This is a genomic window from Hymenobacter sp., assembly GCF_035709525.1.
Taxonomy (GTDB): Bacteria; Bacteroidota; Bacteroidia; order Cytophagales; family Hymenobacteraceae; genus Hymenobacter.
The window spans coordinates 1-57671 of sequence record NZ_DASTEP010000090.1 but is presented as its reverse complement, the minus strand read 5'-3'; the positions used below and the strand labels follow the sequence as shown (position 1 = coordinate 57671).

General features: G+C 63.5%; 37 protein-coding genes and 1 tRNA gene (1 of these 38 running past the window's edge). 16 read left to right on the top strand and 22 right to left on the bottom strand.

From position 1 onward, the window contains the following. Positions 1-1253, bottom strand: partial view of a glycosyltransferase family 39 protein gene (locus VFO93_RS07900; protein WP_325133813.1) — the 5' portion only. Its footprint begins 403 nt before the window's first position; only the first 1253 of its 1656 coding nucleotides appear in the window; the start codon lies at positions 1251-1253; its stop codon lies beyond the left edge, outside the window. Between the two features lie 124 nt (positions 1254-1377). Between VFO93_RS07900 and VFO93_RS07895 the strand changes: the two genes are divergently transcribed. The 6 genes from VFO93_RS07895 to VFO93_RS07870 all read left to right on the top strand — a co-directional run bounded on the left by VFO93_RS07895 (position 1378) and on the right by VFO93_RS07870 (position 14177). Beyond that, positions 1378-1830, top strand: a complete 453-nt coding sequence (locus VFO93_RS07895; protein ID WP_325133812.1) for a Fur family transcriptional regulator — start codon at positions 1378-1380, stop codon at positions 1828-1830. 856 nt (positions 1831-2686) lie between these two features. After that, positions 2687-7765 (top strand): gliding motility-associated C-terminal domain-containing protein, encoded by a 5079-nt coding sequence (locus VFO93_RS07890; protein WP_325133811.1) that lies wholly within the window; start codon positions 2687-2689, stop codon positions 7763-7765. Positions 7766-7841: 76 nt separating this feature from the next. Beyond that, on the top strand, positions 7842-8819 hold the full coding sequence (locus VFO93_RS07885) for a type IX secretion system membrane protein PorP/SprF (RefSeq protein WP_325133810.1): 978 nt from the start codon (positions 7842-7844) through the stop codon (positions 8817-8819). A gap of 101 nt (positions 8820-8920) precedes the next feature. Then, positions 8921-10621, top strand: coding sequence for a GH39 family glycosyl hydrolase (locus VFO93_RS07880; RefSeq protein ID WP_325133809.1), 1701 nt, complete (start codon positions 8921-8923; stop codon positions 10619-10621). Between the two features lie 179 nt (positions 10622-10800). Next, entirely contained in the window at positions 10801-12948 is a 2148-nt protein-coding gene (locus tag VFO93_RS07875) for a beta-galactosidase (RefSeq protein ID WP_325133808.1), read from the top strand. A gap of 134 nt (positions 12949-13082) precedes the next feature. Next, positions 13083-14177 (top strand): PKD domain-containing protein, encoded by a 1095-nt coding sequence (locus VFO93_RS07870; RefSeq protein ID WP_325133807.1) that lies wholly within the window; start codon positions 13083-13085, stop codon positions 14175-14177. A 72-nt stretch (positions 14178-14249) separates the two neighbouring features. On the opposite strand, the gene VFO93_RS07865 is transcribed toward VFO93_RS07870, so the two are convergent. The 4 genes from VFO93_RS07865 to VFO93_RS07850 form a co-directional block, all read right to left on the bottom strand. Then, a tRNA-Ala gene (locus tag VFO93_RS07865) sits at positions 14250-14323 on the bottom strand. A 173-nt stretch (positions 14324-14496) separates the two neighbouring features. Beyond that, positions 14497-17721 (bottom strand): TonB-dependent receptor, encoded by a 3225-nt coding sequence (locus VFO93_RS07860; RefSeq protein ID WP_325133806.1) that lies wholly within the window; start codon positions 17719-17721, stop codon positions 14497-14499. A 344-nt stretch (positions 17722-18065) separates the two neighbouring features. Continuing rightward, positions 18066-21533: a TonB-dependent receptor gene (locus tag VFO93_RS07855; RefSeq protein WP_325133805.1), complete on the bottom strand. Its 3468-nt coding sequence runs from the start codon at positions 21531-21533 to the stop codon at positions 18066-18068. Between the two features lie 148 nt (positions 21534-21681). Next, positions 21682-22386 (bottom strand): C40 family peptidase, encoded by a 705-nt coding sequence (locus VFO93_RS07850; RefSeq protein WP_325133804.1) that lies wholly within the window; start codon positions 22384-22386, stop codon positions 21682-21684. Between the two features lie 45 nt (positions 22387-22431). Here VFO93_RS07850 and VFO93_RS07845 point away from each other — a divergent pair, with 45 nt between their 5' ends. Then, positions 22432-23841 (top strand): FAD-binding oxidoreductase, encoded by a 1410-nt coding sequence (locus VFO93_RS07845; RefSeq protein ID WP_325133803.1) that lies wholly within the window; start codon positions 22432-22434, stop codon positions 23839-23841. An 81-nt stretch (positions 23842-23922) separates the two neighbouring features. Here VFO93_RS07845 and VFO93_RS07840 read toward each other — a convergent pair whose 3' ends face one another. From VFO93_RS07840 to VFO93_RS07830, 3 genes are all read right to left on the bottom strand, one after another. Continuing rightward, complete coding sequence (locus VFO93_RS07840) at positions 23923-24675, bottom strand: SDR family oxidoreductase (protein WP_325133802.1); 753 nt, start codon at positions 24673-24675, stop codon at positions 23923-23925. 91 nt (positions 24676-24766) lie between these two features. Then, positions 24767-25705, bottom strand: coding sequence for a helix-turn-helix transcriptional regulator (locus VFO93_RS07835; RefSeq protein WP_325133801.1), 939 nt, complete (start codon positions 25703-25705; stop codon positions 24767-24769). A gap of 67 nt (positions 25706-25772) precedes the next feature. Next, the gene (locus VFO93_RS07830; protein ID WP_325133800.1) at positions 25773-27497 is read right to left on the bottom strand and encodes an amidase family protein; all 1725 of its coding nucleotides are present in this window, start codon (positions 27495-27497) and stop codon (positions 25773-25775) included. 303 nt (positions 27498-27800) lie between these two features. Here VFO93_RS07830 and VFO93_RS07825 point away from each other — a divergent pair, with 303 nt between their 5' ends. Beyond that, a complete protein-coding gene (locus VFO93_RS07825) occupies positions 27801-29036 on the top strand; it encodes a hypothetical protein (RefSeq protein ID WP_325133799.1) in 1236 nt (411 codons plus the stop codon). Between the two features lie 95 nt (positions 29037-29131). On the opposite strand, the gene VFO93_RS07820 is transcribed toward VFO93_RS07825, so the two are convergent. After that, positions 29132-30130 (bottom strand): hypothetical protein, encoded by a 999-nt coding sequence (locus tag VFO93_RS07820; protein ID WP_325133798.1) that lies wholly within the window; start codon positions 30128-30130, stop codon positions 29132-29134. A gap of 98 nt (positions 30131-30228) precedes the next feature. Between VFO93_RS07820 and VFO93_RS07815 the strand changes: the two genes are divergently transcribed. Continuing rightward, positions 30229-30816, top strand: a complete 588-nt coding sequence (locus VFO93_RS07815) for a DinB family protein (RefSeq protein ID WP_325133797.1) — start codon at positions 30229-30231, stop codon at positions 30814-30816. A gap of 146 nt (positions 30817-30962) precedes the next feature. Here VFO93_RS07815 and VFO93_RS07810 read toward each other — a convergent pair whose 3' ends face one another. From VFO93_RS07810 to VFO93_RS07800, 3 genes are all read right to left on the bottom strand, one after another. Further along, positions 30963-31994, bottom strand: coding sequence for a M28 family peptidase (locus VFO93_RS07810; protein WP_325133796.1), 1032 nt, complete (start codon positions 31992-31994; stop codon positions 30963-30965). 77 nt (positions 31995-32071) lie between these two features. Continuing rightward, a complete protein-coding gene (gene cysS / locus VFO93_RS07805) occupies positions 32072-33595 on the bottom strand; it encodes a cysteine--tRNA ligase (RefSeq protein WP_325133795.1) in 1524 nt (507 codons plus the stop codon). 124 nt (positions 33596-33719) lie between these two features. Next, positions 33720-34859, bottom strand: coding sequence for an endonuclease/exonuclease/phosphatase family protein (locus VFO93_RS07800; RefSeq protein ID WP_325133794.1), 1140 nt, complete (start codon positions 34857-34859; stop codon positions 33720-33722). A 187-nt stretch (positions 34860-35046) separates the two neighbouring features. Between VFO93_RS07800 and VFO93_RS07795 the strand changes: the two genes are divergently transcribed. Further along, positions 35047-38694 (top strand): gliding motility-associated C-terminal domain-containing protein, encoded by a 3648-nt coding sequence (locus VFO93_RS07795; RefSeq protein WP_325133793.1) that lies wholly within the window; start codon positions 35047-35049, stop codon positions 38692-38694. A gap of 75 nt (positions 38695-38769) precedes the next feature. Here the strand turns inward: VFO93_RS07795 and VFO93_RS07790 are convergent, their stop codons facing one another. Continuing rightward, a complete protein-coding gene (locus VFO93_RS07790; protein WP_325133792.1) occupies positions 38770-40299 on the bottom strand; it encodes a murein hydrolase activator EnvC family protein in 1530 nt (509 codons plus the stop codon). A gap of 386 nt (positions 40300-40685) precedes the next feature. On the opposite strand from VFO93_RS07790, the gene VFO93_RS07785 reads away from it, so the two are divergent. Together VFO93_RS07785 and VFO93_RS07780 are read left to right on the top strand one after the other, a co-directional pair. Then, positions 40686-44093 (top strand): PAS domain-containing protein, encoded by a 3408-nt coding sequence (locus VFO93_RS07785; RefSeq protein WP_325133791.1) that lies wholly within the window; start codon positions 40686-40688, stop codon positions 44091-44093. Between the two features lie 47 nt (positions 44094-44140). Further along, complete coding sequence (locus tag VFO93_RS07780) at positions 44141-44545, top strand: response regulator (protein WP_325133790.1); 405 nt, start codon at positions 44141-44143, stop codon at positions 44543-44545. 99 nt (positions 44546-44644) lie between these two features. Here VFO93_RS07780 and VFO93_RS07775 read toward each other — a convergent pair whose 3' ends face one another. The 5 genes from VFO93_RS07775 to VFO93_RS07755 form a co-directional block, all read right to left on the bottom strand. After that, positions 44645-45436: a DUF4292 domain-containing protein gene (locus VFO93_RS07775; RefSeq protein ID WP_325133789.1), complete on the bottom strand. Its 792-nt coding sequence runs from the start codon at positions 45434-45436 to the stop codon at positions 44645-44647. After that, the gene (locus VFO93_RS07770; RefSeq protein WP_325133788.1) at positions 45429-47246 is read right to left on the bottom strand and encodes a tetratricopeptide repeat protein; all 1818 of its coding nucleotides are present in this window, start codon (positions 47244-47246) and stop codon (positions 45429-45431) included. The genes VFO93_RS07775 and VFO93_RS07770 overlap by 8 nt, the downstream gene beginning before the upstream one ends. Before the next feature lie 115 nt (positions 47247-47361). Further along, positions 47362-48372: a sugar phosphate nucleotidyltransferase gene (locus tag VFO93_RS07765; protein WP_325133787.1), complete on the bottom strand. Its 1011-nt coding sequence runs from the start codon at positions 48370-48372 to the stop codon at positions 47362-47364. A gap of 44 nt (positions 48373-48416) precedes the next feature. Continuing rightward, a complete protein-coding gene (locus VFO93_RS07760; protein WP_325133786.1) occupies positions 48417-48746 on the bottom strand; it encodes a hypothetical protein in 330 nt (109 codons plus the stop codon). A 349-nt stretch (positions 48747-49095) separates the two neighbouring features. Then, positions 49096-50073 carry a threonine/serine dehydratase gene (locus VFO93_RS07755; RefSeq protein ID WP_325133785.1) on the bottom strand — a complete coding sequence of 326 codons (978 nt, stop codon included), beginning with the start codon at positions 50071-50073 and terminating at the stop codon, positions 49096-49098. 97 nt (positions 50074-50170) lie between these two features. Here VFO93_RS07755 and VFO93_RS07750 point away from each other — a divergent pair, with 97 nt between their 5' ends. Further along, positions 50171-50560, top strand: a complete 390-nt coding sequence (locus VFO93_RS07750) for a hypothetical protein (protein WP_325133784.1) — start codon at positions 50171-50173, stop codon at positions 50558-50560. Between the two features lie 80 nt (positions 50561-50640). On the opposite strand, the gene dut is transcribed toward VFO93_RS07750, so the two are convergent. From dut to VFO93_RS07735, 3 genes are all read right to left on the bottom strand, one after another. Continuing rightward, on the bottom strand, positions 50641-51078 hold the full coding sequence (gene dut, locus VFO93_RS07745; RefSeq protein WP_325133783.1) for a dUTP diphosphatase: 438 nt from the start codon (positions 51076-51078) through the stop codon (positions 50641-50643). 94 nt (positions 51079-51172) lie between these two features. After that, a complete protein-coding gene (locus VFO93_RS07740; protein WP_325133782.1) occupies positions 51173-52921 on the bottom strand; it encodes a M3 family oligoendopeptidase in 1749 nt (582 codons plus the stop codon). Between the two features lie 298 nt (positions 52922-53219). Then, positions 53220-54317, bottom strand: a complete 1098-nt coding sequence (locus VFO93_RS07735; RefSeq protein ID WP_325133781.1) for a ferredoxin--NADP reductase — start codon at positions 54315-54317, stop codon at positions 53220-53222. 162 nt (positions 54318-54479) lie between these two features. Here VFO93_RS07735 and VFO93_RS07730 point away from each other — a divergent pair, with 162 nt between their 5' ends. Next, positions 54480-55148 carry a peptidoglycan DD-metalloendopeptidase family protein gene (locus VFO93_RS07730; protein ID WP_325133780.1) on the top strand — a complete coding sequence of 223 codons (669 nt, stop codon included), beginning with the start codon at positions 54480-54482 and terminating at the stop codon, positions 55146-55148. A gap of 77 nt (positions 55149-55225) precedes the next feature. Here VFO93_RS07730 and VFO93_RS07725 read toward each other — a convergent pair whose 3' ends face one another. Then, positions 55226-56215: a polyprenyl synthetase family protein gene (locus tag VFO93_RS07725; protein WP_325133779.1), complete on the bottom strand. Its 990-nt coding sequence runs from the start codon at positions 56213-56215 to the stop codon at positions 55226-55228. A gap of 82 nt (positions 56216-56297) precedes the next feature. Here VFO93_RS07725 and VFO93_RS07720 point away from each other — a divergent pair, with 82 nt between their 5' ends. Then, on the top strand, positions 56298-57164 hold the full coding sequence (locus VFO93_RS07720) for an alpha/beta hydrolase family protein (protein WP_325133778.1): 867 nt from the start codon (positions 56298-56300) through the stop codon (positions 57162-57164). Further along, entirely contained in the window at positions 57161-57655 is a 495-nt protein-coding gene (gene folK, locus VFO93_RS07715; RefSeq protein ID WP_325133777.1) for a 2-amino-4-hydroxy-6-hydroxymethyldihydropteridine diphosphokinase, read from the top strand. Before VFO93_RS07720 ends, folK begins: the two co-directional genes overlap by 4 nt. Positions 57656-57671 lie beyond the last annotated feature (16 nt).

Here is a 57671-nt window from a genome sequence, read left to right as displayed (position 1 = left end):
GCTATTAATATCAGCCCCGCGAATATCGCTACGCTCCAAGCCCAGGCCCCCGCCACGATGCTGCCCACGGGCACCGGCCGGCCCGTGGCATCGGGCACGATGTGGATGAGCGGCGCAGCCAGCACCAGCAGGCTACAGCCCAGCAGCAGCAGCAGCAGCAGGGCATCGAGCCAGCGGGCGGGCCAGGCGCGGGCCGCCTGCAGCTGGTAGTAAAGCGGCACCAGCACCGCCAGCAGCAGCGGCACCAGCATAAACAGGTAGCGCGGGATGGTGGCCGGCGACAGCCAGTACACCGGCAGCACCGCCAGAAACAGCAGCACGTTGTAGCGCAGAAATGGCTGCTTCCACACCGCCGCCCGCAGCCCCGGCCGCAGCAGGCCCACGAGCAGCAGCGTCCAGGGCAGGAAATGCTTGATGAAGTCGAAGGGAAACAACAGCACGTAGCGCACCGAGTCGGCCAGCGGCTGGGCCGCTACCGTACGCTGGCTCGACTGCGACCACAGGGTTTTGAAGGCGATATCGAGCGAGTTGTGGCGGCTGTAAACCAGGAAGTAAGAGCCCAGCACGGCCAGCAGCACCAGCCCGCCCAGCACGTGCTGCCAGCCGAAAAGCCGCCGCCACTGCCGCGTGCTGAGGCAATACACCAGCAAGGCAATTCCTTGAAACACAACCGACGGCAGCCCTTTCAGCAAAAAGCCCACCGCCGTGAGCAAGTAGGTGACGACGAACAGCCTGGCCCACTGCCCGCGCTCGCCGTAGTGCCAGATGGCCATGAAGCCCAGCCACGTGAGGCCGGCGTGCCAGAGGTCGATAAGACCGAAAAAGGAGTCGTAGAACACCACCCGCCCGGTAGTAGCAAACGCCAGCGCCACCGTGAAGGCTACCTTGGAGCCCAGCCGGGGCCGCAGCACCCGCCAGATGGCCGCCGCGTATAGCAGCAGCGCCGCCACCGTGGGCAGGCGCAGAATAAACTCATCCTGCCGCCCGGTGAGGCGGAACAGCGCGATAAGCAGCCAGTTGAACAGCGGCGGTTTATTATAATAAGGCAGGCCTTGCAGCGTGGGCTGGAAGAAATGCCCCGAGTAGTGCATTTCCAGCGCCACCAGCGCCCGGATGGGCTCATCCACGAGCAGCGGCATCCGGCCCAGGTTGAGCAGCAGCACCGGCAGGGCCAGGGCCAGCGTAAGCCCCGCCAGCACGCCCGGCCGCCGGCCCAGCGCCGCCAATACTCGTCGGGCAGTAGGTTCTATCACGGAAGGTAAATAAGCAAAACGGCTGGCCCCGGCAACGCGCAGCCACTGGCAAAGGTAGCGGGCAAGCGAACCCTGCGCCGCGCTCTACTGTTAATAACGCTTGCGCACCCCCTACATTTGACGTATGCCTACCCCTCTTGCCCCTGCCACCACCGCCCCCGACCGCCTCGCCCAGACGCTGCTGCGCCACGGCCTGCGCCAAACGCCCGTGCGCCGGGCCGTGCTGGCCGCCCTCACGGGCAAGGGCTACGCCCTCACCGGGGCCGAGATAGAGCAGGAAATCGGCAGTGAGGTCGACCGCATCACGCTCTACCGCACCCTCAAGAGCTTCGAGCAGCAGGGCCTCATCCACCGCGTGATTGACGACACCGACGTGCTGCGCTACGCGGCCTGCTCTATCGAGTGCTCGGCGGGCTCGCACTTCGACAACCACGTGCATTTCAAGTGCACCACCTGCCAGCATACCTACTGCCTAAGCCAGGTAGCCATTCCGATAGTGCAGCTGCCGGGCGGCTTTCAGGCCGAGCGGCGCGACTTTCTGCTGTCGGGCGTGTGCCAGCTATGCCAGCCGCTGTAGGCTCTTTTCAGGTTAGTCGCCCTTCTGTGTAAGCACCCCGCTGGGGTGCTTTTTTTATGCCGCTACCGCCCGGCCCGGTACCCCGTGCGGCCGGGCCGGGCTCCATTTGGCGGGGGCGGCGAGCGGGCGGGGGCATTTTTTTGCGGCGGGCGCGGGCAGTAGCAGGCGGGCGGGCCGGTATATAACCTGTCCAATTTTCAGCCAGCCACGGCGGCGGCGGCGGTTGCCACGAAGGCAGGTGGCAAAAACCTATCGCGCATTAGAATAAGCACTTGGCGCGGGCCGCTTTGGGTTGGGCGGGGCGTCTTGTTTAAGCTACTCTTTAATCCGCCTTTTGTTATATAAAGCGCCTTTCAGAATCGGTAGTGCCCGCCGCCCGCGATGGCGGCGCATTACGGTAAAGTTCTGTAGCAGGTTTAATTATATGAGGCCAAACCTGTACTTTCACGGTAAGTTCACTAGCCCGTCTGCGATGATTAAAGTGTTACGGTTTGCTGAAAAATCACCAGTATCTGCCCTCCGCGCTTGCGTGCGAGGGCTTTGCTTGTTTGCGGGCCAGGGTGCACTTGCCGGGCGGGCGTGGGCCGGCGGCGGCTAGCCAGCGCCGGGCGCTACCTCATCACTACGGGCCCCTGGCGGGCCGGGCCGGGCCGACCGGCCGGCAATACGCTTGGGTTGCCACCGTTAAGCCGCCAAGGCTTAATTCTCCATTTTTTAATTCTACTACACTCTTTCTGTTCCCCGTATGTTTTCACCTCTACTTCGCCGGTTAGGGCTACTCCCGAGGCTGGTACTACTTCTACTCGGGCTGACGGCAGCCCGGCCCGCCTGGGCCACTCACTTGCTGGGTGGCGAGATGACCTACAAATATCTCGATGCCACCGGGCCCACTTCCGCTCCCAACCGCTATGAGGTAACAGTTGTCATCTATAACAATTGCCCCTCTGGTGGTAGCACGGGCATCGCCACGCCAAGCCCAACGGCCGGTGTTTCTTTTTATGACCAAGCCACTGGCACGCGCCTGTCCTTAACCTCTACCAACTACTCCGGTGCCAGCGGGGGCATTGCCCTCATTCCCGAGACCTTCAATTCGGGCTGTATTCAGACGCCCCCACCCGCAGGCTGTCCTGTTGCTAATGCGAACCAGCCCTACATTCTGCAGCGCTTCGTTGCCATCATCAACTTACCCACTACCTCGCAGGGCTTCTACGCTACGTGGTCGGTAGGGGCCCGTAATAATGGCATTATCAATCTGGTTAATTCGGGCAACCAGAATATGATGCTGTACAATACGTTGGCACCACCATCCTTGCCCAACAGCTCACCATATTTTACGAACAACGCCGTGGCACTTATCTGCTATGGCGACACCACTACGCTGCTCAACAACGCCGCCGACCCTGACGGCGACCGGCTTGTCTACTCGCTCGGGCAGGCTTATAACGCATCTCCGACCACCAGCTTTCTCCCGCCAGCGAGTACTATCCCTTACGTTTCGCCGTATACCCCAACAGCACCTTTAGGTAATACTCCCGGAAACTTTGTCATTCTGAACCCTAATACCGGGGTTACTAAATTTGGGTCGACTGCTCCTGTCGGCTCAAAGTTCGTGGTGGCAATCGATGTAAGCGAGTATCGCACCATCGGCAACCGGCAGGTACTCATCGGTACTACCCGCCGCGACTTGCAGCTGGTAGTAGGCACCTGCCCGCCTGCCGCTACGCCCGTGCTGCCACCTACTACTGGTACGGGAGCCATTCCTCGCAGCTACACCATCGAGGCGGGCAGCACGCTCACTATCCCTCTTCAGGCTACGCAAGCCGATGGCCATCCCTTAACGATGACGCTGAACAGCGTACTACTAGATGGTACGGGTGGATACACTGCTACCTTCGCAGGTAACGCAGGAACGCTAACGCCGCCCAACCCCGCCGGTACAGCATCGGTATCGGGCACTGGCGGTAACGTCGCAGGCACGTTCATATTTACTCCTGCTTGTAATGAAGCGCGAACGCAGGCATACGATGTATCGGTAATAGTACAAGATAACGGCTGCGCGGGTAAAACTGTAGCTGATTTGATTCGCATCATCGTGACCAAGCCCACGGGGCGCACTGCCATCGCGGGCAACCAGACGGTATGCGGCATTCCGTCGCAGCAGACGTACACGGCCAGCGGTGGCACCGCGCCCCAAACCGGCTGGCGCCTGGTGAGCGGCGGCACCATCGTGGGCAGCGCCACGGCTAACCCCGTTACCATCAACTGGACGACGGCCGGCACCCACACGCTGTGGGCGCGCGGCATCTCGCAGTACGGCTGCCTCACCGACTCGGTCGCTATTCAAGTGAACGTAGGCCAGGCCCCGACCCTAAACGTAACGGGCAACACCACCATTTGCCAGGGCGGCAGCACCACGCTCAGCATTGCGAGCGGGGCTACTTCCTACACCGTGACGGGCGGCGGCAGCACCATTACCGGCCCCGGTCCCTTCACCCTGAGCCCCACGGCTACCACAACCTATACCATCACGGCCGTAACGGCCGGCACCACCTGCGGCGCCACCAGCCAAGTAACCGTAACGGTGAACCCGCTGCCGGCTGCCAACGCGGGCACGGCCCAGACCATTTGCGCGGGCGGCTCGGCTACCCTGGGCGCGGCAGCCGTGAGCGGCAGCACCTACAGCTGGAGCCCGGCCACGGGCCTGAGCAGCGCCACGGCGCCCAACCCCACCGTAACGCTGCCCAATACAACCAGCGCCCCGATTACCCAGACCTATACTCTCACCGAAACCAGCGCGGCCGGCTGCGTCAGCACCAACACGGTGACGGTGACGGTAAACCCGCCGCTGGCGGCAGCGGCGGGCAGTAATGCCACAATTTGCTCGGGCGGCTCGGCGCAGATTGGCGCGGCAGCCGTGAGCGGCAACACCTACAGCTGGAGCCCCGCCACGGGCCTCAGTAGCGCCACGGCCGCTAACCCGACCGTGACGCTGACCAACACGACCAGCGCCCCGACTACCCAGACTTACACCCTGACCGTGACGGATGCCACAGGCTGCACGGGCACGGGCACGGTAACCATCACGGTGAACCCCGTGCCAGTGGTAACGCCCGGCGCGGCGGTGGCCTTCTGCTCGGGCGGCTCGGCTACGCTAGGCGCGGCCTCGGTGTCGGGCCTGACCTACAGCTGGTCGCCCGCCACGGGCCTCAGCAGCGCCACGGCCGCTAACCCGACCGTGACGCTGACTAACACGACCAGCGCCCCGACTACCCAGACTTACACCCTGACCGTGACGGACGCCATCGGCTGCACTAACACCGGCACGGTGGTGGTGACGGTGAACCCCATCCCGGTGGCCGTGCCCGGCGCGGCCGTGGCCTTCTGCTCGGGTGGCTCGGCCACGCTGGGTGCAGCTTCGGTTTCGGGCCTGACCTATAGCTGGTCGCCCGCCACGGGCCTGAGCGACCCCACCATCGCCAACCCCACCGTGACGCTGACCAACACGACCAGCGCCGCGACTACCCAGACCTACACCCTGACCGTGACTGGCGCGGGCAACTGCACCAGCACCGGCACGGTAGTGGTGACGGTGAACCCGCTGCCCACGGCCGTACCCGGCGCGGCGGTGGCCTTCTGCTCGGGCGGCTCGGCCAGCTTGGGCGCGGCCCCGGTGTCGGGCCTGACCTACAGCTGGTCGCCCGCCACGGGCCTCAGCAGCGCCACGGCCGCTAACCCCACCGTGACGCTGACCAACACGACCAGCGCCGCGACCACCCAGACGTATACCCTGACCGTAACCAACGCTGGTGGCTGCACCAACGCCGGCACGGTCGTGGTGACGGTGAACCCCATCCCGGTGGCCGTACCCGGCGCGGCCGTGGCCTTCTGCTCGGGTGGCAATGCCCAGCTCGGCGCAGCGGCCGTGAGCGGCAATACCTACAGCTGGAGCCCCGCCACGGGCCTCAGCAGCGCTACGGCCGCTAACCCCACCGTGACGCTGACCAACACGACCGGGTCTCCGGTTACCCAAACGTATACCTTGACCATAACGAACGCTACTGGCTGCGTGAGCACGGGCACGGTAGTGGTGACGGTGAACCCGCTGCCGGTAGCGATTCCGGGCGCGGCGGTGGCCATTTGCTCGGGCAGCTCGGCTACGCTGGGCGCGGCCCCGGTTTCGGGTCTGACCTATAGCTGGTCGCCCGCCACGGGCCTCAGCAGCGCCACCAGCGCCAACCCCACCGTGACGCTGACCAACACGACCACGGCGACTATTACGCAGACCTACACCCTGACCGTAACCAGCGCGGCCGGCTGCACCAGCACCGGCACGGTGGTCGTGACGGTGACGCCGCTACCAGTGGCCAACGCCGGGGCAGCCGTTACCATCTGCTCGGGCAATACCACGCAGCTGGGCGCAACTCCGGTTTCGGGCCTCACCTACAGCTGGAGCCCGACTACCGGCCTCAGCAACTCGGTTATCGCTAACCCGACCGTGACGCTGACCAACGTAAGCTCGACCGGCACGGCCATCACGCCGACCTACACGCTCACGGTTACCAACCCCACCACGGGCTGCGTAAGCACGAGCACGGTAGTAGTGACGGTGAACGCCGAGATTCTGCCCGGTATCGTCGGGCCCAACCAGACGGTGTGCGCCAGCTCGACGCCCGTGCCGCTCACCAGCACGCCCGGCCCCAGCGGCGGCTACGGCACTTACGCCTACCAGTGGGAGTCATCGCCTGACAACCTGACCTGGGCCACGGTGGCCGGTGCGACCAGCGCCACCTACGCCCCCGGCCCGCTGGCCGCCACTATCTACTACCGCCGCCGCGTGAGCTCGGGCTCGTGCGCCGAGCAGGTATCGAACTCGGTGAAGCTGGAGCTTCAGCCGCAGTTGATAACGGGCGTGACGCTGGCCACCCCGGCCACGCAGTGCGCCGGCACCTCGCTTACCTTCACGCCCGTGCCGACGAATGCCGGCCCCGCGCCGACCTTCCGCTGGTACGTCAACAACGCGCTCGTGGCCAGCAGCCCCACCTACACCAGCTCGACGCTGGGCAACGGCGACGTGGTGCGCGTGGAGGTAGTGCCCACCGCCGGCTTCTGCGCCACCAGCCTGGCCGTGGCCTCGGTTACGATTAACCTCACGCCCGTTTCCCAGCCCACGGTAGCCATTCTGCCCCGCACCTCGCTGCCAGCTTGCTCGAGCACGGCGGTGGTTTTCGCGGTGGATAGCATCGGCAGCCCCGGCGCCAGCCTCACCTACCAGTGGCAGGTCGATGGCGTGAGCGTGAGCGGCGCTACCAGCCCCACCTTCACCAGCAGCACCCTGCGCGATGGCCAGCTCGTGACCCTGGTAGTAACGACGCCCTCGGCCTGCGGCACGCTCACGGCGACTTCGAACCCCGTGCGGGCCATCATCATCCAGAACGTGGATGTGGAAGCCGGCCCCGACAAAACCATCGTCGAAGGCGAATCGGTAGAGCTGGAAGGCACGGCCAACGGCACCTACCCGGTGGCCTGGACGCCGACCCAGACGCTGGCTTTCCCGGCCGGCAACCCGCTGCGCCCGATGGCGTCGCCGACCGTAACCACGACCTACACGCTGTCGGCCAAGGTGGGCGACTGCTCCGACGAAAGCAAGGTGACCATCACCGTGCTGCCGCGCGTGCGCATCCCCAACGCCTTCTCGCCCAACGGCGACGGCCTGGACGACACCTGGGAAATCGACCGCATCGCGGAGTACCCCGAGTCGCGGGTGCTGGTCTTCAACCGCTGGGGCAACAAGATTTTCGAAACCACCGGCTACAACCGCAGCAACCAGTGGAACGGCACCATCAACGGCCAGCCGGCCCCGCTGGGCACCTACTACTACCTCATCACGCTGGGCAATGGCAAGTCGTTCACCGGGCCGCTCACGATAGTTTATTAAGCGAAATTTGCGCAGCGCCGGGACGGCCGGCGCTGCGTTTTTCCTTCTTTTCTCCCCCTTCAACTGCCTTGCTCTCGTGAAAAAATACTTACCTGCCCTTCTCGCTGGCGGCCTGGCCCTGGGCCTGGCGCAGCAGGGCCACGCCCAGCAGCTGGCCCAGTACAGCCAGTATATGAACAACAACTACATCCTCAACCCCGCCGTGGCGGGCACCGAGGACTACATTGACCTGAAGTTCAGCTACCGCACCCAGTGGACGGGCATCGAGGGCGCGCCCAAGACGTACTACGCCAGCGTCAACTCGTCGCTCGGTCGCCTGCGCACCCAAAACAAGCGTACCCTGCACGACTGGAGCCGGGGCTTTCACGCGCTCGGGGCTATCGTGTACAGCGACGTAACGGGCCCTACCCGCCGCACCGGGGCCTACGGCTCCTACACTTATAACCTGTCGCTCACGCGCTCGCTGCGCCTGGCCATGGGCGCTTCGATAGGTATGCAGCAGTACTCGCTGGATGGCTCGCAGCTGCGCTTCCACAACGTGAGCACGGTAGTGGCCAACCAGGCCTCCATCGTGCCGGATGCCAGCATTGGCCTGTGGCTCTACAATGATAATTTCTACGCCGGGGTGTCGGCGGCTAACCTGCTGGGCAACCAGCTCGACATCGCCTACGAGCCCAACGCGACCATTCCAATTCAGGCCAACCGGCTGTACCGCCACTACTTCGGTACCGCCGGCGTGCGCCTGCCCCTGAGCGAGGGCGTGTCGCTGGTGCCCTCGGTGCTAGTTAAGTACATGTCGCCCGCGCCGGTTTCGGTCGATGTCAATGCCAAGCTCAAGCTCCAGGACATCATGTGGGTGGGCGTGTCGTACCGCGTGAAAGATGCCTTCGTGGGCAACGTGGGCGTTAACTTCAGCGACGTAGCCAGCCTGAGCTACTCCTACGACGCGAGCACGTCCGACATTTCGCGCTACCAGAACGGCAGCCACGAGGTTATCCTGGGCCTCAAGATTAAGAAGAAGAAAAAGGTCGTCTGCGTCGACCGCTTCTGGTAGGCCGCCCCTGCCCGCGCTTCGGCCACCCAGCGCCGCCCTTCCCGCGTGGAGAGGCGGCGCTGTTTTGTAAATACAAAAGTCATTTTCACCTTTCCCCACCCATGAAAAACCTTTCCTTATTGCTGCTCGGGCTGGCCGGGCCAGCCGCCCTGGCCCAGCCCACCGCCCCTACCCCACCCGCGCCGGCGGCCCCCGTGGCCATTGGCGTTGACCTGGCCCGGCCCGTGGGGCCGCTGCCGCCGCTGTGGGCTTACTTCGGCTACGACGAGCCCAACTACACCTACATGAAGGATGGGCAGCCGCTGCTTACCGAGCTCGCCGCCCTCAGCCCAGTGCCGGTGTACGTGCGCGTGCACAACATGCTGACTACCGGCGACGGCACAGCCAGCTTTAAATGGGGCTCGACCAACGCCTACACCGAAGACAAAAAGGGCCGCCCGGTGTACGACTGGACCATCGTAGACCGCATTTTCGACAGCTACATCCAGCGGGGCATGAAGCCCATCGCGCAGCTCGGCTTCATGCCCGAGGCGCTGAGCAGCCACCCCTTGCCCTACCGCCACCACTGGAAGCCCGGCGACAACTACAACGACATCTACACCGGCTGGGCCTACCCGCCCAAGGACTACGCCAAGTGGGGCGAGCTAGTGTACCAGTGGGTGAAGCATAGCGTGGCCCGCTACGGCGAGGCCGAAGTCAAAACCTGGCGCTGGGAGCTCTGGAACGAGCCCAACATCGGCTACTGGAAGGGCACGCCCGAAGAATACCAGAAGCTGTTCGACTACTCCGAAGCGGCCGTGCACCGCGCCCTGCCCGCCGCCCAGCTCGGCGGCCCCGAAACCACCGGCCCCGGCTGGGACAAGGCGGCCGATTTTCTGCGCAGCTTTTTGCAGCACTGCGTGAGCGGCACCAACTACGCGACCGGCAAAACCGGCACCCGGCTCGACTTCATCACCTACCACGCCAAGGGCGCGCCCAAGCTCACGGGCGGCCACGTACGGATGAACATGGCCACCCAGCTGCGCGATGTGCAGGCAGGTATGGAAATTCTGAACTCCTTCCCGACGTTGCGCCAGCTCCCCATCATCTTGGGCGAAAACGACCCCGAGGGTTGCGCCGCCTGCGGCGTGCAAACCAACCCCGACAACGCCTACCGCAACGGCACGATGTTTTCGAGCTACACGGCCGCCAGCTACGCCCGCCTCTACGAACTGGCCGACCAGCAGAAAATCAACCTGGCCGGGGCCGTGAGCTGGTCGTTTGAGTTTGAAGACCAGCCTTGGTTTGCGGGCTTCCGCGACCTGGCCACCAACGGCGTAGACAAGCCGGTGCTCAATGTATTCCGGATGCTGGGGCAAATGGGCGGCCAGCGCGTGGCCGTGGCCAATGCCCAGGCCATGAGCCTGCCCGACATTCTGAAGCAGGGCCAGAACGAGCGCGCCGACATCGGCGCCCTAGCCACGGCCGACGCCCACTCGGCCGCCATCCTGGTCTGGAACTACCACAACGACGACCTGCCCGCCCCGCCCGCCGAAATAGAGCTAACGCTACGCGGCGTGGCCGCCGAAAAGGCGCTGCTCCAACACTACCGCATCGACCAGGAACACAGCAACTCCTACGCCGCCTGGCAGGCGCTGGGCTCGCCGCAGCAGGTATCGCCCGCCCAGCGCGCCACCCTGGCGCAGGCCGGGCAGCTGGCGCTACTTACTTCGCCCAGCTGGGTGAGTGCGAAGAACGGGGCCGCGGTGCTGCATTTTACGCTGCCCCGGCAAGGGGTGTCGCTGCTGCGCCTGAGCTGGTAGGCCGCGCATGGCTGGCCGTTTTTAAGTCTGTCTAAAACCGCCTGTCATTGCGAGCGCAGCGAAGCAATCCCATCTGTTCAGCCGCGCTGTTCGGGTTCCGTGCTGGTGCGATTGCTTCGCTGCGCTCGCAATGACAGGCGGTTTGCCAGCTTACTTTGGGTTCTCATACCCTTCAGCTAATGAATTACCGCCTGCTCGCCCTCACTCTCCTCGCTACGCCTGCCCTGGCCCAAACGGTCCGGACCCGGCCTACCAGCCTCGAAGGCCAAGTTGAGGTACACCGCTACCCAGAACTCAGCGCGCCGCCCCGGCCCACTTTCTTCGACAAAGGCCCGCTGATGTCCATCGGCAGCTACTACTACCCCGAGCAGTGGCCGCACGAAAACTGGGCGCGCGACATCAAGAAGATGGCTGAGGTGGGGTTTCAGTTCACGCACTACGGCGAGTTTGCCTGGTCGTTTGTCGAGCCCGAGGAAGGCAAATTCGACTTCAAATGGCTGGATGAGGCCGTGGCCCTGGCACACCAGAATGGCATTAAGGTCATCATGTGCACCTCCACGCCCACGCCGCCCGCGTGGCTGGCCCAGAAGCACCCCGCAATACTGGTGGTGAACGCCGACGGCCGCACCATGCAGCACGGCTCGCGGCAGCAGGCTTCGTGGTCGAGCCCCGTGTACCGGCAGTACGTGCAGCGCATGGTGGAAGCCATCGGGCAGCACTACGGCCAGGACAGCCGCATCTGGGGCTGGCAGCTGGATAATGAGCCTTCGCACTACGGGCAGTACGACTACAGCCTGGCCGCGCAGGCCAGCTTCCGGCGCTGGCTGCAAGCCAAGTACCAGACGCTCGACGCCCTCAACAAAGCCTGGGGCACGGCCTTCTGGAGCATCCGCTACTCGGATTTCAGCCAGGTGCTGATTCCCAACCAGAAGGAGCTGCCCGAGCAGCCGGCCCCGGCGGCCGTGCTCGACTTCAAGCGGTTTACGGCCGACGAGGCCAACGACTTCCTGAGCATGCAGTACAAGATATTGCGCAAGCACGTGGCTCCTACCCAGTGGATTACGACCAACCTCATGCCCGAGCACGTGGCCGTGGACCCCACCCGCATCACGGGGCTCGACTTCCTGACCTACACCAAGTACCTGGTGGCGGGCTACGACAACGGCCTGGGCGCGCAGGGATTTCGGATGGGCTCGGCCAGCAGCATCGGCTTTGCCAATGACCTGTTCCGGTCGTTCAACGGCGTGACGGGCGTGATGGAATTGCAGCCGGGGCAGGTAAACTGGGGCCGCTTCAACCCCCAGCCGCTGCCCGGCGCGGTGCGGATGTGGATTTGGCACGCCTTCGCGGGCGGCAATAAGTTTGTGTGCAACTACCGCTTCCGGCAGCCGCTCACGGGCGGCGAGCAGTACCACTACGGCATCATCGGCACCGATGGCGTCACGCCCAGCACCAGCGGGCTGGAGTACATCAGGGTCATCAAAGAATTGGCGGCCGTGCAGCAGCAGTACCGGCCCGGCGCGAAGGCCCCGGCCGCCTACCAGCGCCGCCAGGCGGCTATCCTCTACAACGCCGACAACCGCTGGGAGATGGACAACCAGCCCCAAACCAACCAGTGGAGCACGATGGCCCACCTCAAGCGCTACTACGACGCGCTGAAGCAGGCCGGCGCGCCGGTCGACATCATCACCGAGGCCAAGGATTTCACCCGCTACCCGGTGCTGATAGCCCCGGCCTACGAGCTGCTGGACAAGGACTTGGTGGAGCGCTGGCGGCAGTACGTGCAGCAGGGCGGCCACCTGGTACTGACTACCCGCACCGGCCAGAAAGACCGCACCGACCGCCTGTGGGAAGCCCCCTGGGCTGGCCCGATTCTGGACCTCATCGGGGCCAAAATCACCATGTATGATTTGCTACCCGAGTCGGTGACAGGCACTATCGGCAGCGCGGGCAAAACCTACCAGTGGAACAACTGGGCCGACGTGCTGGAGCCGCTGCCCGGCACCGAGGTGTGGGCCAGCTACACCAACCAGTTTTACAGCGGCAAGGCGGCCGTGGTGTCGCGCGCGCTGGGCAAGGGCAGCGTCACCTACGTCGGCCCCGACACCGACGACGGCGCGCTCGAAAACGCCGTGCTGCGCCGCGTGTACCAGCGCGCCGGCATCGCGGTAGCCGACCTGCCGCCCGGCGTAGTGCTTGACTGGCGCGACGGCTTTTGGGTGGGGCTGAACTACTCGGACAAGCCCTACACGATGCCCGTGGCGGGCAAGGCGCTCATCGGCAGCGCCGAGGTACCGCCGGCCGGCGTGGTCGTGTGGAAAGAGTAGCATTTGAGAAGTAAGACACGAGACGTTAGACATGAGACATGAGACATGAGAAGGCTCGTCCGAATGTTTCTAATAATGCTCATCTGAGCAGTTCTCATGTCTCATGTCTAACGTCTCGTGTCTTACTAATCCTTATGTCAACTTTGCTAAACCGCCCGCGTTACTTTGGCCTCACCGGCCTACTCCTCAGCACCCTCGCCCTCCCCGCCCTGGCCCAGGAAGACCGGGGCTACAAGGTGTACCAGTTTCCGGCCAATAGGATACCGCGCATCGACGGCAACGCCGACGACTGGGCTACTTTCCCCAAGGAGTACGCGGTGGGCACCGACCAGCTGCGCGACGACTCGGGGCATTATCCGAAACCCGACACCACCAACTTGAAAGTGAGTGTAAAGGTGGCCTGGGTGAAGGGCCTGAACCGCCTGTACTTCCTCTACGAAGCCTACGACGATTACTGGGACTTTTCGCGCCCCGACCTGCACAACGACACCTTCGAGGTAGTGGTGGATGGCGACCTCTCGGGCGGCCCGCTTACGGCCGAGTTTCACCCCAACCAGTCGCTGCCCTTGATGGAGCGCTACTTCGCCTTCCACGGCGTGCAGGCGCAGAACTACCATATTTTCATGCCCGCCGTGGGCAAGGACTGGGCCCTGGCCTGGGGCAGCCAGCCCTGGATAAAGCGCCTGCCCTACGCCAACATCGCCTACCGCTACGACTTCCAGCCCGGCAAGCCAGGCAAGCTCACCGCCGAGTTCTGGATTACGCCCTTCGACTACGCCGGGGCCGAAGGCCCCGCCCGCGCCGTGGAATCGGTACTGACCGACAACAAGAAAATCGGCCTCACCTGGGCCGTCATCGACTACGACGACGTGCAGGACGAAAGCAAAAAAGGCTTCTGGAACCTCGCAGCCAACCACAAGATGTACGGCAACTCCAGCCTCGGCACCGTCTTCACGCTGCTGCCGCTGGCTCCGCAGCACCAGCCGGCACTGGCGGCGCAGTGGTCGTTTATGGTTACCGACGCGGCCCGGCGGCAGGTCACCTTCACGGATGAAAGCCTGGGCCGCGTGAGCAAGTGGCGCTGGGACTTCGGCGACGGCACAACCTCTACCGCGCAAAGCCCGGTGCACCAATACCGCGAGGCGGGCAAGTACATCGTGGTGCTGGAAGTAGAAGGCCCGGCCGGCAAGGCGCGCATGGCCAAAGTGTGGGACGTGGCCGTGCCGTAAAGCTTCACAGCCGACAAAAACAAAAAAGGCCTGTTACGATGTTCATCGTAACGGGCCTTTTTTGTTTAAAAGTGGAGAATATCGGAGTCGAACCGATGACCTCTTGCATGCCATGCAAGCGCTCTAGCCAGCTGAGCTAATCCCCCTTTTTTGTAGACCGCCGCGCCAGTTGCGTTTTGGTTGTGCAAAAGTACGGCGGTTTTTTAACTGTGCAAGGCCTGGGGGCATCTTTTTCCGCAACTAGCGCAAAATCAGGCACAAAAAAAAGGAGTGGAAACTTCCACTCCTTTTTTCACTGGTTTCAGCGCTTCAATCAGCCTTAGTTGAAGATGTAGCGCACGCCCAGCTGGCCCTGCCAACGCGACAGGAAGGGCGCAATGTCATAGGAACGGCCGGTGCTACCGTAGGTAGCTGGGAACGAGAACGTGGGTTGCACGTTGGCGCCCGTCGTTTCAGTGCGCAGCAGCTCTACTGCGTTGTTAGACACCACATACTGACGGCCCCAGTTAACATTGAGCAGGTTGCCCAGATTCTGGATATCGAAAGTGAGCTGGATGGTGTTCTTCTTGCCACCGGCCATGAAGTTGAAGTCTTGCGCTACGCGGATATCTACCTGATGCGTCCAAGGCAGGCGGGCGGCAAAGCGCTCCACTACCTGGCCCCGGTGCGAACGCAGGTAAGGGTCGTTTTCGATGAAAGCGTCCAGCTGGTCCTGAATTTCAGTCAGCGTGCGCCTGTCTACTACCCCGTTGGCAGTCGGCGTCTGGGTCAGGCGGATTTGGCTGGCGTCGCGCACGTTGGTCGGCACGTAAAACAGGTCGTTGCCGTTGTTGCCGTCGTTGTTCAGGTCGCGGCCGTTGCCGTAGATGTACGTCAGCGGCTGGCCCGACAGGCCTTCGTAGAACACGGTGAAGGTGGTAGCCATCGCCTTGTTGGCGTAGTGGAACGTGTAGCCGGCGCTACCGATGATGCGGTGGCGCTGGTCGTTGCGCGAGTAGCCCAGCTCAGGGTTGTTGGGGTCAACTGCGATTTGGTTGAAGCCGTAGTTCGACGAAGCCGTGCTGCTCGTGCCGCTGTTTATTTCCTTCGACTGGCCGTAGGTGTAGGCAGCCGTGGTGTTGAGGCCGTTGATGAAGCGCTTCTGCAATTGGAAGGTCGCGTTGTAGCGGTAGCCTTTGTTGGTATTGGCCAGCAGGTAGGCGTTGGTGAAGCGCTGGTCGAGGCGGCGGTTGGCACCGCTATTGCCGGGGTCATACACCGGGCGCTGGTCGGGGCCAGCCAGCTTGCCAATGGGGGGAGCCAGGTTCAGGTCCTGGTAGTAGATATCGTTTACCGTCTTGGAGTAGATACCCTCCAGCGTAGCTACGATGTCGCCGGGCAGGCGGAAATCAACAGCTAGGTTCGAGCGCCACACCTGCGGCAGCTTGAAATCGTTGCTCACCAGGTTTATCTGCGACTGACGCACGGCCGTGTAGTCCGTCGCAATCTGCGCCGGGTTCAGGCGGATATAAGGCAGGAAAGCCGTGTTCGAGTTCTGGTTTACCGAGCCCTGAATCAGGCCGCTGTTGGTGTAGCTGTTCGACAGCCACACGAACGGCACGCGGCCGGTGAAAATGCCGGTACCACCACGCACCTGGATTTTCGAGTCGTTTTTCACATCCCAGTTGAAACCGAAACGGGGCGAGTACAGGATTTGGCCGTTGGGCGTGTTGCGGGTCTGGTATTGGCTACCAAAGCCAGGGTTGGTGATAGCGCCAGCTGCATTACGCTCAGCCGTATTGAAAGCGGTGTTATCGCCAGGCTTATCTACAAACACGGGCACATCGACACGCATACCCAGCGTCAGGCGCAGGTTTTCAACAGGCGTATATTCATCCTGCACGTAGAAGCCCAGCTGCGCAGCCTTGAATTTGGCTTCGCCGTTGCTACCAGGTGCTGCGTAGCTAGCCTGCACGCCAGAAGCGCGACCGGCCACGAAGTTGTCGATAGAGTTAAACGTGTAGTAGCCAGCCCCGTTGTTGATAAACAGGTTACGGAATTTGAACCCTTCGTTGTGCGTGCCCAGCGTGAGCGTGTGCTTGCCATACTGCTTGGTCAGGTTGTCGGTAATTTCGACAATGTCCTGGTCGAGTTGGTTGGCAACCGAGCTCCGGTCCTGGCCCAGGTTATAGGTAATGCCGTTGTCAACAATCTGGTAGGCCGGGCCAGGAGCCCCAAGCACATCGCGCGAGTCGCGGATGGCCGTGTAGGTCAAAATCAGCTTGTTGGAGAAACCACCCGCAAAGCGCGAGTTCAATTCCGCTACCGTGCTGTTGGTGATGTTGCTGAACTTGTAGGCGTTGTTGGCAAAGCGTATGTTGTTGGCAGTGCGCGTGATGTTATCGTCGAACGCCTTTACGAAGTTGTGGCGCAAAGTCAGGGTGTTGTTTTCTGACAAGTTGAAGTCGAGGCGGGCAAAAATCTTGTTGCTCTCGGTGCGGCGCGTCAGGTCGTCGCCGAAGCTACCGGCGATGTAGTTGCCATAGAGCGGCGTATTAGCAGCGGCAGCGATACGGTTGAGGTTGGCCACGGTAGCACGCGATTCTGGCGTACCGGGGATGAAGCCCAGGGGCGTGTTTACGCGGGCAATTTCCCCGTTCAGGAAAAAGAATACTTTGTCCTTTACGATGGGGCCACCCACCCGGAAGCCGGTCTGGTAGTTGTAGAAGTTATCGGCCTTCGTGCGGTCGGAGGTTACACTGCGGCCAATCGAGTTCTGGTTGCGGCCAAAGCCATAGATGGAGGCCGACACGTCGTTGGAGCCCGAGCGGGTTACGGCGTTTACGCCGGCCCCGGTGAAGTTGCCCTGCGTTACGTCGTAGGGGGCGAGCACCACCGAAATCTGCTCGATGGCGTCGAGCGCGATGGGATTGGTCGAAGCTTGGCCGCCGGGCGTACCCGAGCCCGCGAGACCGAATACGTCGTTGTTCACGGCCCCGTCGATGGTAATGTTGTTGTAGCGGTTGTTGGAGCCGCCAAACGACGAGCTGCCGCCGCCGGCCGCCTGCGGCGTGAGGCGGGTGAAGTCGGTCAGGTTACGGTTCAGCGTGGGCAGGTTGTTGATTTGCTCGCGGCTGATGCTGGTTTGGGCACCCGTGCGGCCGGCGTTGATAACCGGGTCGGGGCGGCCCGTCACGACTACGTCGCCGAGGGCGGTGCTGGCTTCCGACAGCTGCACGTCCACGCGCAGGTTCTGCGCCAGGGTCAGGTATACGCCTTCCTTGGTGAAGTCCTGGTAGCCCACAAACGACACCTTGATGGTGTAGGGCCCGCCCACGCGCATGTTCTGGATGTTGTAGCGGCCTTCGCCGTTGGTACCGGCCCCGTACTGCGTGCCGGTGGGCGTGTGGATGGCCAGCACCGTAGCGCCGGGCAGGCTTTCACCTTTGCCATCCGTTACCGCGCCGTTCATCGAGGCTGTAGTAGCCCCCTGGCCCCAGCTCTGCTGGGTTAGCCCCAGGGCCAGCACCAGCAAGAATAGCGCATTGAATAGTATTCGCTTCATGAAAAAAAGAATTGGTGATAAACAGTTGCAGTCTTTAATTTTTAGGAAGGCACTTAATGACTATACAAAGTTAAGGGACAGGTGAAGGTCGCTTCGCCACCCCCGCCCCGAAATCGTGTTCGCGGCTACTTATTAGGCTAGCCTACTTTATTCACCACCTAACCTAACCTACTTCTTAACAATATTTTACCAGTTTAGCATTACTGCTCTGGTTATTGTTTTGTTAAGCCCAGCCTTTTTCAAGCCTCAGCCGGAGCCGGAAAGCCGGAAATAAAAAAACGGGGCAGGAATTGTATCCTGCCCCGTTTCGGGTTGCGGCGGGTGGCCGGGCGTGGCCGACCCGGCTAGTTGAAGATGTAGCGCACGCCGAGCTGCATCTGCCAGCGCGAGGCGATGGTCGTCACATCGGGGCGGTAGGTGTTGGTCAGCGTCTGGCCGGCCGTGGTGGCGGTCGGGTTCGTCACGTACTGGTACTGGAAGGTGGGCTGGCCGGCGGCGTTGTTGCCCTGGAAAGCCAGCGGGCTGGCGTTGTACTGAAACTGATAGGTGCCCCAGTTTTTGTTCAGCAGGTTGCCGATGTTGAAGACATCCACGCTCAGTTGCAGCGTATTGCGGTTTTCGCCGATGTTGGTGAAAATGTCTTGCAGCAGGCGGAAGTCGATGCGGTGCTGCCAGGGCAGCAGGGCGCCGTTGCGCTCGGCATACTGCCCGCGGCGCTTGCTGAGGTAGGGGTCCTGGTCGATGTAGTTGTTGAGGTCGGCCCACTGCTGGGCGGCGGTGTAGGTAGTGCCAGCGATGGTGCGGCTGGTGAGCACGATTTCATCCTGGCTCTTAGGCACGTACATCAGGTCGTTGCCGTTCACGTTGTCGCCGTTCATGTCGCCGCTGTACACGTAGGAGAAGCGGCCGGCGGCCGCGCCCTCGTAGAACATCGACACGCTGGTAGCCAAATGCTTAAGGTACTCGAAGCGGTAGGCCAGTGAGGCAATGACGCGGCTCGGCACCACAAACTGCGAGTAGCTCAGCACGTCGGCGTTGGGGTCGCCCGATACCTGGCGGCCGGCCCAGCTCGACTGCGCGATGGTGCCGCCGTCGTTTACCGAGCGCGAGTCGGCGTAAGTATAGGCCGCCATGGCGTAGAGGCCGTTGCTGAACGACTTCTGGAGCTGGCCCGTCACGGTGTAGGAATAGCCTTTGCTGGTGTTGTTCAGCAAGATGGCGTCCGTGATGTTGGGGTTGGCCAGGGTAGCGCCGCCCGCGCCGCTGTAAATGCGGTAGTTCTTGGTAGTAGTGGGCAGGCCGGCGGCATTGGCGGCCCAGTACACCGGGCGGCGGTCGCCGGAAGTTGCGTCGGTGGCCGACGACTGCGCGTTCACGGTCGAGTACGGCAGGTTCACGTTCTGGAAGTACACCGCGTTTAGGTCTTTGGTGTAAATACCTTCCAGCGTGGCCACTACGCCGCCAAACAGCTGCTTGTCGATGGCCAGGTTACTGCGGTACACCTGCGGAAACTTGAAGTCGCGCGAGGCAAAGGCCACGTTGTATGAGGTATTGGCCCCGGCCGCAATCAGCTGGTTGCGGTACTGGTCCACGTTGGGGTTAAACGAGTAGCGCGACGCCAGCGCGCCCTGCACGTCGATGGAGCCGAACTGCACGCCGTTGTTGCTGGCCTGGTTGGAAATCCACACGAACGGCACGCGGCCGGTGAAGATGCCCGTGCCGCCGCGCACCTGCGTCTTTTTGTCGTCGTTCACGTCCCAGTTAAAGCCGATGCGGGGCGAGAACAGCGGCGTTTTGCGGGGTAGCTGGCTGGTATTGATGCGAATGCCGTCGCGGAAGCCGGTCAGATTCGCCAGGTTTTCGTTTTGCTCGATGCTCGAAAACACGATGGGCAGGTCGGCCCGGATGCCGTAGGTCAATTTCAGGTTGCCGCGCGGCGACCACTCATCCTGCACGTACAAGCCGATTTGGGCGGCCTTGGTCACGGCGAAGGGAAACGAGCCATCGGGCGTGGCCGCGTAGCGCAGCTGGTAGCGCTGGGCCGCGCGCAGGCCCTCGGCCTGGGTGCGGGGCGTCAGCTGCGGGTTGGCCGACGAGGCGTCGTAGTTGTAGCCATACGGCGCGGCCGTAGTGGCGGCTGAGGCGTAAAAGTCTTGCAGCGAGTTATATACAAACGCCCCGTAGTACTGCGGCGCAAAGCCGTTGGTGAACTTGTACAGCTCGTTATAAGTACCAACGGTCACGTTGTGCTTGCCCAGGTAGGCCGTGAAATTGTCGCCCAGCTGGTAGGTATCGCTGTTCAGCAGGTTGAAGGCCGAAAAGGGCTCGTAGCCGAAAGCCGTGAGGTTTTGGGCGGCCGTCACGCCGGCGTTGGCCGCGCTCAGCGCCGTGCCGTTGCCGATGTCGACCAGCGGGAAAATGCCGCCGGCCGGGCTTTCGCGGAAGTCGCGGTTGGCCAGGTAGCCGGCCGTCAGGTTGTTGGAAAAGCGCGCCCCGAAGGTACTGTTCAGCTCGGCGATAAACGAGTTGAGGTTGTTGTTGATGCGGTAGTACGACGACAAAAAGGGCAGGCCGAACTGCGACTGCGCGCGGCCCGCGCCGATGGCCCCCGACGAGCTGGCCGGCACGTCGCGGTACGACCGCAGGTAGTTGTACTTGATGTTGAAGCGGTGGCTCTGGCTGATGTTCCAGTCGAGCTTGGCCGTCAGCTTGTCGCTATTCGAGGCCAGCACGAAGCCTTCGTAGGGGCCGGCGTTGTAGCCGTAGTTGGTGCTGAGAAAGTTGCTCAGAATGCCCAAATCCACGGCCCGCGCCGCCGAGGTAAATAGCCCGGCGTTGGCCGCGCTACCGTTGGCATTCAGCTGGGTAGCGGCGTAGTTGCCGGTGGGCGGGTCGTTGCGGCGCTCGCGCTCGGCGTTTACGAAGAAGAACAGCTTGTCCTTCACGATAGGGCCGCCGAAGCGGAAGCCCACGTTGTAGAGGTTGAAGTTGGGAATGCCCTGCTCCACGTTGCCCACGCGCTTGCCCACCAGCTTCTGGTTGCGGTAAAAGCCGTAGACCGAGCCCGAAAACTTGTTGGTGCCGCTGCGGGTCACGGCGTTGATGCCGGCCCCGGTAAACGAACCCTGGCGCACATCGAACGGCGCGATGCTCACCTGCACCTGGTCGATGGCATCGAGCGAAATCGGCTGGGCATTGGTCTGGCTGCCAATAGAGTTACCCGACAAGCCAAACGAGTTGTTGAAAATAGCCCCGTCGATGGTGATGTTGTTGTACAGGTTGTTGCGGCCCGCAAACGAGTTGCCGCTCGACTGCGGCGTGAGGCGCGTAATCTCCGACAACGAGCGGTTGATGGTGGGCAGGCGCTCGATTTGCTGGCGCTGAATGGTGGTAGCCGCGCCCGTGCGGTCGGCATTCATAATCGGGTCCTGGCGGCCGTTCACCGTCACTTCGGTCAGCTGCGTGGCACCTTCGCCCAGCTTCACGTCGAGGCGGAAGTTTTCGGCCAGCGTCAGGTTGACGCCGGTGCGGGTAAAATCCTGAAAACCAACGAACGTGACGCGCACGCTGTAGGGCCCGCCCACGCGCATGTTCTGGATATTGAAGCGCCCATCGGCATTGGTGGGGGCCACGTACTGCGTATTGGTCGGGGTGTGAATGGCAATCACGGTGGCCCCCGGCAGCACTTGCCCCTGGGTATCGGTGATGGTGCCACTCATGGCCGAGGTAGTAGCGCCCTGCCCCCAGCTGAGGGAGGCCGACAGCAGCAGTAGTACCAGAGCGAACGTATGACGCAGGTATAACAACTTCATAAAGGAGAGATAAAATGAAAAATGCGGCGCGATAAACGCCACCGCAAAATTACTCCCCAGTCGCAGCCCCTTAGATTACCCTAATGTTACCAAACTGATTATCACATGATTGTTCATCACATCTTCATCTTCTAAACTCTCTAAAGTACTATAAGCGTGGCCGTACCGCCCGGATGAAACGGCTCAGGTAATAATCCAGCTCGAAGCTGTTTTCCGTCACACCCAGCGAGGTAGAAGCATGAATGAACTCGACGCCCTCGGCATCGACCACCGTGACCATGCCCACGTGCGTGATGATGGGCGAGCCCGGCGACGCCCCAAAAAACAGGAAATCCCCCGGTTTCAGCTGGGTCGGCTTGATGGGCTCGCCCCAGGCCGCCTGCTCGTTGGACGAGCGCGGAATGTCGATGCCCGCATCAGCAAACGAAAGCTGGAGCAGGGCCGAGCAGTCCATGCCCAGGCGCGTGGTGCCGCCGAACAAATACGGCACGCCCTGGTAGGCGCGGGCGTTTTCAATCACGCTGGCCAGCGCGCCGGTGGCGTTGCCCATGCGGGTGGGGCGGCGGGTCACGGTTTTGGTCGTAATTGCGCCGCTGCTGGTCGTGGTGGTCGTTTTCTCCTTGGTCTTGGTGAGGGCCGGGTGGCCGGCTGGGCGGCTGGGCGTGCGCTTCAGGCGGGCCATGTCGCGGGCCGAGTAGTAGCGGCCGTTGCGCTGATTGAGCTTTTGGGCGCAGCCGCTGGCCAGCAGCAACAGCGCCAAACTCAGCAGGTAAACGGCCGTATGGGCCGGCGTGCGGCGGGCTAGTTGCGGCCCTACTATCATTCGCTGTACCTTCGTTTTTTCCCCTTGCATTAAGACAAATATACTTTTAGCGCCTTGGGCGGCGCTTTTCCTGCCATGAATTTTTCCCCCCTTACGCCCGAACTGGTAGCGCAGTTCGAGGCCATCGTGAGCCCGGCGCACGTGCTCACCGCCCAGCGCACCGAGGCCGCGCAGTACGAAACCTACGGCCGCGACCACACCGAGGACTTCCATTTTGCGCCCGATGTGGTGCTGCGCCCCGGCACCACCGAAGAGGTAAGCGCCATCATGAAGCTTTGCCACCAGCACCGCGTGCCGGTCACGGCGCGGGGCGCGGGCACGGGCCTCAGCGGAGGCGCGCTGCCCATCCACAACGGGGTGGTGCTCAGCACCGAGCGCTTCAATAAAATTATCCAAATCGACGAGCGCAACCTGCAAGCCACCGTGGAGCCGGGCGTGGTCAACGAGGCGTTTCAGAATGCCGTGAAGGAAGTCGGCCTGTTCTACCCGCCCGACCCGGCCAGCAAGGGCAGCTGCTCGCTGGGCGGCAACCTGGCCCACAGCAGCGGCGGCCCCAAGGCCGTGAAATACGGCACCACCCGCGACTACGTGCTGAACCTGGAAGTAGTGCTGCCCACCGGCGACATCATCTGGACGGCCGCCAACACCCTCAAAAACTCGACCGGCTACAACCTCACCCAGCTCATGGTGGGCTCGGAGGGCACGCTCGGCATCATCACTAAGGTAGTGTTCCGGCTCCTCCCCTACCCCCAGCACAACATCCTGATGCTGGTGCCCTTTCGGCACGAGGCGCAGGCGGCCGAGGCGGTGTCGGCAGTATTCCGGGCGGGCGTCATTCCGTCGGGCATGGAGTTTATGGAGCGCGAGGCCATCGCTTGGTCGTCCGATTATCTCAAAATCCCGCTCACTTTGCCCGAGGACATCACCGCCCACCTGCTCATCGAGCTCGATGGCCAGGACATGGACCAGCTCTACAAGGAAGCCGAGCAGGTGTACGGCGTGCTCGAAAACTACGAGGTCGGTGAAATCTTGCTGGCCGACACGGCCACCCAGAAAGACGAGCTCTGGAAAATCCGCCGCAACATCGGCAATTCGGTGCGCTACAACTCGGTGTATAAAGAGGAAGACACGGTAGTGCCCCGCGCCGAGCTGCCCACGCTGCTGAAGGGCGTAAAGGAAATCGGCCGGCGCTACGGCTTCAAGAGCGTGTGCTACGGCCACGCCGGCGATGGCAACCTGCACGTCAACATCATTCGCGGCGACCTCACCGACGAGCAGTGGAACGTGGGCCTGCGCCAACCCATCTCCGAGATTTTCGAGCTCTGCGTGCAGCTCGGCGGCACCATTTCGGGCGAGCATGGCATCGGGCTGGTGCAAAAGCAGTTCATGCACATCGCCCTGAAAGAAGCTAACCTGAACCTCATGCGCGGCATCAAGCAGGTGTTCGACCCGGCGGGCATTCTGAATCCCGGCAAGATATTTTAAGCGCCACCAAGCCAAAAGAAGCGCCGCAAGCAGGAGTCACTCCCTGCTCGCGGCGCTTCTTTTTAATTGACTACCTGCTTTTTACAGATTCATCCCGCCAGTTGCCTCTATACGCTGGCCATTCAGCCACTTCGCTTCTTCGGTGCACAGGAAGGCCACCAGGCCGCCCACGTCGTCAGGCAGGCCCACCCGGCCCAGGGCCGTTAATTGGGACACGTAAGCCCGTAGTTCGGGCGTATCGGTCATGGCCCCACCGCCGAAGATGGCCCCGGGCGCCACCACGTTGGCCGCAATGCCGCGGGCGCCCAGCTCCACGGCCAGGTACCGCGTAAAAACCTCTACCGCGCCTTTCATAGCAGCGTAGGCCGAGGCCCCGGCAAAGGAGACGCGCGTAGTTGCCGAGGAGATGTTAATGATGCGACCGCCATCGTTCAACCAGGGCAACGCCTTTTGGGTCAAGAAGTAAACGCCCTTTAAGTGAATGTTCAGCATCTCATCGAACTGCGCTTCCGTGGTGTCGGCGATGGGCACCGTCAGGCTGGTGCCCGCATTGTTGATTAAAAAATCGAAGCGGCTGGCACCAAACGTGGCCGGCAGGGCCTCAGCTACCCGCTGGTAAAAACCATCGAAGCTGCTGGGGTCGGCCGCGTTTAGCTGCACGGTCAGCGCCCGGCGGCCCAGGGCTTCTATTTCGGCCACGGTGGCCTGGGCTTCGGCCTGCTGGCTGTGGTACGTCAGCAGTACGTCGATGCCTTTTTGCGCAAGGTGGAGGGCCATGCTTTTGCCCAGGCCACGGCTGCCCCCGGTCACGAGGGCGATTTTGGAGGTTGTCATGTGCGTTTCCCGGTTGGGTTTAAGAACATGACAAAGGTCCTGCGGCCAACTAGCCGGCCTTTTGCGCCCGCCAATCCATTTTATGTAAAATTCAAACCAGCACCTGCGTGCGGTAGGTACCGGGGGCCACCGTAGCATGGCGCTTGAAGAAGTGCGAAAAGTGCGCCACGTCGGTAAAGCCCAGACTGTCGGCAATCTCGGCCATCGTCCAGTGCGTTTGGCGCAAGAGCGCCTGCGCCTCCTGCCCGATGCGCCCCATAATAAGGCTGGTAGTCGTGCGGCCAGTCGTTTCCTTCAGCACCTTATTGAGGTGGTTGACGTGCACGGCCAGCGCGTCGGCATACGCTATGGCCGTGCGCAGGCGCACTTGCTGCTGCGGGTTTTCGAGCGGAAACTGCTGCTCCAGCAGCTCGATAAACCGCGAGGTGAGCCGCGCCGGCGCACTGTGCGCGGGGTGCAAGTTGGTGGCGGGCTGCCGCTTTTGCCCCAGGTGAATGAGTTCGAGCGTGTAGGCCCGTAGCAGGTCGTATTTGTGGGCGTAGTCAGAGGCCATTTCCTCCTGCATTCGCTCAAAAACGGCCGTAGCACGCGCTCCTTCCGCCGCCGACAGCTGAAAAACCGGGTAGCCGGCCGCCTTAAAAATCGGCAGCTCATCGAGCACTACCCCGCTGCTGGTGGGGCGCAGAAAGTCCGCCGTAAAGACGCAGAAATGCCCGGCCTGCGGTGCCTGCGGCAACCACTGATACGGCACTTTGGGCGTCGAATAAATCAGCGCCGGCCCCTCCAGCTCAATCGTCGCGTCGGGATACTCGAACCGGCTGCGCCCACTGAGCAGACTGATTTTATAAAACGAGCGGCAGACGTAGGGCGCAGCGGGCTTTTCGCGGGCCGGCGGCCAGAGACCGGAAAGGCTAAAAACGTTGAAGTGGCCCACATCCTGCTGAATGCCGCTCGGCAGCAACGCACTTAGCTCGGGGCCGGTGCAAGCCGTTATTTCTTGATAGAATTCGGCGAGTGGAGCAGTAGGCATCGCAAGGGGTAGCTTTGTGAAATTCAAAGGTAGCATCATGCTGGCACCCAGCCTAAGCCAAGCGTCCCTACCCCACCACCGCCCGAAACGTCGGGGCCTGCCGGTGCTTGGTCGCCTGCTCGTAGGCGTAGCCCAAGCTCAGCAATTCTGCTTCGTTGTATGGACTGCTCACCATCGACAAGCCCACCGGCAAGCCATGCACCTGCCCCATCGGCACGGTGAGGTGCGGGTAGCCGGCCATGGCGGCGGGGCCCGAGTAGCCGGGGCCGGTACCATATTCGCCATTCACGAGGTCGATGCAGGCGGCCGGGCCGGTCGTGATGGCCACGATGGCGGCCAGGCCGCCGTCGCTGCTTAAGGCTTGGTCCAGGGCGGCGCGGCTGTCGTCCAGCACTTTACGCAGGGCGGCTTTATATTTCTCACTAGCTAGCCCGTCGGTTTTTTCGGCCGCCTCCAGCGTTTCCTGCTGAAAATAAGGCATGGCCTGCGCCGCGTGTGCTTGGTTGAAAGCAATCACATCGGCCAGCGTTTTAACCGGTGCATGTGCTTGAGCCAGGTACTTGTTCACGCCGTCTTTAAACTCGTAAAGCAGCACGTCGAACTCAGCAAGCCCAAGGCTTTGCATAGTACCCAGCACGTCCACTTCCACCACCGTAGCGCCTTGAGCTTTAAGCAAGGCTACAGCTTGCCGCAACAGTTCCCCAGCGGCGGTTTTGCTCACAAAATGGCTCTTTTCTACTCCGAGAGTCTGGTTTCGTAGTACGTCGGAGCTTAATACATAAGCATAATCAGGTGGGCTTTCAGACACAGCGACAGGCAACGAGGTAGAGGATTGGCTAGCCACAGGGGAGGCAGTGTGCTGCTTTGCCCGTTCAGCGATGAAGTTAGCGCCCAGAGGTGCGTTATCAGGCTGGTCAGCCAAGTCAAATCCGTCCCCTATCATCGCGCCAAATAGAATCGCCGCATCGCGCACCGTGCGGGCCATCGGTCCGGCCGTATCCTGGGTGGCTGAAATGGGAATGATGCCCGTGCGGCTCACCAGCCCCACGGTGGGCTTGAGGCCGACGAGCCCGTTCACCGACGCGGGCGACACGATGGAGCCGTTCGTCTCGGTGCCCACAGCGGCGGCGCAGAGGCTGGCGGCCACCGCCGCCCCGCTGCCAGCGCTGCTGCCGCTGGGCGTGCGGTCGAGCACGTAGGGGTTGTGCGTTTGGCCGCCGCGGCTGCTCCAGCCGCTGGCCGAGTGCGACGAGCGAAAGTTGGCCCACTCGCTCAGGTTGGTTTTGCCCAGGATGATGGCCCCGGCCTTGCGCAGCTGCGCCGCCACGAAGGCATCCTTAGCGGCCCGGTGGCCGTCCAGGGCCAGCGCGCCGGCGGTGGTCTGCATTTGGTCGCCGGTGTCGATGTTGTCTTTCAGCAAAATCGGGATGCCGTGCAGCGGGCCGCGTAGCTTGCCGGTTTTGCGCTCCTTATCCAGCGCGTCGGCGATTTTGAGCGCGTCGGGGTTCAGCTCGATAACGGCATTGAGCTTGGGGCCGGCTTTGTCGAACTGGGCAATGCGGTCGAGGTAGCCTTGGCATAGGATACGGCTGGTACTCTTGCCGCTTTGCAGGCGGGCTTGCAGGTCGGTGATACTGGCTTCGGCGAGGTCAAAGTCAACGGCGGGCGTTTCGGGCGCGGCAGTTGGGGCTGTGGCAACCGAAGCAGCCGCAGTGGCCCCAGCTGCCAGCGGTAGTAGCGTGGCGGCCACGGCCGCCTGGGTGCCGTGGTGCAGAAAGTGGCGACGTTTCATGTGCTGGTGTTTTTTGACCTAAGCTAAGGCTGCTTTGCCTGGTAGGCTGCCTTTGAGCGGCGTAGCGACGCAATATTTTGCGTCTGGCGTTGCTGAGCAGCGCACTTTGACGCCAGACGCAAAATATTGCGTCGCTACGCCGTTCTGTCGCCTTGCAATTGAGCTGTTAAAAAAGAGCTGATTTCAACTAAAAGATACCCCGCCGCTCACCCTACCACCTCGCCAACCCCCTTTCGCACGGCGGCGTATAGCCGGGGTAGTTCCTCCTTCCCATCTCTCCCGGCCGCTTGCGGCCCCTGCCCCATGCCCGACCAAGACGATACCCTCGAAACCAACTACATCGCCGGCAACGAAGCCAATTCGCCCGCCGACCGCCCCGAGCCGGGCACTACCACCGGCTCGCTGGCCGATAACCCGCTCATCTCAACTCCCAAAGGCGGCCCCACTCCCACCACCGAGCAGCCCACCCCCGAAGCCTCAGAGGTTGATTATATAACCGGCCGCCAGCAGGCCAACGCCACCAACGCCGCCCCCAGCGGCGAGCAGCCCAATACCTACGGTGGCAACTTCGGCAACGGCGTGGAGCCCGCGCACCACGACCAGGGCCGCGCCAGCAACCAGCGCGCCGATGCCAACCGCGGTGAGTTTGGCGAGCAGGGCGAGCTAGGGGCTACCCACGGCGGCTACGGCAACCAGTTTCGCGAGTTTGACACGGCCGCCGAGCGCCCCGCCGCCGAGGCCACCGAAGAGAAATACTACGGCGACGGTGCTTCGCGCCCCGGCCTCCAGCACAACTCCTACCAGAACTACGATGGCCAGGACACGCGCCCGGTAGAGCAGGGCCACGCCGTGCGCGACACCCCCGCCGCCCGCGTCATGAACTTCGACGACCAGCCCACCGCGCCCGCCCGCGCCGAGGGCAACACCCGCGACACCCGCAACGATGTGGGCGAAACCGGACCTAACGCGGCCTTCCAGAACGACAATGGCGCGCCCACCGTAGGCCCGGCCTATGCCGATGACTACGGCCACACCTCGGGCGTGGGCCTGCCCGCCGGCACCCCCAGCCACCACCTGCCCCTGGGCCCCGATGGCCACGGCCTCGGCACCGACCCCGCCTCGGCCCGCGGCGGCTACGACGGCCAGCAAACCGAAGCCACTACCCCCGGCCGGGGCAGCGCCCCCGCGCCCGTCAACTCGCCCGACGCGCTCCAGACCGAGGGCTACGGCTACGGCCACCAGCGCAGCGAGCAGGAAAAACCCGGCAACCCCGACACCGGCGACTCGCGCAGCGGCTTCGGCCCCGGCGGCTCTAAAGAGGGCAACGCCAGCCAGGGCCACGGCTCCAAGGGCGGCTCTTACGACGATGAAAACCCCGGCGCGCGCGGCCCTGAGTACGATAATTTCACCAAGCAGGACAAAGCCCAGAACTACGGCCAGGAGCAGCGCTCAGACTTCCGCCCCGAAGGCGGCGACAAACCCGAAGAAGGCGATTATGGTCCCGTACCGCGCCGCAACGCCGGCCGCGACGAGGCATAGTGTAGCGTAAGCTTTAGCTTGCGAGCGAGCAGGACGTACACTAACGCAGATGCTCGCTGCGCTCGCTCGCAAGCTAAAGCTTACGGTACACTGAATTACCGGTGAATCTTCATGTCAATGTCGTACTTGTAACGCGGCGGCCCGCCCAGCGGGATGGCGAAAAACGGCAGCGCCGTATCGTACTGGTCGGTCACGTAGAACTGCATGTCGTTGGGCGTTTTGCTGGTCGTCGTCAGGCGCATGTCCAGCGACAGGCCCCGCTCCTTTTCCGTGATGGGCAGCACGCTGCTCACCCACTGCTTGTCGCCGCTGGCGGCGGCCGGGTGGCCGTTTTTAGCCACGCTGAACACCGTTAGCTTGGCCGTGCCGTCCACGTCGTAGTTGCTTTGCTTGATGCTCACGACCTTGTCGTTCACAAACGGGTAGAGGTGCACCGTGCTTTGCTTGAGGGCGGGCGGCATCCGAAAGCAGTACTCGTAGGTAAAGGCGTTGCCGCCCGGCACGGGCTGGCTGGCCGTGGGGCTGGTGCTGAGGTAATAGCGGTACACGTTGCCATCGTTGCCGGCCGTGCCGCGCGCTACCACCTTGAATACGTAGCCCTTAAACTCGTCTACCAGCTCGCCTTCCAGCGGATTCAGCGGGCCGAAGGTGTAATAGTTTCCATCGTACTGCGGGTCGTTGCCGAAGGTTTTTTCCTGCAAGAGCCGGCCCGTCACGGGCTTGGGCTTGAGGGCAGGGCGCGGGTCGCGCGCGCCATCGCCCGAGTGCGCGCCGGGGCCGCCGTAGATGCTAAACGTGGTGCGCGTGTCAAACGCGCCCTTCTGCGCGTCGAGCGTGCCGCCGCAGTCGGGGTCGAACACCCGCAGATACACCGGCTGGCGCTGCCCCTGCGGCACCAGGAAAAAGAACGTCTGGGTGAAATCGTCGTCTCCCCAGGCCGGGTCGGCTTTCGGGCCAAAGGTGATGACGAACTGAATGTTCTCGCCGGGATTAGGCACGGCCTGGGCCTGGGCCTGGCCAGCAGTGGCTAGCACCGCTAGCGCGGCCAGCCCCAGCCGGGGCAACCGGCCGCCGCCAAAAGGAGTTAGTAACATAGTGACACGTATAAAAGGAAGTAGCTAACTGGATTCCGGACTACGCCGTAATATTACGACTCCAACCTACCTATTTAAGCTGGACTACCGCCTACCGCATGAGTGCTTCTTCGCGCGATACAACCGAGTTTTTTGACCAGCTTACCAACCAAGTGCTTGCCCTGCGCGTGGCGGCGCACCAGCGCCTGCGCCCCCTCGGCACCGAGCAGCTCAACCGCCGCCCTGGCTACGACAAGTGGAGCGTAGGCCAGTGCCTCGAACATCTCAACATCCTCAGCGGCTATTACTTGCCCTCGGTAAAGGCGCGCCTCAAGCTGGCCAAGGCCAAGGGCTCCTCGGCCGGGGCGAAAGTGAGTAGCGGCTGGCTGGGCCGGCGCTTCACCAACGCCATCCGCCACACCGACGAGCCCGAAGAGTTATTCAAAGTACCCAAGCAGCTGGCGCCTACCGGCGTGCGCCTTACTGGCACGGTGGTAGAGGCTTTTACGCGCCAACTCGACGAGCTGCTGCGCCTGTTGCTGCTGGCCCGCCAGGTCGATGCTGGCAGCGTGCGCGTGCCCAGCCCCTTGCGCCCCTGGCTCAAGCTGCGCCTCACCGACGTGCTGGAAATGCTGATTGCCAGCTACCAGGCCTACATGCGCCAAGCCGAGCAGGCACTCGTAACCAACGCCACTAAGCCCGCCTAGCTGGGTAGGCTAATGCCGTCATGCTGAGCGGAGCGCAGCGGAGTCGAAGCATATCTACCTCAATACTAACTTCTAATCGTTAGCAATGAAGCGATAGAGATGCTTCGACTCCGCTGCGCTCCGCTCAGCATGACAGTAGTATACCTCTACTCATTATAAAGCACTTGCAGCGTCGTCTGCCCCACGGCTTTCATCGTTTTGCGGTCGATGATGGACATATTATCGGCCGTGGTGTGGTGGTAGGGCGGGAAATACTCGGTGCCAAACGCCGGGTGGTCGTAGATGTCCACCGTCGGAATGCCCGCCTGGTTGGTGTACACGTGGTCGTCGGTAATGGGGTCGGTGTCCTTGAACAGGAAATAATCGGAGTAGCCGAGCTGCGTGGCCGTGTTCCAGATTTTATTTACCACGCTCAGCGCGTTCTGGCGCGAGGTGCCCTCGCGGGTAAAGTGCCCATCCTTAGCCCCTACCATATCGAACAGGATGCCGTACTCGGCCTTGTAGCCGGCCGGCACCTTGTTTTTGGCCCAGTACTGCGAGCCCAGGCACCAGCCGTCGCCCTGGCCCTGGAGCAGGTTTTTCTGGCCGGCCTGGGTGCCCGCGTCGAAGCCCCAGTCTTCGGCATCTACTAGTATCACATCCACGCCCACGTTGGGGGCCAGCTTTTCGGGCTGGAGGCTGAGGGTGCGGGCTATTTCGAGGGCCACGGCCACGGCGCTGGCCCCGTCGCTGGCCCCGTCGATGGGCAGCTTGCGCTTGGCCGGGTCTTTTTCTTCGTCGGCGTAGGGCCGGGTATCCCAGTGCGCAAACAAGGCGATGCGCCGCGCCGCCTGCGGCTGGTACTGCGCGATAATGTTGCGCCCGTTTATCTGCGTGCCATCGAAGGTCATCGCCTTAAACGGTTGCTCGTACACTTTCAAGCCGAAGCTTTTTAGCTTGGCCACCAAGTAATTGCCGCAGGCCACGTGGGCCGGCTTATTGGGCACGCGGGGGCCGAAGGCCACCTGCTTGGCCGTGTAGGCGTAGGCCGAGTCGGCATTGAAAGCCGGGGCCTTGGCGGGCGGCGCTTCAGTCGCCGAGGGCTGGCTGGCGGTTTCGGCGGGCTTTTCGGAGGGGCAGGCCGTGAGCAGAAAAGACGCGGCGGCCAGGAGCGTCAGGCGGGGCAGGATATTTTTCACGCAGTGTCTCGCAGAATTAAAACGCAGTGTTTGGCTTGCGCCGACTTTCAGTTTGCAGTGAACTTACGGCGAAGAGCTTACTCTTCGCTGTAGGCCCACTCCACGCCGGTTTTGGTGTCCTTAATCACAATGCCCTGCTCTTTGAGCGCGGCCCGAATCTGGTCCACTTTATCGTAGGCTTTGGTAGCCTTGGCTTCCTGGTAAAAGCCCAGCGTGAGGCCCAGCAGGTCTTCGGTGTTGGCGCGGGGCTCGTCGCGCAGGCCTAGCACATCCAGCACCAGCGTGCGGTAGGCGGCGGCGGCCTCGGCCAGCGCGGCGGAACCTACCTGGGCCAGCTCCTCGGGCTTGGTAGCCAGCGTATTGAGGCGCTTGAGCAGGTCGAACACGGCCGCCACGGCGCGGGGCGTGTTCAGGTCGTCGTCGAGGAAGGCGAAGGGCTTGGCGGCCAGGTTGCGCAACTGCTGCGCGGGCGAGGGCGGGCCTTTTACTTCTTCAGTTTTCACTTCTTCACCGCTCACTTCCTCCCCTCCTACTACCAGCTTATCGAGCAGCCGCAGGCCGTTCATCAGCTTGCGGTAGCCTTTGCGGGCGGCTTGCAGGGCATCGTCGCTGAGGTCGATGGGCGAGCGGTAGTGCGCTTGCAGGAAAAAAAAGCGCAGCGTCATAGGCGAGTAGGCCTGCGACAAGGCGCTGGTATCGCCGCTGAACATCTGGGGCAGGGTAATGAAGTTGCCCAGCGACTTGCTCATCTTCTGACCGTTGACGGTCAGCATGTTATTGTGCAGCCAGAAGCGCGCGCCGGTGCTCGGCGTGTCGGAGCCCTCGTTTTGGGCAATCTCGCATTCGTGGTGCGGAAACATCAAATCGAGCCCGCCGCCGTGAATGTCGAACTCCGCCCCTAAGTACTTGCGGCTCATGGCCGAGCATTCGAGGTGCCAGCCCGGAAAGCCCTCGCCCCAGGGCGACGGCCAGCGCATGATGTGCTGCGGCGCGGCCTTTTTCCAGAGCGCGAAGTCGGCGGGCGAGCGCTTTTCTTCCTGCCCGGCCAGTTCGGTGCGGGTGCCGGCCAGCAATTCCTCCACCACGCGGCCCGAGAGGCGGCCGTAGAGCCCGCCCTCGGCGTTGTACTTGGGCACGTCGAAATACACCGAGCCGTTGGCTTCGTAGGCCAGGCCGCGGCCCATAATCTCTTGAATCAGCGCGATTTGCTCGGTAATGTGGCCGCTGGCCTGGGGCTCGATGTCGGGCGGCAGGCAGCCGAGGGCGGCCATCGTTTGGCGGTAGGCATTGGTGTAGTGCTGGGCTACCTGCATGGGCTCCAACTGCTTGGCGCGGGCGGCTTTGGCCATCTTGTCTTCGCCGGTGTCGGCGTCGCTTTCGAGGTGGCCCACGTCGGTGATGTTGCGCACGTAGCGCACCTGGTAGCCCAAGTAGCGCAGGTAGCGCGTGAGCACGTCGAACACGATGGGGCCGCGGGCGTTGCCGAGGTGGGCGTCGTTGTACACGGTGGGGCCGCAGAGGTAGAGGCCCACCTGCGGTGGGTTCACGGGTTCAAACGGGGCCTTCTGGCGGGTAAGCGTATTATAAAGCGTCAGCGACATGACAGGTAATTAGCAAAAAGCAAGCGGCAATGCGCGGTTGCCAGTGGGGCTGGCGCAGTACCCAACGCCCAACGGCGGGCAAAGTTCAGGATTAAATAGGTAGGAAGTGGCAAGCACCCCGGCACTACTTTTTTCGCAGGGCGTACAGACCTTCCACCGGATAGTGGTCGGCATACGGAATCTCGGTGTGCACGCGGCAGCTCAGCACCTGCCAGCGCGGGCCGGCAAACTGCTGGTCGATGCGCAGCAACGGCGGCAGGCGGCCGTGGTAGGTGTTGCCGGGGCCGAAGCCCACGGTGGCCCAGGCGTTTTGCAACTCGTTGGCCAGCTGCGAGTAGGCGTAGGAATACGGCAGGTCGTTGAGGTCGCCGGCCAGCAGCACCGGATAGGGCGAGCGGCGCAGGTTGGCCACCAGCGTATCGGCCTGCCAGGCGCGGACCGCCGCCCCGCGCACGAAGCGCCGCAGCAGCCCGCGCCCCTTGCGCCGGAAACCCGTGCGCGACGAACCCGCCGCCACGATGTCGCCTTCGTCGAGGCTCATACTTTGCAGGTGGGTGTTGAAAATGCGAACGGTGTCGCCCCGGCCGGGGCCAGCCACATCGACCCACATGGCGTGGTTTTGGGTAAGGCGGCCGAAGGAAATTTCGCCCCGCCCCACGATGGGGTAGCGCGAAAAAATGGCTAAGCCAAACTCCGCCCCGGCGCTGTTTACCAGCGACTTCGACACGAAGCCGTGCCGGCCGCTACCCGGCCCCAGGCGGTCGGCCACGCGGTACAGCTCGCCATCGCGCGAGTGAGTGCCGGCCGGCTCCTGGTAAAACTCCTGGAGGCACAGCACATCGGCCGGGCTGGCGGCGAGCCAGGCAATGGCTTTGGCCGGGGCCGTGGGGTCGAGCTTGCGCAGCTGCGGGTACACGTTGAAAATGCGAACGTTGGCCGAGAGCAGGCGCAGTGGTTTAGTGCCTGGGGCTTGGTGCTTGGTACTCAGTGCGGCGGCGCTGTCTGCCTGCCAGGCACCAGGCACTAAGCTCGAAGCCCTAAACACGTGCAGCGGCAGCCCGCGCTCGACCTGGCCCCAGGCCAGCAGTAGCCCGGCCGCCGGCAGCAGGGCCACGCGCCAGCTGCGGCGCAGCCAGTAGCCTACCACCAGCGCCAGCAGCACCAGCCAAAGCGGCACCGTGAGGGCTACCAATGGGGCCAATGACCACGTGCCGGCCGGCACCCGCTCGCCCAGCAGTATGCTCAGCCACAAGCCAATGAGCATCAGCCAGGTAAAGCGATAACGAAACAGGCGGCGCACCAACTTACAACCCAGCGGCCAAGTAGCCGCCGCGCCCGCAAAAGTACGCCGGCCTCTGCCTGCGGGCGGCGAGCGGCAATTTTGCGGCCCGGATATACCCGGCGGTTGGCGGCGCGCGTGTAGCTTTATAATTGGTTTCCATCCTGTTTTTATGAAGCGACTATTTTACTTACTCTCTGGTATTTTACTGGCCGCCGCCCGGCCCGCCGCGGCGCAAGCGCCGGCCCCGGCCGATGGCCGCACGCTGGAGTTTATCCCCAACCAGGGGCAGTGGGCCGGCGCGGTACGCTACTCGGGCGCGGTGCCGGGCGGCCACCTCAACCTGGAGCCGGACGGGCTGCACTACGTGCTGCTCCAGCCCATCCGGCACGCCCACGGCCACGCCGAGGGCAATGGCGCGCCCCACCTGCCGGCCGCCGACAGCCTCATCCGGGGCCACCAGCTGCGGGTGCATTTTGTGGGGGCCGATGCCCGCACGCCGCTCGTGCCCGCCGAGGCCACCGGCGAGGTGCGCAACTACCTGCACGGCAACGACCCCGCCCACTGGGCCAGCGGCGTGCCCGGCTACCGGCAGGTGCGCTACCAGGCGCCGTGGCCGGGCATCGGGGCGCGCTTTTATGAGAATAAGCGGCAGCAGCTGGAATACGACTTCGAGCTGGAAGCCGGGGCCGACCCGGCCCGAATTAAGCTGAAATACGACGGCGCTACCAAGCTCGCCCTCGGTGCCGATGGCCGTCTGCACGTGGGCACCACGCTGGGCGAGCTCACCGAGCTGGCCCCGCAGGCCTACCAAACCGACCCCGCCAGCGGCGAGCGCCGCGCCGTGGCCTGCCGCTACCGCCTGCGCGCCCAGGACTCGACCGTGACCTTTGAGCTGGGGCGCTACGACCGCCGCCGCCCGCTGGTCATCGACCCCACGGTGCTGTTTTCGACCTACACCGGCGCTACCGGCGACAACTGGGGCTTCACGGCGACCTACGACGCGGCGGGCAATATGTACTCGGGCGGCATCGTGCTCGACCAGCGGCCCATTGGCGGCTTGGCTCCCAACTACCCCACCACGATGGGCGCGTTCCAAACCGCGTTTGGCGGCATTATCGACATCGCGGTTATCAAATACAATACGAGCGTGAACGGGGCTGCCTCGCGGGTGTGGGCCACCTATGTGGGCGGTGATTATCAGGATTTTCCGAGCAGCCTGGTGGTGAATAGCCAGAATGAGCTCATCATTCTGGGCACTTCGGCTTCCTCCAACTACCCCACCAGCAGCTCGGCGCTGCGGCGCACCTTTGCCGGGGGCACGGCGGCCAACCCTTTCGGCACCGGGGGCAATGGCTCTACGATTTCGCCCTACAACATCTACAACGTGCTGCGGGGCACCGACATCGTGGTGACGCGCCTGAGCAGCAACGGCGGCAGCATCGCGGCCAGCACTTACCTGGGCGGCAGCGGCACCGACGGGCTCGTGCCCTACGACAACACATCGAGCGCCCGCCAGCTGCCGCAGAACTACGGCGACGCCTTTAGGGGCGACGTGAACACCGACGCGGCGGGCAATATTTACGTGGCCTCGGTGACGTCGTCGACCAACTTTCCCGTTACGCCCGGCAGCTTCGGGCCCCTGAGCCGGGGCGGCACCAGCGACGCGGTGGTGGTGAAAATGCCCGCCAGCCTCAGCAGCCTCACGTGGAGCGGCTACCTGGGCGGCAACGCGGCCGACGCGGCCTACTCCTTGCAGCTCGACGCCAGCGGCAACGTGTACGTGGCGGGCGGCACGCTCAGTTCCAACTTCCCGACCACGACGGGTGCGCTCACGCCCACGGCGCAGGGCAACGTGGATGGCTTCGTGGCGCGCATCGCGGCCGATGGCGGCAGCGTGCAGCGCGCTACCTACTTGGGCACCAGCGCCTACGACCAGACGTATTTCTTGCAGCTCGGGGCCGATGGCGGGGTGTATTTGCTGGGCCAGACGCTGGGCGCCTGGCCCGTATCGACGGGGGTGTACAGCAACGCGGGCAGCCGGCAGTTTATTCAGAAGCTAAATCCTGACCTCACGCAACGCCTGCTGAGCACGGTGTTTGGCAGCGGCCGCAGCACCATCGATATTTCGCCCACGGCCTTTCTGGTCGACCAATGCGACCGGGTGTACGTGTGCGGCTGGGGCGGCAAAACCAACGGGCCCAGCGGCTTCAACAACGGCTACGTGGGCGCTACCAACGGCTACACCCACGGCATGCCCGTGACGCCCAATGCCGTGCGCGGCACGCCCGACTCGCCCACCGAGGGCTCCGATTTTTACCTGGCGCAGTTTACGCCCGGCCTCACGGGGCTGCTCTACGGCACCTTCTACGGCGATGCCGCGGTGGGCGCGGCCGGCGACCACGTAGACGGTGGCACCTCGCGCTTCGACCCGCGCGGGGTGGTGTACTCGGCGGTGTGCTCGTGCTTTAATGCCGCCGGCTTTCCGGTGCCGCCGGGGGCCTACACCTACTCGGCCAGCAACGGCACGGGCGGCTCCAACTGCAACAACGCCGCCTTCAAGCTCAATTTCGAGCCGCAGTCCGTCTTCACCGGGGGCGACGTGACGGTGTGCGTGGGCGCTACCCCGGTGGCGCTGGTGGGTTTGCCCGCCGGCGGCATCTGGACCGGGCCGGGCGTATCGGGCTCCATTGGGGCGGGCTACGTGTTCACGCCCACGGCGGCGCTGGCGGGCACGCAGGTGCTCACCTACTCGCTGCCGGGCGTGGTGACGGCCTGCACCATCACGGGCATTAAAAACGTGACGGTGGTGCCGCCGCCGCAGGTAGCGGCCCCGGCCCTGCCTACCATGTGCGCCGGGGCGGGGCCGATGGTCCTGGCGGGCGGCACCCCGGCGGGCGGCGTCTGGAGTGGGCCGGGCGTGGCGGGCGCGGCGGGCACCTACACCTTCACGCCGAGCCAGGCGCTGGTGGGCACCCAGACGCTGACGTACACCGTCACGTCGACCCCGGGCGGCTGCGTGGGACGCGCCACCACTACGCTGGTCGTGATACCGGGGCCGCTACCCATCACAATGCCCGCCGACACGGCCCTGTGCCCCGGCAGCCGCACGGCGTTTCAGCTGCGGGCCACGCCGGCCGGGGGCGTGTGGAGCGGGCCGGGCGTATCGGCCAGCGGCGTGTTTACGCCGCCGACTGCGCCGGGCTCGGTAGTGGTTACCTACACGGTGGCGCCGGGGGCGGCGTGCCAGGCGGCGCGCACGCGGCGCATCACGCTGCTACCCGATTTTACGATGGTGCCTACCTTCCGGCCGGTGCTGTGCAACGACTCGCTGGCCGCGCAGTTTTCGGTGCCGGCCGTGCTACCCTACACCGTGCGCTTCAGCCAGCCCAACCTCTCGGGCCTGGCCGATGCCGTGCTCACCTGGGATTTTGGCGATGGCAGCGCGCCGGCCACCGGCTTCAGCGCCACCCACACCTACACCACGCCGGGTACGTTTCAGGTGCAGGCCACGCTGCGCTACAGCAACAGCCGCTGCGCCACGCAGGTGGCGATGGTGCCGGTGCAGGTATTCGATATGGTGATACCCAACATTTTCACCCCCAACGGCGACCGGCTCAACGAGTACTTCGCGCCGCGCATCGGCGGCTGCCCGCCGCGCCTACAAGTGTTTTCGCGCTGGGGCCACCTCGTGTACGAAAATGCCGCCTACCGCAACACCTGGAACGGCACCGGCCTGGCCGAGGGCGTGTACTACTACCTGCTTACGCCGCCCGACGGCAGCCCGGTGCGCAAGGGCTGGGTCGAGCTGGTGCGGTAAACCAGAGGACCAACAACTCGAAACGTCCGTCATGCTGCGTCGCCGCTTGATGCGCGGAATGCTCAGCATGACAGATTACCGCTTGCGGCCCAGCCAGCCTTCGGGGTTGAGGTTGGCCGAGTTGCGCCACACCTGAAACTGCACCTGGGCCGTGCCGTCGGCGTCGGTGGCGGCGGTGCCGATGGCCTGGCGGGCATCCACGAGCTGGCCCTCGTGCACGCTCACCGAGCGCAGGCGGGCATACACCGTGAAGTACTCGCCGTGCTGAATCATGACGATGGTGTTCATGCCCGGCACCTGGGCCACCGTGAGTACCCGACCCGCAAATACCGCCCGCACGGCCTCACCGTTGTTGGTTTGAATGTCGACGCCCCGGTTTTCGACTACCACGTGCTTGAGCACCGGGTGGTTGTGCCGCCCAAAGTGCTGCGACACGAAGCCCCGCGCCACCGGCCAGGGCAGCCGCCCCTTGTTGCCGGCAAAGTTGGACGAGAGCAGGGCCGTTTGCGGAGTGAGAGCCACGCGGCTGGCGCGGCGGTCGGCCGAAGTTTCTTCGGGCGAGTCGCGGTCAGGGTTGGCACTGGCGTCGTTGCGGTCGTCGGCGGCGCGGGGCGAAGGGCGGCCAGCGCGGGCGGCGGCCGTGGCCCGGCGGCGCTCGGCAGCAGCGGCCAGGCGGGCCGCCCGGGCGGCGCGGGCTATTTCTTCGCGCACGCGCTGGGCTATCAGCCCTTCGAGCTGGGCCACGGCGCGCTGGCGCTGGGCTAGCTCGTCGCGCAGGCCCTGCTCTTGCTGGCTTAGCTGCTGCACCACCTGGTCTTGCTCGGTTTTGAGGCCCAGCAGGTTGCGGCTTTCTACCAGCTGCGTAGTCAGCAGGCTTTTCTGGCGGGTGCGCTGCTGCGTGAGGCCATCGAGCTGCTGGCTAAGCTGGCGCTGCGCCCCCACAATGCGCTGCGCCTGGCGGTGGCGCTCGTCGGTGTACTGGCGCACGTAGCGCAGCCGCAGCACAAACTGATTAAACGACTCGGCCGCAAACAAAAACATGAGCTGGTTGAAGCCGCTGCTCGTTTTGGAAGCCGTGTACATAAGGCGGGCGTACTCGGCCTTGAGGCGGGCTAGTTGCTCCTGCGTGGTCAGCACCTGGCGCGTGGTGTGGTGCACGTTGGTTTCGATGCCTTGCAGCTGGGTCGAGATGTGCTGAATCTGCCCCTGCTTCACCGTCAGCTTTTCTTTGATGATGTTGAGCTGGCCCAGCGTGGCCTGCTTTTTCTGGGTGGTTTCGGTGAGCACCTTGCCGGCTTCCGCAATGCGGGCCAGGTTGGCCTGGCGCTCGCGCTCCAGCTGCTCTTTCGACTTGCCCCGGCCGGCCGCGCGCGGCGCGCGGGCCACGGGCGCGCTGCGGCGCGCTGCCGGCCGCGCGCGGCCGGCGCTACCAGGGCGGGCGGCGGGCTTGGCTTTCGCCTTGGTGGCGCTGGCCTTGGCTTTTGCCTTGCCAGCGGGCGAGCGCGGGTGGCGCTGCGCAGCGACCGGCAGCGCCAGCAGCAGTAGCAGCCCGGCAAAGCCGAGCAGCGTGGCCCGGCGGTAAACCAATACGAAAAGAAATTTCACGCGAAGAAGTCAGGGGCCGGCAAAGCGCGGCCGGGCCAGTTAATTCCACAAAATAACGCCCGCGCCCGGCGGCCGGACGCGGGCCGGCACCTAGCGGCGCCGGCGGGCGCTGCCCAAACCCATACTCTTACCGGGCAAAAGCGTTGCTGGAGGCTGCTGGGGCAGCCGGGCGCTGGTGGCCGGTAGCGGCCCACCTTTTTTTAGTGGGCAATTGAAGCCGTAGCGGCACCTAAGGCTTGGTTCGCACCTATTTTTCCGGCTTTTGGGCGCTATTTCCGTATTAGTCGGGTGGCTTTTTTACTTGTGGGGGCCGGGCTTGCCCGGCTGGCCACGGGCTTTTGCTTTCAGGCTCAAAAGGAAAGCGCCTTTTGTTTTGTTACTGCTGTATGTCTGCCGCTCACGTCGATACCTTTTCGCCTGACTCCGAAAACCTGCTCCCGGTCTTGCTGGCTATTTCGCCGGCGGGCGTGGCGCTGCTGCAGCCAGTGTATTCGGCCGCAGGCGAGCTCATCGACTTCACGTATACCTACCTCAACCCGGCCGCCCAACGCCTGCTGCACCTGCCCGAGCGGCCAGCCGCTTCGCACCAGGCTACTTACCCCAGCGAGGGAGAGCTGTTCGATTTCTACCGCGCGGCGTTTGCCTCCAGCCAGCCCACGCACCACACCGGCAACTACCCGCACGCCGGGCACGCCTGCTACCTGCGCCTGACGGCGCAGCGCAGCGGCCAGGTGCTGGCGCTCAGCCTGGCGGAGGCTACCCGCCCGCAGGCCGCCCCCGCCGCCGAGCTGCAAGACCCGCAACTCTATTCGCTGCTGCACCAAGCCCCGGCCATGATTTGCGTTTTTGAGGGCCCCGAGCACCGCTTCGAGTTTGTGAACCCGCCCTACCAGGCGCTGGTGGGCAGCCGCCTGCTCGTGGGGCGCACCATAGCCGAAGCCATGCCCGAGCTGGCCGGGCAGCCTATCTTCGGGCTACTCGACCAGGTGTACCGCACCGGCGAAACCTTCCGCGCCGACGAGATGCTGGTGCAGCTCGACCACCACAACGTGGGCGCGCAGGTGCTGGCCGAGCATTACTACAACTTCATTTACCAGGCGCGGCGCAATGCGCGCGGCCGGGTCGATGGCATTCTGGTGTTTGCCTACGATGTGACGCCGCAGGTGCGGGCCCGGCAGCAGGCCAGCTACCAGGAGCAGCGCACCGCCCAGCTCAACGAGGCGCTGGCCGCCAGCAACGCGGAGCTGGCCACGGCCAACGAGAAACTACTGACCGCCAACGACGAAACCACCCGCAAAAACCGGGCGCTGCGCGCCGCGCAGGCCGAGCTGCACCAGCTCAACCAGGAGCTGGAGGCCCGCGTGGCCGACCGCACCCAGGCCCTTTCCCAAGCCCTGCGCCAGGCCGAGCAGCAGCGCGCCCAGCTGCAAGCTCAGGAGCAGCAGCTGCACCAGATACTAGGCCAGGTGCCGGCCGCCGTGGCTACCCTCGAAGGCCCCGAGCATCGCTACAGCTTTTTCAATGCCCGCTACCAAGAGCTGGTGGCCCAGCGCGCCCAGCTAGGCCTGCCCCTGGCCGAGGTGCTGCCCGAGCTGGTGGCAATGGGCTTTGATAAGCTGCTCGACCAGGTGTATACTACCGGCCAGATGCTGGCGCGCACCGAGACGCTGATAGAGCTAAATGACCCGGCCACAAACCAACCATTTAGCCGCTACGTCAATTTTGTGTACCAGCCGTTGCTCGATGGGTGCGGCCAGCCTCACAGCGTGCTGGCGTTTATCCTGGATGTGACGGAAAGCGTGCTGAGCCGCCAGCGGGCCGCCGCCGCCCAGACGCAGGCCCTGGCCGCCGCCGAGCAGCTGGCCCGCCAGCGCGAAGCCTACTACCGCATTTTTGAGCAAACGCCGGCGGCCATCGCCATCCTGCGCGGGCCCGAGCACCGGCTCGATTATTTCAACCCCGCCTACCAGCAGCTGTTTCCGCAGGGCCTCGCGGCGGGACGCACCATTGCCGAGCTGCAGCCCGAGGCCGTGGCGCACGGCTTCGTGGCGCTGCTCGACCAAGTGTATGCCACCGGCGAGCTGTATACCGGCTACGAGCACCTGCTGGCCATCCGGCAGGCCGCTGGGCAGCCCCCGCGCCCGGCTTATTTCGACTTCACCTATCAGCAGTTTCAGGAAGAAGGCCAACCGGCCGGCATCTCGGTATTTGCCAACGAAGTAACCGAGCGGGTGCATGCCCGGCAGCAGTACGAGGCCCAGCAGCAGGTGCTGCAACGCGTATTTGAGCAGGCCCCGGTGGCCATTGGCGTATTTGCCGGGCCCAACCACGTGGTGGAAGTGTGCAACCCTGGCCTGCAAGCCATTTGGGGGCGCACGGCCGAGCAGGTGCTCGGCCAGCCGCTGTTCGACACCATGCCCGAGTTTCGGGGCCAGGGCTTCGAGCAATTGCTGGCCGAGGTGCTGCGCACGGGCGTGCCCCACGTGGCGCGCGAGGTGCCGCTGCGCGTGCTGCACCAGGGCGAGCCGGGCACGGTGTACGTCAACTTTGTATACCAGCCCCTGCGCGATGCCCAGGGCCACATTACGGCGGTGGCGGCCGTGGCCACCGACATCAGCGAGCAGGTGCGGGCGCGCCAGGTGGTAGAGCAAAGCGAGCAGTACATCCGCCGCATGGCCGACGCCGTGCCCGCCATGATATGGCTGACCAACTCGGCCGGGCAATGCACTTACCTCAACCAGCAGTGGCACCTCTACACCGGCCAGCCCGTGGGCGAGGGCCTGGGCGAGGGCTGGCTCGACGTGGTGCACCCCGACGACCTGGTCAGCACGCGCACCGTTTTTTTCGACGCTACCTCGCAGCAGGCGGCGTTCAGCGTGCTGTACCGGCAGCGCCGCCACGATGGGCGCTACCGCTGGGTGCTCGACACGGGCGCACCGCGCTTCAACCGGGCCGGCGAATTCGATGGCTTCGTGGGTACGCTCTTCGACATTCACGAGCAAAAGCAGGCCGAGCAGGCCTTGCAGCGCCTCACCACCAGCCTGCGCACCGCCCGCGACAAAGCCCAGACCCTGAATGCCGAGCTGCAAGCCAGCAACGAGCAGCTGCGCCGCACCAACGTGGACCTCGACAACTTCATTTACACGGCCTCGCACGACCTCAAGGCCCCCATTACCAACATCGAAGGCCTGGCCCATGCCCTGCACGACCAGCTGCCCGCCCGGGGCCCGCTGGCCGAGGCCGTGGCCCCGCTGCTGGCCATGATGCAGGATTCCATTGAGCGCTTTCAGCGCACCCTCGACCACCTCAGCGACGTGACCAAGCTGCAAAAAGAGCACGACCAGCCGCTGGCCGAGGTGGCGCTGGCCCCCATCGTAGCCGAGGTGTGCCTTGACCTGCAGCCCCTGCTGCAAGCCAGCCAGGCGCAGCTCTCTACCGACGTAGCTACCTGCCCTACGGTAGCTTTTTCCGCCAAAAACCTGCGCTCAGTAGCGTATAACCTGCTCAGCAACGCCCTCAAGTACCGCGACCCCGCCCGCCCGCTGGTGGTGCACATCGGCTGCCACCCCGCGGGCGACTACGTGGTGCTGCGCGTGCAAGACAACGGCCTGGGCCTCGATGCCGGCCAGCAGGCCGAGCTCTTTACCATGTTCCGGCGCTTTCACGTGGGCGTCGAGGGCTCGGGCATCGGGCTGTATATGGTGAAGAAGGTAGTGGAAAACGCGGGCGGCAAGCTGATGGTCGAAAGCCAGCCGGGCGTGGGTTCTGTGTTTTCGGTGTACTTCCGCCGCTAGCGCTCGTATAAGCGCAACCGCCCCACCCGCTCTCCTTTTCCACCCCGATGAACAAGCTGCCCACCGTGCTGCTCGTGGACGACGACCAGACCACGAACTACCTCAACCACCTGCTGCTGACCAGACTGGGCGTAGCCGACCACATCCTGGTGGCGCACGACGGCCGCGAAGCCCTCGACCTGCTCGCCACCCGATGCGCGCCCTCGGCGGCCCAGTGCCCCTGCCTGCTGCTACTCGACGTGAACATGCCCGGCATGAACGGCATCCAATTTTTGGAAGCCTACCGCCAGCTACCGCTGCCCACCGAGCCGGCCCCCGTCATCATGATGCTCACTACCTCGCTGCACCCGCGCGACGTGCAGCGCGTGCAGCAGCTCGGCACCGTGGCAGGCTTCGTGAGCAAGCCCCTCACGGCGGCCAAGGTCCACGCCATCCTAGCCGAGCATTTTTAAGTCGAAGCCTATTCAACTTGCCATGTACTTAGCTTACAACTAAAAAAGCCGGTCAGCTCCTAGTGAGCTGGCCGGCTTTTGCTTAGCTACGGGTAGCGCTTACTTCTTAATTCGCGTTTCTTTCTTGTACCCCTTCGGGATGCTGAACGGAAAATCCAGGTTCCCCGCCCCTACTTCCACCTTCTGAAAATTCAGCGTGGCCGTGGTGGTGCCGGCACTAGCCTGCTGGCCTACCACGCTGGTAGTGAAGGCGAACGGTAGCTCGGTGCCGCTGGGCTTCTGAAAATCGGAGTAGCCTACCGTGAGGCTGCGCTGGGCGGCGCTCTCGCTCACTTTCAGCTGCTGCAAGCGGCCGGTGGCAGTACTCACCAATTGCTCGATGACGAGCGGGGCCTGCGGGTAGGTTACGTTCTGGTTGTCGCCCTCGGCTTTCACCACGGGCACCGCGCCCTTGGGGGCGGGCTGGTAGTCACCGAGCAGGATGGCTTGCATCTGCTGGTAGCTCACGGGCACGCCCAGCAGCTGGCTCAAATAGGCGTAGTCGCCAGCGAAGTAGCTCTTTTGCAGGCGGTTCACTACCCGCACCGAGTCGGGCGTGAGCAGCGCCCGCACGCCCTCGATGCCAATGAGCGAGCCCGATAGCCAGATGGCCGAGTCGCGCCGCACCCGCAGGTTGAAATTAGCCGTCTGGTCGGTGCTGCCGTGCGTGAAATGCACCTTGCCCTTACCGCTGAGGTATTGAAAATCAGTGATAGTGGCCTTCACGCCGGCCGGCGTTTTCACGGTAGCGGCGGCGGTAGAGGTGCCCGGCCCCAGCTTGCCCCCCGACGACGGGACGCGGTGGCAACTGGCCAGCGCCAGCACGGCCAGCACGAGAGCAGATTTATTCATACAATTTTTGGTCTTTGATTTTGCGGTCGAGCAGCGGCGAGGCGCCGGGGCCGGCTTTGCGGGCGCGCTGCCATTCGGCCACGGCCTGCGGGTGCTGGCCTAGCTGCCACAGCACATCGCCGTAGTGCTCGATTACGGCGGCGTCCTTGGTGGTTTTGAGGGCGCGCTCCAGGTTTTCGCGGGCTCCCGCGTAGTCCTTCAGCTTGTAGAGCACCCAGGCATACGTGTCGAGGTAGGTATCGTTGTCGGGAAATTTCTTCACCGTGCGGCCCGACATCTCCTTGGCCTTGTCAAGCTTCTCGTTGCGCAAGCTCAGGTAGTAGCTGTAGTTGTTGAGCGCGCCGTAGTTGTTGGGGTCGATGGCTAACGCCGCATCGTAGGCCGCGTCCGATTTGGCGTATTCCTTCAACTCGTGGTACACGTCGCCGAGCTGCACGTCGAATTGCGCCTGCAACTCCAGGTTGGCGCTGGAAAGCTTGCGGCCGTGCTCCAGGGCCGCCACCGCCTGCTTGGGCTGGTGCTTGAGCGAGTGCCCGATGCCGTTGAAAAACCACAGCTGCGCCTGGTTCGGGAACAATTCCAGCGCCCGGTCGCTGTGCACGAGCAGCGAGTCGGTCTGGTTCAGTTCGGCGTCGAGCAGCACTACCTGCTGCCAGAGCTGGTACTTTGAGTTGTCGTAGCGCAGCGCTTTCAAGTACGTGTCGCGGGCTTCGCGCTTTTTGCCGGTCAGGGTTTGCACGTCGCCGGCCACGCTGTAGGCTTTGGCTTCTTTGGGGTGGCTGCGCACGGTGGCGGCGGCCAGGTCGAGGGCCACGGCATTCACCTTTGGGTCAGGCAGTTGCTTAAGGTAGCCCACCAGTATCCGCACCGCCTGGTCGATGTCGAGCGAGGGGTTTTCAAACGCCAGCCGCAGCTGCTGCTGCGACTCGGGCTCCTGCTTTTGCTGGCGGTACACCTCGGCCAGTATCAGGTGGGCCTGGGCGTTGCCGGGGTCGAGGCGCAGCGCCTGCTCGGCCACCCGAATGGCATCGGGCAGGCGGTTGTTGGCGGCGTACATTTCGGCCTGGGCCAGCACGTAGCGCGGCTCGGTCGGGTTGGCCGCAATCAGGCTTTCGCCCTCTTTCAGCGCCAGCGGCAGGTTGTTCTGCTTGAGATAAATCTGCTGCTTCTTAAAGGAAATCTCGTCGAGGTCGCCAAACTGCTGCTGGGCTTTTTCGAGCGTCGCCAGTGCCTCGGGCAGCTTGTTTTGGGCCAAATACAAGTCGGCCAGCTGAAACAGGTAATTGCCCGTGCCGGGCACCTCGCGCACCAACGTGGCGTAGGTATTAGTGGCGGCGTCAAACTGCTTTTGGTTGGCCTGGGTTTGGGCCAGCAGCAGGTAGTAGTAGGCGTTTTTGGGGTCGAGCTGCACGGCCGCCTGGGCGTAGTTGGTGGCGTCGCGCAGGTTGCCGCTCAGCAGGTTGGCCTCGGCCAGCTTGTAGTTTACGGCCGCGTTGCCGGGGCTCAGGGCGTAGGCTTTCAGCAGGCGGTCGAGCGCCTTGGGGTAGTCTTCGAGCGTGATGTACTTCACGCCATCCACAAACAGCGCCTCGCTCACTTCCCGGTCCTTGGCCGTGAGCACGGGCGTGGCGGCGCGCTGCTTTTCGGCGTCGGCGGCGCGGCGCTCCAGCTCGCGCCGCTCCTGGCGGCTCAGCTTGGTGGGCTTGCGGATAATGGCCATGCTGTCGGCCGAGGGGCGGCGCTGCGCCTGGCCCACGCCAGCCGACCCAACCAATGACAAAAACAGCAGGCTTACAGCTACTTGACGCATACGCTAATTCGGGCAGGCTAAGGCCTGCTGCGCGAAAGTAAGGGGATATTAAAGACGAACGACGCGGCCCCGCCAGGGAGCCGCGTCGCTGTTAACGTCAAAAGTCACTAAAAAATCACACTTGCAGCACGTTATAATCGCCGAGGCTGAGGTCAGCAGCTTTGCTGGTCACGCTGGCGAAGTTGCCCACCATCGAATTGGTGATGGTGGCGTTCAGCACCGAGGCCGACGTTTGCACGATGGAGTTCGACACGCGCGAGTCGCGCACGTTGCTCTTGTTGCCCACGCTCACGTGCGGACCCACTACCGAGTTGGTAATCACAGCATCTTCGCCGATGTACACCGGCTCAATAATCACCGAGTTGGTGATTTTGGCCGACTCGGCCACCAGGTTTTCGCCGCGCTCTTTCAGGTATTCGAGGTAGCGCTGGTTGGTGAACACGGTGGCGTCCTTGTTGCCGCAGTCGAGCCACTCGGTTACCTGGCCGGGCACGAAGATGGTGCCCTTGTTCTTCATGTTTTCCAGGGCGTTAGTAAGCTGATACTCACCTTTATCCTTGATGTCGTTGTCGAGCAGGTATTGCAGCTCGTCGCGCAGGTAAGCGCCGTCCTGGAAGTAGTAGATACCAATGATGGCGAGGTCCGACACGAAGGTTTCGGGCTTCTCCACAAACTCCGTAATCTGGCCCTGCTCGTTCAGTTTCACCACGCCAAACGGCTTGGGGTCTTCTACTTTCTGCACCCAGATGGTGCCGGGTACCGAGCTATCGAGCGTAAAATCAGCCTTGAACAGCGTATCGGCGAATGCTACTACCAGCGGGCCGGTCAGCGACTCCTTGGCGCACAAAATGGCGTGGGCGGTGCCCAGCGGCTCATCCTGGTAGCAGATGGTGCCTTTGGCCCCCACCGACTCGGCGATTTTAACCAGGCTTTTTTCTACCTCGGCCCCGAAGCGGCCGATGATGAAGGCTACTTCGTCTACTTGCTCGCCGCATACTTTGGCAATGTCTTCGACGAGGCGCTGCACGATGGGCTTACCGGCAATCGGAATCAGGGGCTTGGGGACGGTGAGCGTGTGGGGGCGCATGCGCTTGCCCATGCCGGCCATCGGAACGATTATTTTCATGAGGTGTTTGGGGGTGGAGAATTCTGAATACTAAAACATTGCTGCTAAGCAGCTTGCTGAGATTGACCAGTGTGTGGGTTTGCCGGGCGAGGCCGAGGGGTGCGGGCGGCCGAAAAATTAACCTGCCCGACAAAATTAACCTGTCCAACAAGCGCGCCCAAGGCATCGGCCCGCCTCGAAAACTCAGTTGCCACTTCATCAGGAACCAGTAGCACTACCGGCGCGGCGGGCAGCGTTTCTTCTTCGGCGTCCAGCAACTGGTCGACGTTTTGCTTGGCTTCTTTCAGCGACAAGTGCAGCAGTTCGCGCTGTAAATTAGCGAGTTCTACTTTTTGCAGGCCTGCGCGCCAGCCCGCCAACACGATAGTTTGCATAAGTCTAGAGGTCGGGGACAGAGATAATAAAAGGAGTAGGTAGCTGGCCTACGCAGCGCCCAGTCGAGCGGCGGCCACCTTCTACCCGTAGCGTTGACACGCCAAAGTAACGGCCTAGTTCACGAGCTACCTCCCATAACGCGGCCCGCCCTACCTGGTTTCGGGCATTACCGCCCAGATGCAGCCTGAATAGATGCAGCTCGTTTTCGCTTCGCATAAAGTTTGTCAGGCATTCAATTCGCTGACTACCTACCACAAACGAGAATTGCAGCACATCGTCATCGACTTCTATTGATTCGGTAAGCAACATCAGGGGCCTAATGTACTCTGGAAAAACTTGCTTCGTCAGTTACTCATTTTGCAGCAAGTTAGCCAGCGTAGCTGGGTCAGCATTACCACCACTGATAATGAGTACGGTATGCCGGCTAGTGGGCAGGTTAGCGCGGTGGCGCAGCAGGGCGGCCAGCGGCAGCGCGGCCGTGGGCTCTACTACCAGCCGGGCTTCGAGCAGCAGGCGGCGGGCGGCGGCGCGCAGCTCGGCTTCGCTCACGGTCACCACATCGTCGGCGTACTGGCGCAGATGGGCTAAAGTAAGCTCGCTCAACGCCAGGGTACGCACCCCGTCGGCCAAGGTTCGGTTGGTGTCGGTGGCGGCCCATTCCACCACTTGCCCCGCCCGAAACGAGGCCTGCGCATCGGCCGCCAGTTCGGGCTCGACGCCGATTATCTTCACGCTGGGCTTCAAAAGCTTGAGCGCGGCGGCCACGCCGCCGAGCAGCCCGCCACCGCCCACCGGGGCCAGCACCAGTTCTACTTCGGGCAAATCTTCCAGAATTTCCAGCCCGATGGTACCTTGCCCGGCTATCACGTGGGCATCGTCGAAGGGCGGCACCAGCACGGGCGGCTCAGCGGCCTGGGCCAGCAGGCGGGCGGCCACGGCCTCACGCTTTTCGTGGGCGGGGTCATAGAGCAGCACCTCAGCCCCGAGCGCGCGGGTAGCGGCTATTTTCACCTGCGGGGCATTGGTGGGCATGATAATAGTGGCCCGGATGCCGAGCTGCCGGGCGGCGTAGGCCACGCCCTGGGCGTGGTTGCCGCTGCTGTAGGCCAGCACGCCGCGCGCGCGCTCCTCGGCCGTGAGGGTCAGGATGCGGTTGCCCGCGCCCCGTATTTTGAAGGAGCCAATGGGTTGCAGGCTTTCGGGCTTGAGGTAAACGGCTTTGCCGGGCAGCTCGGCTACCTCGAAGGGCAGCAAGGGCGTGCGGCGGGCCAGGCCGCGCAGGCGTTGCCGGGCCTGCTCGATGTCGGAAAGGGAAACAAGGTTCATGCGGAAAGGGTAGCTAAAGCGGCGGTGGGCACAAAGTTGCCGCCAAAACCGCCCGCCGGCCTTCGGCGTTAGCTTTTCCGTTCCGTACTTTGCTCCTATGAATCATTTCAATGCAATCGAAGCCGGCATCCAGAGCCTGTTTGCCGCTACCAACGCTGGTTTTATGAATGACGCCAGCGCGGGCCAGGACCAGCTCAGCACCTGGCTCAACGAGCTGCGCAGCAGCAACGACCCGGCCCTGCGCCCCGTGGCCCAGGAGCTCGAAGCCCTCAGCCAGGCCATCAGCAAAAACGACCTGCCCGCCATGTCCAAGTCGTTTTACCAGCTCGGCCACCTCACCGCCACGGCGGCCCTCAGCCTGCACAGCTTCGCCGGTACCGGCGACAAGCTGCGCGAACTGAGCCAGAAGCTCGTCGCCGCCGGCGGCAACATTCACATCATCGCCCAGCAGCGCGGCCTCATTCACGCCGCGCCCGCACACCACTAAGTGTCAATGAGCAATTAATAAAGGGCAATGAGCAGGCTGATTATTCGGCCTGCTCATTGCCCTTTATTAATTGCTCATTACTACTTGCCCGTGCTGCCGTAGCCGCCCGCGCCACGGGCGGTTTCGCTCAGGGTTTTGGTGGGCTGCCAGGCTATAGTTTCGTGGCGGGCCACTACCAGTTGGGCAATGCGCTCGCCGTCGCGCACGGTAAACGGCTCGTTGGACAGATTGACCAGCAGCACTTTAATCTCGCCGCGATAATCGGCGTCGATAGTACCGGGGCTGTTTACGATGCCGATGCCGTGCTTGTAAGCCAAGCCGCTGCGCGGGCGCACCTGCGCTTCGTAGCCTATCGGCAACGCGATGCTGAGGCCGGTTGGGATGATCATTCGCTCCAGTGGGCCAAGCTCAACAGGGCCATCCGGCAGGTCGGCCAGCAAGTCAAGGCCAGCGGCGTGTTCGGTTTGGTAAGCGGGTAGCGGGTGCCGCGAATGGTTTATTACAGGGATTTCAAGCATTTGATAAGCTGTTAGCCGCTGGCTACTAGCTGTTAGCTACTCATCGGTCGAGAAAAGCTAACAGCCAGCAGCCAGTAGCTAACAGCTTAAATTTTTACAGCGCCGCCATTTCGGCGCGCACGAAATCAGCCAGTTGAGTCAGGTACTCGGTGCTGAAATCGAAACGGATGCCCGCCGCCTCGTATACCTCACCGATGGGCCGGGTATAGCCCAGCGCCAGCGCCCGCTGGTAGCCGGCGAGCGCGGCGGCCGGGTCTTGCCGGAAATTGCGCCACACCGCGATGGCCCCGAGCTGCGCCAGCGCGTACTCAATGTAGTAGAACGGCACTTCGTAGAGGTGCAACTGCTTTTGCCACAAGTAGGGCCGAAACTGCTCCAGGCCCTGCCAGCTCACGCTGCGCTGGTTGAAATCCTGAAAAATCTGCGTCCAGCGCGCGTGGCGCTGCGCCTCGGTGTGGGTAGGGTTTTCGTAAATCCAGTGCTGAAACTTGTCGATGGTGGCCACCCACGGGAAAGTTTCGAGCACGCTTTCGAGGTGCGTTTTCTTGGCCCGGCGCAACTCGGCGGGGTCCGAGAAAAACACGTCCCAGTGGTCCATGCTCATCAGCTCCATGCTCATCGAGGCCAGCTCGGCTACCTCGCTCGGCGGGTGCTTGTCGGCCGAGAGCGGCAGGCGGCGCGTGAGAAACGAGTGCACGGCGTGGCCGCCCTCGTGCAACATCGTCACCACGTCGCGCAGCGACGAGGTAGCATTCATGAAAATAAACGGCACGCCCGTTTCATCGAGCGGGTAGTTGTAGCCGCCGGGGGCCTTGCCGATGCGGCTTTCCAAGTCGAGGTGGCCCATCTGGCGCATGGTGCCCAGGCACTGGCCCAGAAATGGGTCGAGGCGCTGAAACACGGTGATGGTTTTTTCGAGTAGCTCGGCCCCGGTCTGGAAGGGCACGAGCGGCGGGCGGCCGCTGGGGTCCACATCGAGGTCCCAGGGGCGTAGCGCGGGCAGCGCCAGGTCTTGCCGGCGCGCCTCGTCAAACTCATCAATGAGCGGCACTACCGTGGCCTGAATGGCCGCGTGGAAGGCAAACGTGTCCTCCGGCGTGTAGTCGAAGCGCCCGAGCGCGGCAAACATATAGTCGCGGAAATTGGCGAAGCCCGCATTTAGAGCTACTTGGTGGCGCAGGCGCACTAGTTCGGTAAAGAGCTGGTCGAGGGGCTGGCTGTCTTGCAGGCGGCGCGCCTGAATGGCCCGCCAGGCCTGCTCGCGCACGGGGCGCGACAGGCTTTTGAGGCGGTCGGCGGCGCGGGGCAGCGTTATCTCCTCACCGTCGAGCGTCACGGTCATGGCCCCCACGGTGGCGGCGTACTGCTGCTGCTTGGTCGAAATTTCGGTTTTAAGCGGAATATTTTCCTCGCGGTAAATTTCCGACGCCCGGCGCACCGAGCGCAAAAACACGCCGTAGCGCGCCGCGTCGAGCTCGCCCAAGCTGGGGGCGGCGAGCAGCTTTTCGTTGAGGGCATGGTCGTAGGGGGCTACCAGCGGCTCTATTTCCTGCACGAAATACTGGAAGGCTTCGGCGTGGCTTTCGTCCTGCGTGTCGCAGGTCATGCGGATATAGCGCCACGCCAGGTCCTCACTCAGCACCGCTTCGAGCTCCGAGCGGTCGAGCAGCCACTGCTCCAGGGCGGCGGCATCGGGCAAGTGGCGGGTTTGTAGCTCTTGAAAAAAAGGCGTGAGACTAGCCCAATCAGTCACAAAAAATTCTTCGGGTAAATAGTGGCGCGGCGGGCGCGCCGTATCGGTCGCCACCGACGCAATAGCGGTATCAAGCTCAGAAATCACCATAAAGAGTACTTACGCAAAACGATAGAGGAAGGACCAGCGCGCCCGCCAAGCCAGCGCGGCCACACGCCGCAAGCCCGCTCGGCTACTGCCCGCTGAAAAGTAAGCAATCCCGTGCAAATAAGGTCGGCACTGGCGGCCGGAAGGGGTACGCGGCACACGGGTACTACCTAAGCCCATGCTTTTATAAAGCGTATTCTTCGGGAAAAGTTGAGGTAATCATTTCTTAAATCTTTTAAAACGCAACGCCCGCAACCTTCGGGCCGCGGGCGTTGCGTTTGGAGCCGGCCAGAACCGGTGATTAGTCAATCTCAATCACAACATCGGCCGTGAGTGGGTGGGCCACGCACGTGAGCACGTAGCCCTTGGCCAGCTCGGCGTCGGAGAGGCCTTCGCGCTCATCGAGGTGCACCTTGCCCGAGAGGCACTTGCCGCGGCAGGCGGTGCAGAGGCCGGCCTGGCACGAGTAGGGCAGGTCTACATCTTCATCAAGGGCGGCGTCGAGGATGGTTTTGCCCACGGGCACGTCGATGATGTACTCGCTGCCTTCGTAGTGCAGCGTCACTTTGCGGCTGGTGACGGGGCCGTCGTCGGGGCCGGCAAGCACGTCGCCGTGGCTGTCGCCGGCCTCGGCTGAGTCGGCAGCGGCCACGAAGCTTTCGCGGCGCACGCGGGTAGCGGGCACGTTCAGCAGCTCCAGCGCGGCCTGGCTTTCAGTCATCAGGCCCTCGGGGCCGCAGATGTAGTACTCGGCCTGCGGGGCCGGAAACTGGTGGCGCTGCTCCAGAATGCGCAGCAGCGTAGTGCGATTGACGCGGCCGGTGTGCTGGTGCGGGCCGGCCGGGCGCAGCGGCTGGCTGTACACGTGCTCTACTTGCAGGCGGCCTTTGCTACTCGCTTCCAGCTCGTCAAGCTGCTGCTTAAAAATAACGGAATCCTCGTTGCGGTTGCCGTAGATGAGCAGCACGTGGCTCTGGGGCTCTTCGCGCAGCACGGCCTTGAGCATGCTCATAAGCGGCGTGATGCCCGAGCCCGCCCCAATGAGCACCAGCGAGCGGGCGGCCTTGGGGCTGGGCTGCACCACGAAATTACCCATCGGCGGCAGCACCTCATATTGCTGGCCTACCTGCACGTTATCAAGCAGGTAGTTGCTTACCAGGCCACCCACTACGCGCTTCACGGTCACGGACAGGCGCGGGGCGTCGGCGGGGGTGCTGCTGAGCGAGTAGGCGCGGCGCTCGGGGCGCTTGGCGGCGGGGTCGCAGGGCACGAGCAGGGTCAGGTACTGGCCGGGCTTGCTGGCCACGGGCTGGCCATCGGGCCGCTCGAGGTGAATGGTAACAGTATCCGGCGTTTCCTGGGTGAGGGCAACGACGGTCAGCGTCAGGTACGACGACATGGGCGAAAGCTTAACTGAGATAGAGGGGCAAATTTACGGCGGGGGCGACGGGTAGGGTTGCCATAATTCGGGCCAGCGCTTGGGGAAGTAGCGCGAACTTTGCAGTTCGCGTTCGCCAACGGGCACCCGACCGAACGCGCACTACAAAGTTCGCGCTACTTTATGTCTGACCTCGCTTCTCTGCTTTCCCGGCATCGCGCCACGTTTGCACCGGTGCTGCCCACGTTGGCCGGGCCGGTGGCCCCGCTCGACTTCACGGCCAATAATTCGCACCTCTCCCACCCCGAGCGCCTGCGCGACACGGCCTTGTTTGACAAAGTAGTGCACGAAATGCTGGCTGAGCAGCACGCCGCCGCCGGCATCGGCGGCTACCTCGAAAACCGCGTTATTTACCGCCGCAGCCCGCATTTCGACGATACCACCGAGGCCCGCTCGCTGCACCTGGGCGTAGATGTGTGGGTGCCGGCCGGCACGCCCGTGGCTGCGCCGCTGCCCGCCGTGGTGCACAGCCTAGCCGATAATAACCACTTCGGCGACTACGGCCCTACCATCATCTTGCAGCACGAGCTGGAGGGCGTTACCTTCTACAGTCTCTACGGCCATCTCACGCGCACCGACCTACCGGGCTTGCAACCGGGCCAAAAGCTTGCCCAGGGCCAGATATTCGCCCACGTGGGCCCCTACCCCGAAAACGGCGACTGGCCGCCGCACCTGCACTTGCAGCTCATCGCCGACATGCAAGGTCGCTGGGGCGACTTTCCGGGCGTGGCCCCGCCCAGCGAGCGGGCGTATTGGGCAGAATTGTGCCCCGATGCGGGGTTATTCATTTAACAGTTAACAGCTCGTCTAGCGGATGAGGTACCGTTAAACGAGCTGTTAACTATTAATTGATAACTGTTAAATGAAACTCACTTCTCCCGCTCTATCGTGTAGTTTATCAGCGCCTCCAGGGCAGTGCGGGCGGCCGACTCGGGGAACTCGTGCAGGATGGCCAGCGCCTCGTCGCGGTAGCGCTCCATCGTTTGCACAGCGTATTCGAGGCCGCCCGATTTCTTCACGAAGTCGATGACCTGCTGCACGCGCTCGCGGTGGCCGGCGTTGTTTTTGACGTTGTAAATGACGCGGCGCTTGTCGAGCCAGCTCGCCTGCTGCAAGGCGTAGATGAGCGGCAAAGTCATTTTTTTCTCCTTGATATCGATGCCCACCGGCTTGCCGATTTCGGCCGTGCCGTAGTCGAAAAGGTCATCTTTTATCTGAAACGCCATGCCCACTTTCTCGCCAAAAAGGCGGGCGCGCTCCACGGTTTCCTTGCTCGCGCCCACCGAGGCCGCGCCCACGGCGGTGCAGGAGGCGATGAGTGAGGCGGTTTTCTGGCGAATGATATCGAAATAAACCTCCTCCGTGATGTCGAGGCGGCGGGCTTTTTCGATTTGCAGCAGCTCGCCCTCGCTGAGCTCGCGCACGGCACGGTTCACGATTTTGAGCAAATCGAAGTCGTCGTGCTCCAGCGCCAGCTGCAAGCCGCGCGAGAGCAGGTAGTCGCCCACCAGCACAGCTATCTTATTCTTCCAGAGCGCATTGATGGAAAAGAAACCCCGGCGATAGTTGCTTTCGTCCACCACGTCGTCGTGCACGAGGGTGGCCGTGTGCAACAGCTCGATGAGCGCCGCGCCCCGAAAGGCGGCCGGGTCGAGCGGCCCGGCGGGGTCGGCGGCGGCGGTGCGGGCCGTGAGAAACACGAACATAGGGCGCACCTGCTTGCCTTTGCGGCGCACGATGTAGCCCATTATCTTGTCGAGCAGCAGCACGTTGGTTTGCATCGACTGGCGAAACTTCACTTCAAACTCCGCCATTTCGGCGGCAATGGGAGCCTGGATAGAGTCGAGCGGGTTTGCCATGCGGGCGCAATGATACGGCGGCCGGGCGCATTCGCCTCTCCGCCGTGGGAAGTAGCTTGCGGCGCTTTTCGTCGCTATACGTATGCTTACTACTGTTGAGTTCGTGCTAAAAGGCACCGGCCACGGCCGCCCTTTCGCCGCCGATGCTACTTACCAATCTACCGCTGGCGCGCCCGTGGCTCGGCCCGTGGTGGTGTTCGTCCACGGTTTTAAGGGCTTCAAGGACTGGGGTCATTTTCCGCTGCTGGGGCGCTTTTTTGCCGAGCAGGGCTTTGTGTTTGTCAAGCTTAATCTCTCGCACAATGGCGTGGTGGTGGGCGGCACCGGCGACCTCGAAGACCTGGAAGCCTTCGGGCATAATAATTTCAGCCACGAGCTGAATGACCTGGGCCAGCTGCTCGACGCCCTGCACGCGCCGGGCGCCACTCCCCTACCCGCCGCCGCGCTCGACCTCAGCCGGATTTACCTCATCGGCCACAGCCGGGGCGGCGGGCTGGTGCTGGCCAAAGCGGCCGAAGACCCGCGCATCAGGGCGGTGGCGACCTGGGCGGCGGTGGCAACGCTGTCGCCGCCGTGGGCTCCCGAAGTGCTCGACCAATGGCAGCGTGTGGGCGTCATTCACATTCCCAACGCCCGCACCGGGCAGCAATTACCGCTCTACTACCAGATTGCCGAAGACTACCGCGCCCACCAGCCGCGCTTCGACCTAGTGGCGCTGGTGCCGCAGCTGCGCCAGCCGCTACTCATCGTGCACGGCGACCCCGACGAAACCGTGCCCCTGCGCGCGGCCGAGGAGCTGCTGGCCCGCAAGCCCGACGCCGAGCTGCTCATCGTGCCCGAGGCGGGGCACCAGTTTGGCGGCCGCCACCCGTGGCCCGAGGCCGAGCTACCGCCGCTGGCCCGGCTCGTAGCCGAGCGCACCGCCGTTTTTTTTCAGCAGCACGCATGAGCGAGGTCGTAGCCTACCTGCTGCTGGGCAGCAACATCGGCGACCGGGCCGCGCATTTGCAGCAGGCGCGGCGCACGCTGGCGGCCACGGCCGGCACGGTCGTGGCGGCGTCGGCGTTCTACGAAACGGCCGCCTGGGGCGTGGAAGACCAGCCGGCCTTCCTCAACCAGGTGCTGGCTGTTTGCACCGCGCTGGACGCGCCCGCGCTACTCGCCGCCTGCCTCGCCACCGAGCAGCAGGCGGGCCGCGAGCGCATGCAGCGCTGGGCCGCCCGCACTCTCGACGTGGACATTCTGCTCTACGGCGACGCTATTATTGACACGCCGACGCTCAGCGTGCCGCACCCGGCACTGCCGGGCCGCCGCTTTGCCCTCACGCCGCTGGCGGAAGTAGCGCCGCAACTGGTGCACCCACAACTGGGGCAGACGGTGAGCGAGCTATTGGCCACCTGCCCCGACCCGCTGGCGGTACAACGCTGGGTAGCGCACTGAATCGGTAGAAAGCCAC

What these genes read in the sequence shown, in the direction of transcription:
- VFO93_RS07770 (WP_325133788.1), bottom strand. Translation starts at nt 47,246, where the DNA reads ATGCGTCAAGTAGCTGTAAGCCTGCTGTTTTTGTCATTGGTTGGGTCG.
- VFO93_RS07785 (WP_325133791.1), top strand. Translation starts at nt 40,686, where the DNA reads ATGTCTGCCGCTCACGTCGATACCTTTTCGCCTGACTCCGAAAACCTG.
- dut (WP_325133783.1), bottom strand. Translation starts at nt 51,078, where the DNA reads ATGCTTGAAATCCCTGTAATAAACCATTCGCGGCACCCGCTACCCGCT.
- VFO93_RS07780 (WP_325133790.1), top strand. Translation starts at nt 44,141, where the DNA reads ATGAACAAGCTGCCCACCGTGCTGCTCGTGGACGACGACCAGACCACG.
- VFO93_RS07835 (WP_325133801.1), bottom strand. Translation starts at nt 25,705, where the DNA reads ATGCCTACTGCTCCACTCGCCGAATTCTATCAAGAAATAACGGCTTGC.
- VFO93_RS07840 (WP_325133802.1), bottom strand. Translation starts at nt 24,675, where the DNA reads ATGACAACCTCCAAAATCGCCCTCGTGACCGGGGGCAGCCGTGGCCTG.
- VFO93_RS07760 (WP_325133786.1), bottom strand. Translation starts at nt 48,746, where the DNA reads ATGCAAACTATCGTGTTGGCGGGCTGGCGCGCAGGCCTGCAAAAAGTA.
- VFO93_RS07765 (WP_325133787.1), bottom strand. Translation starts at nt 48,372, where the DNA reads ATGAAAATAATCGTTCCGATGGCCGGCATGGGCAAGCGCATGCGCCCC.
- VFO93_RS07815 (WP_325133797.1), top strand. Translation starts at nt 30,229, where the DNA reads ATGAGTGCTTCTTCGCGCGATACAACCGAGTTTTTTGACCAGCTTACC.
- VFO93_RS07735 (WP_325133781.1), bottom strand. Translation starts at nt 54,317, where the DNA reads ATGTCGTCGTACCTGACGCTGACCGTCGTTGCCCTCACCCAGGAAACG.
- VFO93_RS07755 (WP_325133785.1), bottom strand. Translation starts at nt 50,073, where the DNA reads ATGAACCTTGTTTCCCTTTCCGACATCGAGCAGGCCCGGCAACGCCTG.
- VFO93_RS07875 (WP_325133808.1), top strand. Translation starts at nt 10,801, where the DNA reads ATGAATTACCGCCTGCTCGCCCTCACTCTCCTCGCTACGCCTGCCCTG.
- VFO93_RS07850 (WP_325133804.1), bottom strand. Translation starts at nt 22,386, where the DNA reads ATGCAAGGGGAAAAAACGAAGGTACAGCGAATGATAGTAGGGCCGCAA.
- VFO93_RS07845 (WP_325133803.1), top strand. Translation starts at nt 22,432, where the DNA reads ATGAATTTTTCCCCCCTTACGCCCGAACTGGTAGCGCAGTTCGAGGCC.
- VFO93_RS07725 (WP_325133779.1), bottom strand. Translation starts at nt 56,215, where the DNA reads ATGGCAAACCCGCTCGACTCTATCCAGGCTCCCATTGCCGCCGAAATG.
- cysS (WP_325133795.1), bottom strand. Translation starts at nt 33,595, where the DNA reads ATGTCGCTGACGCTTTATAATACGCTTACCCGCCAGAAGGCCCCGTTT.
- VFO93_RS07820 (WP_325133798.1), bottom strand. Translation starts at nt 30,130, where the DNA reads ATGTTACTAACTCCTTTTGGCGGCGGCCGGTTGCCCCGGCTGGGGCTG.
- VFO93_RS07800 (WP_325133794.1), bottom strand. Translation starts at nt 34,859, where the DNA reads ATGCTCATTGGCTTGTGGCTGAGCATACTGCTGGGCGAGCGGGTGCCG.
- VFO93_RS07825 (WP_325133799.1), top strand. Translation starts at nt 27,801, where the DNA reads ATGCCCGACCAAGACGATACCCTCGAAACCAACTACATCGCCGGCAAC.
- folK (WP_325133777.1), top strand. Translation starts at nt 57,161, where the DNA reads ATGAGCGAGGTCGTAGCCTACCTGCTGCTGGGCAGCAACATCGGCGAC.
- VFO93_RS07775 (WP_325133789.1), bottom strand. Translation starts at nt 45,436, where the DNA reads ATGAATAAATCTGCTCTCGTGCTGGCCGTGCTGGCGCTGGCCAGTTGC.
- VFO93_RS07795 (WP_325133793.1), top strand. Translation starts at nt 35,047, where the DNA reads ATGAAGCGACTATTTTACTTACTCTCTGGTATTTTACTGGCCGCCGCC.
- VFO93_RS07720 (WP_325133778.1), top strand. Translation starts at nt 56,298, where the DNA reads ATGCTTACTACTGTTGAGTTCGTGCTAAAAGGCACCGGCCACGGCCGC.
- VFO93_RS07895 (WP_325133812.1), top strand. Translation starts at nt 1,378, where the DNA reads ATGCCTACCCCTCTTGCCCCTGCCACCACCGCCCCCGACCGCCTCGCC.
- VFO93_RS07860 (WP_325133806.1), bottom strand. Translation starts at nt 17,721, where the DNA reads ATGAAGCGAATACTATTCAATGCGCTATTCTTGCTGGTGCTGGCCCTG.
- VFO93_RS07730 (WP_325133780.1), top strand. Translation starts at nt 54,480, where the DNA reads ATGTCTGACCTCGCTTCTCTGCTTTCCCGGCATCGCGCCACGTTTGCA.
- VFO93_RS07880 (WP_325133809.1), top strand. Translation starts at nt 8,921, where the DNA reads ATGAAAAACCTTTCCTTATTGCTGCTCGGGCTGGCCGGGCCAGCCGCC.
- VFO93_RS07740 (WP_325133782.1), bottom strand. Translation starts at nt 52,921, where the DNA reads ATGGTGATTTCTGAGCTTGATACCGCTATTGCGTCGGTGGCGACCGAT.
- VFO93_RS07750 (WP_325133784.1), top strand. Translation starts at nt 50,171, where the DNA reads ATGAATCATTTCAATGCAATCGAAGCCGGCATCCAGAGCCTGTTTGCC.
- VFO93_RS07890 (WP_325133811.1), top strand. Translation starts at nt 2,687, where the DNA reads ATGACCTACAAATATCTCGATGCCACCGGGCCCACTTCCGCTCCCAAC.
- VFO93_RS07855 (WP_325133805.1), bottom strand. Translation starts at nt 21,533, where the DNA reads ATGAAGTTGTTATACCTGCGTCATACGTTCGCTCTGGTACTACTGCTG.
- VFO93_RS07870 (WP_325133807.1), top strand. Translation starts at nt 13,083, where the DNA reads ATGTCAACTTTGCTAAACCGCCCGCGTTACTTTGGCCTCACCGGCCTA.
- VFO93_RS07830 (WP_325133800.1), bottom strand. Translation starts at nt 27,497, where the DNA reads ATGAAACGTCGCCACTTTCTGCACCACGGCACCCAGGCGGCCGTGGCC.